Source organism: Halonotius terrestris, from assembly GCF_006861665.1.
In the GTDB taxonomy this organism is placed as follows: Archaea; Halobacteriota; Halobacteria; order Halobacteriales; family Haloferacaceae; genus Halonotius; species Halonotius terrestris.
The window spans coordinates 1-52,350 of the sequence record NZ_RKLU01000009.1; the positions used below are offsets into that span (position 1 = coordinate 1).

The following is a 52,350-nucleotide window of genomic DNA, read 5'->3' on the forward strand; positions in this document are numbered from 1 at the left end:
TCNTGATTCCTTAGCGAACTTCGGATACTTCGCTACCGTTTTCGTCGACCGATTCTCGAACCGTCATTTCCAAATCCCGGTCCTCTCGAACCGTCTTGATGAGTGCTTCAAGCAGACTGTTATACGCATTCGGGCGCTCTATCATTGCGACGTGACCGGTACGCTGTAGCCTGCAGAACACACTCTCGGGAATCCGTCTTGCAGTCCCACGTGCGACTTCGATGGGGACGATGCCGTCGGACGGCCCGTGAATGACGAGTGTCGGAGCATCGACTCGCTCAATATCGGGGCGACCGTCGTACCCCCAGAAGGCCTCGGTGACAGTCGTCCACGCCGAGCGACGGTGGGGAAGCGGGTTCGATTGCAGGAAGTCCTCAACCACGACCGATGGCGTCTCCTCGTGGAAGCCGACGCTGTAGGCTAACTGCCGAATGAGCGCGTCGTTCGCGGGTATCTTATAGAGTCGGAGTGCCAGAAATAGTCGCAAAAGCGGTTTCTCCCACGCGGGGGTGAGATCATGATCGCCCCCTGCGTGTAACACGAGCCCGGCTGTGGGATGGCGCTTCGCGTACTCGATAGCGAGGGCGGTACCGTAACTGTGGCCGTGGATGATCGGATTCGTGATACCGAGTTCATCAAGGAGATTCAGGAGGTCAGCTACATGCCCGGAGAGGGACTGCTCCTGCCGCATGGTCGAGTTTCCGTTGCCGGCGAGCGCATACGTGACCAACTCGTGGGTCCCCTCGAACGCGTCTAGTTGTGGATACGGGTTCCAAAGCGACCCGAGACCACCGTGGACGAACACGATCGCCGGGTCCGGCCCGGGGAGGTGAAGCGTCTCCAGTTCAACTGATTCCGACACCGGAACGGGTGTCGGTTCAGGAAGCGTTTCGGAAACGTCGTCGAACCGGACGTATCCCGGTGGAAAAGATGGTGACGCCATACTGAGTTAGAGATACCCCCTGCGGTGGTACCGAATAGACGATCCATCTGAGAGCCTGCTCCGAGGATCGTTTCGGTGGACACTAACCATCCTTGACAGTTATCGGTTGAGGGCGATTGTCTGGATGACCGGGTTACCCGTCATCGTGGATCTCATGCCGATTCCAGAGCAGGGCGAACAACCCGCCCATAAGATATCCTGCAACTAACGCGATCATGAGGCCGGCACCAGCCAGAGAGAGGTCGAAATCGACCGTGTCCTCGTACTCGACGAAGTTGGTCCGGGCGACAGTGGCGACCGCTGTTTCAGAGACGCCCGAGACGACGAATCCGATCCATGCAGCGTGCGACGCTGCGAAGATGGCACCGAATATGAGTCCTGCCCGGTTGGCGGAGATTTCCTCGCTCATGGTTCCGCCTCTCCTATCGAGTCATGAGCTGGTCGCTCCTCAGGGGCGGTTTCACCAGCGAACAAACCCAGCATGTCTGTCATACTTGTAGCACCGGCTACGGTCGCCTATTTCACTACGATTGTGGTTTCGATACTGGCATGACAGAACACCTCTCGTTAGAATGTGAAAGCGATCCGTGGCTGTAGTGACGATGACCCCAACCTGTCGAATCAAATTTCGGAGTTCTCTGGTAATCGAGCGTCCAGAGCGAACGCTCGGTCGTCCTTTAGAATTGTAAGCGTAATCGACTGAAACGAGGGGAACGACAACCAACATGAAAACGTAGGTGACCATATGGAACTGGCACTCTTCGGTGCGACAGGCGGGACCGGACGTGAACTGACGGCACAAGCGACCGAAGTGAATCACTCGATTCGCGCGCTCACTCGAAGCCCTGCAAAACTCCCACCGAACCAGGCAGTCACCGCCGTGGAGGGGGATGTACTCGATCCGGACGCGGTCGAAGCCACCGTAAACGGATCAGATGCGGTCATCTGTCTTCTCGGTCGAACGTCGGACAATCCCTCCGACGTGGTCTCTCGCGGGACCGCGAACATTATCGATGCAATGCAGGAACGGGGGATCGAACGCCTGGTCGTCCTGACATCGATGGGGTTAGGATCGAGCGTCCAGCAGGTTCCGTGGTACGTCCGCCTTGCGAACGTGACGGTGCTCTATGACCTGATGGCCGACAAAGCCAGACAGGAGGAACTCGTCGCTGGGAGCGGTCTCGACTGGACGATCGTCCGCCCCGGCGGTCTTACAGATGGACCCAAAACCGGGGAGTACGAACACGGCGTCGACATCGACGCCACGGCTGGTCCGATTTCACGCGCTGACGTTGCGGACTTCCTCCTTGAGATCCTTCAGACGGACTCCTATCTCCGTGACGTGCCAGTCGTAACGACGAACCAGAGCGTTGACGCCGAATTCCTCTGGGACCAAGTCACGGCTGTCGCGCAACGTCTACGAGGATGAGTGAATAACCGTCTCACTAATTCACGATTCCAAGATACTTTGCTGAATCGGGAATTCAGGGGTTCGGCGCATAGAGCGCGTACAGGATAGAAAGCATGCCCGCTGCCGCGGCTAGAGCAGCCACGAGACCTGCCTGGAAGATTGTTACCTGGAGCAGTTCGAATAGAACTCCTTCGAGGAGTCCACCGAGGCCAATTAGTGCGAACCCAAGGGCGACGTAGAGCATCAGCTGTGTTCCGTGGCGTTGGTAGCCGCGATAGGCTTGGTACGCGATGACCAGAGCCAACGCGGTCATGAACAACTTGGCGATGACGAATAATGTGTGTTCCATGAATCAGTCTCCCCGCATGTTTTCAAAGATGGAGGTGATCCGGTCCGCGGGATCCGGCCGGACATCGATCTGGATGTCAAACCCCTCGTCTTGGAGGAGGACTTCGATACGTTCGAGACGTGCCTCATACTCCTGATAGTGCCGACCAGCGGGATCGACGTGCGTGTACTCTTCGAGAAGTCCTTGCTCGACGAGTGTGTTGACGCGACGAGAGGCGGTTGGGCGTGACATATCGCATTCCTCGCTGAGCTCTTTTGCAGAGAGTCGGTCCGTGTTCGTCGCCACGAGAATATCGCGAGCGTACTCGTCGTCGAGTGTGGCAAAGATGGCTGGTGGGCTCAACTCCTCAGTCACACTCGCATACTCGTCCTAGTGGGGTAAAATAGCCGCCCGGTTTTCTGACTCAGAACACTGGCTCACCGGTATATCGTCTCTCCCTGCGTACTCTCACTCGGTGAAGTAACAATGTCTACGATTCCCTCTGGCGTTAACCAACTTGAGAGCAAGGTCGGTGGCCTGACCGTCGGTGGCCGCGTCCACAGCCTCAGCGCGTGGTTCGTGCTCGCACTCCGCCTCATGATGGGGTATGCGTTCGCGTACTCCGGGTTCACGAAGATCACTGGCGAATTCGCGGCGGGTGGCTACCTCTCGAACGTCGCGGCGACCAACGGCAACCCCCTCGCGGGAATGTTCGCGTGGATGGGTTCGACCCCTTGGTTCGTCGAGTTCGCGAACGTAGCTGTCCCGTGGGGCGAGCTGTTCATCGGTCTCGGACTGCTCGTCGGCGCNGTCGTCCGCCTCGCGGCGTTCTTCGGCGCGCTCATGATGNTCATGTTCTACTTCGGGAACTGGNNCNTCGNNCACGGCNTCATCAACGGNGACTTCGCGTACATGCTCGTGTTCCTCGCGGTNGCGGCGTTCGGNGCNGGCCGCATCCTCGGGCTCGACNNGNANATCGAACAGTACGAGGTCNGCGNCGAGGCGCTCGTCGAGCGCTACCCCGTCCTCGAGTACATCCTCGGCTAACCACGCCGAATCATTTCAGGAGAAATATACATGACAAACTCAATTCAACCACGCGGTACTCGTTCCCTCGGACTGATCGTCGTCGGTGCGCTGACGGTCGCGGTTATCGGGGGTATGGCCCTGACGCACGCAGCCGTCCCGGACGCGGTGATGTGGGACTGGCACTACGGAATGTGGGACGACGGCCACATGACCGGCTGGGGGCTATGGGGATGGGGCATGATGCTGTTCGGCATCCTCTGGATGGCCCTCATCATTGGTCTACCCATCTATCTCGTCTATTGGCTGGCTACCCGATCTCAGGCTGACGGACCCGCCGAGGATAGAGCCCTCGTGACTCTCCGTGAGCAGTACGCCCGCGGTGAGATCGACGACGAAGAATTCGAACGCCGCCGTGGCCGCCTCGCGGCGAATCGCTAACATACGTCGCTACCGAAGAGGAGAGCTACTACCGACATCCTCCGAGATGGAAATCACACCCATCGCGGATTTTCAGATAATTCATGGACATTGGAGTAGCTGATCTGTACGAGAGAACCTACGCAGGCGCAGACTCTCCAATCTCGATGTACTGATGCTCCCACTCACGGCGAGCTTCGATTTCACGGCGGCCGCGGCGCGTGAGCGTATAGACGTTCGTCCGGCGGTCCTTCTCACCTTTCTCGACGAGGCCTTTCTCGACGAGCGTGTCCAGATTCGGATAGAGCCGGCCGTGGTTGATCTCCTGTTCGTAGTAGTCGTCGAGTTCGGCCTTTACTGCGAGCCCGTGTGGTTCCTCAAGCCCGGCGATCACGTACAAGATATCCCGCTGGAACCCGGTTAGATCGTGCATCCGTGTGCTCCCTATTTTTGAGGGGTGGCATATGTTCTCTCTGGTGCTCAAAGGCGGAGATTCGGACCAAGGGTATCTACTCGTATACTCGTCACCGAACAGCGTTTAATATCGAGGCATCTGTATCACCGGTAATGACACTTCGGCCGAGGTCGCCCTTGCGGCTCCGTGGCTGTGCTCGGCTCGCTGTCAGCTGGTGGTAATCAATTGTGTCTTCGTCTCAATCACTATCTTCCACATGCGCGCTTTGTAGTAGGGCTGTCTCCGAGGATCGAGTCGTGGCTGAGGACGACATCGTCTTCTGCTGTGATGGATGTCGAAACGTCCATCGAGTGCTCGGTAGCGATGGAGATCACAGTCGGATGGCTCCGACGGACGATATCATGCGCAAGCCTGAGTCTGGAACGGACGAGCGCGAGGCAGCCATGCATCGATTAGGAGCTGAGGACCGTGTCTTCCTCCGAGTCGACGGGATGCACTGTGCGACGTGTGAGGGATTTCTCGAATCGGCCGCCAAGGATTGCAAAGGCGTCGTCGATGCGGCAGCAAGCTACGTTACCGAGACGGTCCGTATCACATACGACCCTGATCGTGCCTCAAAGGAGACTCTCTGTGATGCCCTGAGTACGCTCGGTTATTCGGCTACCCTTCGTGCTGGAGGGAATGATGGCTCACCGACTGTAATCGGACAGTCACGGCGATCTGACGAGCCGAATGAACGAGGGATTGACGAGGTGCTGGGATTCCGTTACGCTGTTGGCGTCATTTTTGGGACGTTCATGCTCCTCCCGTATGCGGTTCTCCTCTACCCGGCGCAGCTCTCGTCATTCTTTGGCGATGGGACGCTCGATATGTACGCGAGTGCGTCCGGACTCGGCGGTGGAGATGGCCTGTTGATCCTGCCACTCTTTCTCGTTTTGACAGGGGTGGTTCTGTTATTCACTGGCCTCCCACTGTTACAAGGTGCGTATGTTAGTCTGAAGATGCGACAGCCGAACACAGACCTGCTCGTCGCACTTACCATCGTGAGTGCCTACGTGTACAGTACGATTGCCTTTCTCCTCGGTCGGATCGATGTTTTCTACGACCTCACGATTCTGGTTGCCGCGAGTGTGGTGGCTGCTATCTTCTACGAATCCCTGAGCAAACAGCGAGCGATGGATCGCCTGACGAATCTCACTATCTCTCACGTCACCGAGGCCAGGCGGTATGGCGCCGATAGGATGACAACGATGGTCGACGTACACGATCTGGAACCCGGGGAGCGTGTCCTCGTCCGCGAGGGCGAACGAATCCCGGTCGATGGAGTTCTCGCTGAGGGTGAGTGCACGGTCGACGAAGCGATCGTGACGGGCGAGTCGCTCCCGGTATCGAAGCGAGCGGGCGACGACGTCGTCGGCGGGGCAGTCGTCACAAATGGTGCTGCTGTTCTCACAGTGAGCGATGGGACAACCAGTAGTATCGATCGCCTCATCACCTCGGTCTGGAATCTCCAGAGCGGGGAGCACGGCGTCCAGCGGCAGGCCGACCGGCTCGCGTCGGTTATCATCCCGGTCGTCGTCGGTGGGGCGGTACTCACTGGATTGGGGTCGCTTCTGGTGGGGACTGGCATTCCCGTCGCCGTCCTGACGGCGCTGGGAGTTCTCCTGGTTGGGTGTCCGTGGGCACTTGGCCTGGCAACCCCGCTCTCGGTGGCAACCAGTATCGAACAAGCGGTAGAGCGGGGCATCGTCATCTTCGACGAGACCGTCTTCGAGCGCCTTCGGAACGTCGATGTCGTCGTCTTCGACAAAACGGGGACTCTCACGACCGGCCAGATGGATGTCCTCGAGGCGGATGCACCGTCGGATCTCCTCGAAACCGTCGCGGCCCTCGAACAGCGAGCATCCCACCCGGCGGCCGCCGCGATCGTGAATACATTAGGAAAAGGGAGTCAGGACGGCGACCGATCGAGAGCCGATGGGGGTGTTACCGATGGAAGTGATCACGAGCACGCAGCGGACATCACTGAATTCACGAGCCACGCGACCGGCGTCGAAGGAGTCGTCGCGGACACGCGCGTTCTCGTCGGGAATCTCGATCTCTTCGCGGACCTGGGGTGGTCGGTGAGCGAGCAGATCGCGACGCGGGCCACAGGGGCACGAACGGCCGGTCAGCTACCGGTCGTCGTCGGCCGTGACGGTCATGCAGAGGGCGTCATCGTCGTGGGAGACGAACCACGCCCGAGTTGGGATGACACACTCACGCAACTGAGTGATCGTGATATCGAGATCGTCGTTCTGACCGGCGATGACGAGGCCGCCACTGACTTTCTCGACAGCCACCCTGCCGTCGATCACGTGTTCGCGGGGGTCCCACCCGCAGGCAAGACCGCGACGATTCGGCGGTTGCAGTCCCGGGGACAGGTTACGATGGTCGGTGATGGAACGAACGATGCGCCGGCCCTAGCGACCGCAGACCTGGGAATCTCGCTCGGTGGGGGGACGGCACTCGCATCCGATGCCGCGGATATTTCTATCGTCGATGACGACCTCGCGGCGGTGGAGACGACGTTCGATCTCGCAGATGCAGCTCGTCGGCGTGTCACACAGAACAACGGGCTAGCGCTGCTCTATAATCTGGTCACGATGCCCCTCGCAGCGACGGGGTTGCTGAATCCGGTGTTCGCGATGGGTGCGGTCGTGGCGACCGGCGGTCTCCTCGCGGCGAACTCGTTTCGAGACCTGCTTCACGAGTAGCGGATCAAATCCTACGAAGCGGCAGATACCTACTGTAACCGGATGAAGACGGCCCCTATTGCTTCATTCGAGGAACTCGAAGGCACCGAGGCCCGCGTACCCGACTACAAAGCCTGCTACGATGATGCCTCCAGAGAGAATCTGGTAGAACGGCGTCGACGGCAGGAAGCCGGTCGCAAGGGTACCGACAACGATCAGTACCGCTGCCAGTCCAAACAATCCGTAGCGTCGATGTTTGCTCTCCATATCTTGAGACATCCGTCAACCGTGTTCTCACGGTAGATCTCTCATTTCAGTCGGCTGGGATGATGGCGGCCGATTGATCGGGCTGTCGGGCTGCTTGGACCGAGTAGAGTAGACTCCCGGTGAAGAGGATGAAGCTCCCGACAATGAATACCGCACTGAGCGGCGAAGCGGAATCGACGAACACCCAGTAGAGAGGGGCGGCAATCGATGGCCCGGCAGCAAGCACCGCGATCTTCGCGACGAGTGGCCCACAGCACCCACAGGTACACGTCCCGACGATTGCAGCACTTCCCGCGGTTCCTTCGGTCATACCAGCCCGTTCCTCAACACGCCAGTGCCGGGCGATGAGAGCGGCGTTCAGCCCGATGAGTGCGCTCAGCAGCCCGACGATGATGACCTGGCCGGGGGACACGGCCAGGAAGAACGGGATATGTACGTACGGGAGGTGCGGAATCGCGATTTCGAGCGTGGGCCACGACACCAGCTGATAGATCGCGGGCAGCACGACGACCGTCACCTCCTCGGGGAAGCCCTCCTCGGGGAAAAACGAGAGGTAGCCCGTCACGGTAACGAAAAAGAGCGCTAACACGATGCCGACGCCGATGCCGAAGCGACGCGCAACCGGATCACGCATAACTGCGCGAATGACACTCCCTGCGTCCTTCCAGACGACATACCCGACCAGGAGTGGCGTGCCGAGGACGATGGCGTACCCGAGTGGATGGGTATCGCTTGCCAGTCCAGGAAGCAAGTAAGGGTACGAGATCCACAGTCCCATGAGGATACCAAGGAACGTGTACCGTGGCCGGGATGGCCAGCGGAGCCACCCAACGACGAAGCTCGCGACCATGATGCCCAAGCCACTCAGTAGGGCAAGTGGTTGATACCACGACCGGGGAAACGGCATTGAGTTCGCAGTGTACGTCGGATCGGGAGAGAGTCCTTCGAAGAGTACGGCTCCAAGCGCAGTGATAGCGATACCGGCGAACACGCCGTACAGAGCGGTTGTCGCCGTAATCCGATCTGTCCGCTTGAGAAGGATGAATCCACCGAGGATAACGGCACCAACGAGTGCAATAATTACACCGTGTCCTTGCGAGAGTCCACCACTTCCGGTTGTACCGTGGGCGGACGCGACTGGAACCTGAGTGAGCGTACCAATCGCGGCGAGAAGTACAGAGAGTGGCCGAACAGACCCAATTCGAGAGGCCTGTCCACGGGAGGATTCCCCCCGTTGTTGGCGCTCTTCCGGTGACATTATTCGACCTTGGATAGGGAGCCACTTCTACCTGACTGATTTATCTCTGATATCCCGGATTTGCCTGTCTTGTATCCTCAGGGTGTGGAAATACCCTCCTCCGAAAGTATGACCAACACGGTGAATTCACTCGCCGTCCAGAAACACGAGGAACTGTATGTGCTTGAGGAACCAGACCGGAAGAACGGCCCCAACCCCTGCAGCGAGTGGGAGACTATTCGATGCCGTCCACACAATCTGTCCAAGTACGGTTCCAATAATCAAAACGCCGTTGTATGCGATCGCATTCACCGCTAAATCGCCTTTCGACTCAGGTCGGGGCCACTTGATGAGACTGAGCTTGACCGCTGACGTCCGGCCGGAAGCTACTGCGACAAGAAGTCCGAGTAAGCCGGATACAAACCATCCGAGTACAGCTGGTGGCCAGCTATATACGACCGTGGCGGCGGCAAGAACAAACAGACACGGGCTAGTGAGTGTACCGATTTCTACAGAGAGATAGCGGGTCAAAATGTGTTCTTCGGTCTCTTGTTGTGCGGTGGCCATCTGTGATAGTTATGAGTAGAGCAGTGGAACGGATCAGGGATGCTCCGTCGAGGATTTGAACCCCGGTCCTCGACGAGAGATGCCGAGATGATTGGCCGAGCTACACCAACGGAGCATCTTGAACTCGCTGGTCACTCCTGTTAAGCCTGACCACTTCATCAAACGGTTCGATATACTCAGGCGCCTACGTGGAATCTGTAGTATCGATCACCCATTGTTTGATGAGCTCATTCACGTTGTAGAAGAGAATTCCAACCGAGACGAGTGTTGTGACAAAATAAATAATCAATCCTGGCGGGCCACCAATCGATGTGCCAATCGCACCTCCTCCGAACCCGACAACCGTAAGCTCAACCCACGTCACTACGATACGAGACAGCAATCGGGGTTCCGAACTGGATTGTATTGATACCATCGTCTCAGGTCACCATCTTCACGAACTGATGTTGATTTCTCATTGGATTCTATCCTCACAATTCAACGACACGCTGTTGCCTGATTATGCGTCTCATCCGTACGTTCCCTCAGTATCGACGGGACCACTGAACGCTGAATAGAGCACGATAAAGTATATGAGCACAATCGGCAGCAGCACGCTCGCCATGATCGACATGAGATTGAGCGGAAGCGTCGAGATGATCGCATCTCGGATGGTGAGTCCAGCCGTTCGATCGACGACGGGGAACAGTAGGGTCGCAACGAGCCCTACGAATCCGAAGACGAGCGCGACTGTCGCCGCGAACGCGGCGTAGTACCGACGTTTGCGGAGCGCGACGACGTAGATTCCCGTCAGAGTTGCAGTGAGAATTATAAGTGCAACGACGGTGGGGGATCGGAAAGAGGAGCGCAGCCCTGGTTCGGTCACGTATATCGCTCCGAGAGTGATGATTGCTCCACCAAGATAACCCACGGCGGCTCGAATACCGTAGGTCCGCATTTCGCCTCGCAGCGCGCCGCGGGTTTTCAGCCCGAGGAATGCCGCCCCGTCGACGATCGTGAGGGTGAGGACTGTGAGACCACCGAGGACCCCCACTGGGGTGATCAGGCTGGTCGCCCCGAGCAGCCAGTTCATCACGAACAGCCCTAGCAGAAACGGCGTCACGGTACTCCCGATGACGAACGAGTAGCCCCAGAGTGTCCGCCAACGGTCATTTTCGCGCTCCTCGTACATCTCGGGAGCGAGCCCTCGGAGCCCGAGTGCGGCGAGAATCGCGAACATCAACAGATAGTACCGGCTGAAGAGGTTCGCGTAGACGGACGGAAACGCCGCGAATAGTGCTCCACCAAAGACGACGAGCCAGACCTCGTTCCCGTCCCAGAACGGCCCAACAGCCGCCAACAGCTGTTCTTTCTCGTGGTCGTCACGGGTCGCAAACAGGACGCCCACGCCGAAGTCGAACCCGTCGAGAAAGAGAAACATCCCGAATATGAAGAACAGCAGCGCGAACCAGAGCTCGGCGAGTGGTAATCCGAATAGCGGCTTCGTGGCCAGCGATCCGACGCTAGTCACTAGATGTCACCTCCGTTTTCGATGGAGGGGCGCGGTCACTCAGTCTGAGTTCATTGTAGGATGGTGGCCCTTCTCTGATGATGCGACTGACGACGTACGTGTAGAGGCTCAACAACAGGGCGTACCCGGTGGCGAAGCCGATGAGCGTGAACGTTGCTTCTGCACCTGTTAAATCGGAGGAAACGCCAGCACTTGTTTTCATCACTCCTTGAATGACCCATGGTTGTCGCCCGACCTCGGTAACGATCCAGCCGACTTCCACGGCGAGGAACCCTAAGAGAGATGAGGCCATCAAAGCCTTGTGTAATAGGTCGTCCTCGAAGAGTTCCCCACGCCACCATCGATAGGCACCCCAGACGGCCAACAGGATGAACCAGAAGCCGAGCGCAACCATGATTCGGAACGCCCAGAAGACGATCGCCACTGGTGGGGCTTTCGTCGAGAAGGATTCGAGGCCACGTATTGTCGCCTGTGGGTTTCCGCCACTCGCGAGCCAGGATGCTCCCCCCGGGATGCCGATGCCAAATAGCTCTTTCGTGCGTGGGTTCAGCAGGTCGTTGACGTCCGTGGGGAACGCGACAATATACTCGGGGACGTAGGAGTCTGTTTCCCAGACGGCTTCCATCGCGGCGAATTTCTGGGGTTGGGTTTCAGAGACGTGGCGGGCATACTCATCGCCCTGAATTACCTGTAGTGGAGCCGTGATGAGGAGAACAACGAGCGCGATTTTGAGCGTCTTCTCCCAGACATTGATGTGTTCAATTGGGTAGCCCCAGACGTGGTGCCGGAACACGTAGTAGGCCGCGACGCCGGCCATGAAGAGCGCCACCGACTCGACTGCGGCGTTCTGCATGTGGACGAACATATAGGGGAATCTCGGGTTGAGGTAGGCCGCGAGCGGATCGGTGAGTTTTACGACTCGCTGGCCGTTCTCGACGACGATCTCGAAGCCCCGAGGCGTCTGCATCCAGGAGTTCGCGATAAGGATCCACACGGCCGAGAGCCACGTCCCGAGCCCGACCGCGATACTCGAGAGGAAGTAGAGGCGGTCCGAGACGCGGTCACGGCCGAAGACGAAGATGCCGAGGAACGTCGCCTCCAGCATGAACGCCATCATCCCTTCGAGCGCGAGCGGGCCGCCAAACAGCTCCCCGGCGGTAGTCGAGAACGCGGCGAAGTTCGTTCCGAATTCGAACTCGAGGACGAGTCCGGTCACTGTGCCAACGACGAAGCTGACCGCAAAGATGCGCGTCCAGAACCGACGTAACTGTTCGTACACTGGCTGTTCTGTACGAATCTCTTTCCATGTAAAATAGATGAGAAACGGTGCAAGTCCCATACTCATCACTGGGAAGATGATGTGAACGATCGTGGTGAGCGCAAACTGGAGTCGGCTCGCAAGAACGGGATCAACCATCGGGCTCACCTCGACAGAGGTAGCTATTGGTCTGAACGGTGGCCCAGAGATCGAATGAAGAATGGGGCCATGCCAAGCGGAATGCCATCACTCCGACTTTGCGACTTCGGTACGTCAAACGAAGGCGGTGTCCTATGTATTGGGAATCCGCCTTCGACCCTTATATTGGGGAGTTTGATAAGTGGGTATGGAGCGTCGACAGGTCCTCAAGACAGCCGGACTTCTCGCAACAGGTGGCGTAACTGGTCTCGCCGGATGCAGTAGTTCGGGGAACGGAGATAGTGGCGGTGAGCCAACCACGACTGAAACGCAGGAGACAACTGGTGGGTCAGGAGACTCGAATACCGTTATGATGGTTACCGAAGGGAGCGAGTATTATTTCGATCCCATCGGTCTGTTCATCGAATCCGGGGAGACAGTCACGTTCGAAATCCAGAGTGGGAGTCACTCGGCAACTGCCTACAAACAAGGAACGAGTTCAGCAGAGGTGACACGGATTCCCGAGGGAGCAGAAACGTTCAATAGCGAAATCCTGAGTGAACAGGGGGCAACGTTCGAGCATACGTTCGAGACCACGGGGACGTACGATTATTTCTGTATCCCGCACAAGTCCCTGGGGATGGTTGGTCGGATTGTCGTTGGCGAACCCGGCGGTCCCGCGGAGGGGAGTATGCCGCCGGACGGAGACGTTCCCGAAAGCCAGACCATCGTCGATCAGGGCAGCGTCTCATACAGCTCGTTCTCCGGGTAGGCGGCCGCGTATACTGCGAGCTGTGCGCTCTGGAATCGCTTGTACACCATATGGCCGACATTGACTCTGCTTCGGACTTCCAGTATGGAGACATACGCTGTCGATGACGCTCGCACAAGGCTCGTGGCCGACATACACGGATGCTGCCCTCGATAGTGTTCGGCGAGAACGACGTGAGGTCGAACGTGAATGTCGAGCCTTCCAACGGTTTCGCCAGCGTATTCAGACAGTCGACACACAGACTCCTCGGTTCGAACGGTCCGTTGTTGGAGTGAATCAGAACTTTATATCCGAAGAGAAGTCGATCCGTGATGCCATCGAGCCGTGGTATCATGATACTGTAATGGCAGTCGACCACTACGGCGACGTGTACGGTGATTCGTTCGAGGCGAGCCTCAGTGCCGAGTTCGGGGTCGATGTGTTGGTTCTAATCTCGGAAGCGACTACGTTCTCACCAGTCATCAAACAACGACTCCTCGAGGCCGCACAGCAGTGTATTGACAACCGCCAGGTCTTTCTGGAGAGCCTCCAGGATGAATTCACTACGCTCAAAGATGCGCAATCTACAGTTCAGGAGATTCGAGAGGCGATAGCAGAACTTGATTCTACGGAATTACAGAGGGGCTCAGATACTGAACTGACCGACCGATACGACACGCTTCACACGTTGAATAGTGAATGTAAGAGTTGGATCCAGCAACGGCAGGAGGAAATCCACACTCATCGAATCGATCGATCGGCAGACGTGGATACCCACACTGATCTCTGTTCGTATCTCTATGAGGGTCTGGAGGTTGATTATCCGGTATTGGCGACGTTTGTCGATATCTTGGAAATCATTTCCCAATATGAGTAGTTCCTTCTTTCACTTCCTACTCAGTCGTCAGTGTCGGTTTTCAGCAAATCTACAGAGAAAGCAAGGCGAGTGCCTCGGGGCTTGACCCCGAGGTGGTTCACTTTGTTAACGGTTTTGTCTATCCGGTCACAACAGTACATATGGAATTCGACTTTGTGCGCTCGGTGGCTCCCCTTGTCGTAATTGTCGCCGTCGCGGCGATCGCGCTCACGACCGTGATGACCTCCTCGACAGTCTTCATGATGGTTCTGCCCTCGATGATCGTCTTCTCAGTCATCGCGTTCTTCTTCGGGATGAAACACGGCGAGTTCCGCGCCAGTCCGTAACAGGCCGACCCAGTAGCCGAAATCCGCCAGATTGCGATCCATGCTAGCCTCCAGCTGTGTTGATTCCGATTCATTTCGATGACCGATTCGCAGTCCTGGCGACGGCTGTTTCAACGGGGCGGTGTCGAACCAACGGTAGTCCACCAGGGGCGGTTAACCACTATCGTTCAGTTAGATCCAGTCCGGGTCGTCGTATAGAGCGTCTCTACGTGGAGTAGCCGGCGTACTCCATAAGCTGGTTGAAGATGTCCGTATCCATGACGGACCGATAGACCACTCCAGTAAGCATCCCGCCGGGATAGAATGTGCCGTTCATCACGTGGTTGACTTTGTGACAGTGCATCAGGTAGATGCCGGGGTCTGCATCGGCAGTAAATTCGATCGTGTGTCGTTCAGCAGGGGCAACGTTCGTGACGTCCATGTCGTGTCGGGCAGCCTCCGGAATCGTCCCGCCGTCCTTTTCGACGCGCTGGAAGCGGTGGTTATGGATGTGCATCGGGTGCGACATGTACCCGCCGTTGACGAGGTGGATACGAACTGAATCGCCCTCGTCGACGATGATCGGGGACCCTTCTTCGGGGTGCAGCGTCCGGGGCGCGCTCTTCCCATTGACGGTAAACACGTCTGGATTTCGACTTGCCGAATTGTAGGTGAAGTCCGCCTCACCGGCCCACTTCCGTGGAACCCGCGAATCCCAGTCCTTGATCGTCATAAAGTACTCGCGGTCCGCCGGTTCGTAGCCTTCGGGATCGACTCGGTAGACCCCGTACATGCCCATGTCGATATGTCGGTGGGTCTGGAAGTGACAATGGTAGAAATGCGTCCCAGGGACGTTAGCGGGTATTTCGTAGGTGTGTGTCTCCCCTGGCGGGACCTGAATGCCGGTCGTCGTCGGAACACCGTCGTTCTTCCACGTCTTGCGAACCCCGTGGAAGTGAATCGTGTGGGGACGTCGGCCATCGGTATTGTCGAGTGTCACCTCCATCGCGTTACCCTCGGTCGTTCTAAGAATTGGGCCGGGGACGCTGGGGTCGTTGTCGTCGGCCTGGAACGCCCAGACGCGTGGGAATTCGACGGGCCCACCCATTGTATCGAGCGGGTGGACGGCGTGGCGGGCCTGCTGAGTCCGCACCGTCACTTCGCCGCCCTGCTCGTCGACGTTGACGACTGTTGGAGGGCTGGTGTATGGGAGATTAGGCGAGTCAGTTTGTGCCTGCGTGGGCTTGTCGCTCGTTGCTGCTGGCTCGTTGGTTCCGCCCGCAGAACAGCCTGATAACGAAGCGAGACCAGTCGCGCCAGTTGCCGCGAGAAACTCACGCCGGGACAGTCCGGTTCCGGGTGCGCCGAAACGTGTAGTCATGATACACTCGGTATTTTGGTTGGCCTAAACATAGGGCGACTGCGGCGTCCCAATTCACGGGACAGCGCGTGGATATGTTCGGCAAAAGGCGAATGAAGATCGCGGCCTTTCGCCTATACTTGTTCGCCGTTAGGAGTCCGAAACTGAGGTTGAAAGCGATCAGACTTTTAGAGTCCGCCTGTCGCCGTCAGATAGGCCCCTGCGAACTGCACCGCGTTATACGTCCCGTGAATCACAGCCGGAACTGTGAGGTTGTCCGTGTACTCGTACGCTGCTCCCAGTACCAAGGCCAGGACGAATGCGATACCGATGTACACCAGTTTGCCTTCCCCTGACAACGAGAAGAGATGGATCGATGCGAACAGAGCGCTTGCGAGGATGATTGCACGAGCCGGATGGAGACTTTCACGGAGGGTGCCCTGGACGAGGCCCCGGAACAACAGCTCTTCTCCCGGGCCGACCAACAGAAATTGGAGCGGGATCAGAAGAAGGAAGACACTCGGATTTTGTCGCCCGACCTTGACGATCTGATTCTGAGCCGAGTTCAGACCCAGGGCCGTGATTACTGAGGACGCCACAAAGAGCAACCCAAGGATCGCTATACTCCCTCCGATAATCACCGCTCCCTCACGCTTGTCAGGCAGACGAACTGGAACGAATCCAAATCCGAGATCACGGCCTTTGAGATAGAGGATGGCGATGCCCCCAAACGTCACTCCTTGGAGGAAGAACGTACTCAAGACCAACCTGAGGGCTGGACGTGACGCGAGGTCGACTCCGAACACTCCGACGACCGTCGCGACGGCAAGGATTACGATAGCCCCCGCGACGTATGATCCATACGTGAGACCAATCGCCGAGGCGACAGACCGGAAACGAGATATCGACGACATACTCAGATGTGTGCGTAGGGCTCCACCCTACAAGCTGGCTGTAATAGGTCGACTCCGGCACTATCCATTACAGGACTTCCCGCGGTAGTAATTTTATTCATGGCTGATGTTCAGGTTCGACGAGGTTCGATCCAGCGAGGACTGTAATGGTCACGAGTACGAACGCGATCAGTGAGAGATTCGGAATCGTGAGTCCGAGCACCGGAGCCTGCCATTGGACGACTGCACAGGGGCCAGCAAAGGTGCATGAGGCCGTCGTTGCTTGGAGCACGGAGTGATATCCCGCGATTAAAACACCCACCACGGACAGTGGCACAACTGTTCGCCAGACTGTGTTGTGACTCTCGAGGGCGGCAACGCCGAGAACGACGACAAGCGGATACATGAGGATACGTTGATACCAACAGAGGGTACACGGAACGAGACCGAGGCCGAGACTGAACCAGAGGCTTCCCAGGGTCGCAACCGCCGCGACGCATGCCCCGCCTGCAAGCCAGAATCGTCCTTCGGACATCCATGATTCAGTTTGATCCAGTTGCATCTTCGATCAACTGTCTTGTTCGCTCTTCGTTTCCGAGTGGATTGACCGTCGTGCCATTGATGAGGAGCGTGGGTGTGGCGTCAACACCGGCATCGCTCGCAGCCCTGTCAGTCGCCCGCAGCGCGTCGTCGTACTGCTTTTCTTGGATCGCCGTGCGGATCGACGCAGTTTCCGAGACGCCTGCCGACTGCGCAAACTCGACCAATCTCTCGGCGGTCGCCCACTGGTCGCTTTCGGGTGGCTGATTCCGGAACACGTATTCGTGAAACGACCAGTACGAGGCTGGGTCGGTGTTCCAGACGGCTAATCCGGCCTGTCCAGCTGCCGGGGCATCGGGGCCCAAAAACGGGTCGCCACCGATATATGCGAGATTGCGGAACTCGAGCGCGATCGTGCCTGGTTCCACGTAGTCCGTCACGAGCTGTGAGAGCATCCCCGTACTGAACTGGGCGCAGTACGGACACTTCCAGCTCCCGAAGTATGTTACCGTGATATCAGCATCAGCGGACCCCATCGTCGCATACCGGAAATCGCTCGACGATTCGGGAATCGGGGCAGTGGCGACGGCGCCCCCCTCACCTCCAGCATTCGCACCGCCATCCGGTTCAGTACCCGTATTGGTAGAGAGAGCGGTGGCGCCGATCACGAGACCGGCAGTGGCGGCACTACCACCGGCGAGGAGAAGTTGCCGGCGGGTCAGTCCTCCAACAGCAGCTCCGACACCTCCCTCGGAGAGCCGCTCTGAGAAGGTGATTGAATCAACGACTGTATCGGCCCGTTTGTAGTCCACACGTGAGAGGTCGTCGGGATGCGCGGCGAGCCAGTGTCTGTAGAGTTGCTCGTCGGTTTCGTCACCGAGTTGTTCACCACAATAGTGGCAGGCGCTGTGATCGTTCCATGTATGGTCACGCGCTGCTCCAGCTGTTTCGAACTGATCTGTACAGATCGGGCAGGTATGGGCAGTCATTCGTGATCACTACTCCAGGTGGCAGATTTCATAGGCTCCGTGTTGTGCTCTCGTAGTGAGCTGAATCGTCGGTGTCTGTGGCATTATTTTATACGGAAGGTGTCATCAGCGGCGGAGATATGTGACAAGGAAGGTCGTCAGGAGACAGAGGAGAATAAGAATTGCCACGCCGAGATGAGTCGTCACGATGATCGGTTGGAGATTTTCCGTGACGGTCAGTCCTCCGAGGATAACCTGTAACGGAAGCAGGACAAGAGCAGCCGTGGCCGACCATTTGACAATCGGGGTATTCCGGTGTGTCACCCACGCTCCCAAAGTCGTGGCGACGATCAGAACCCCGGCCGTCATCGCCAGTCCACGGTGAGCCCACTCTGCGAAGATTTGGAGTGCAGAGTATGGCGAGTTAGTAATGATATCGGGTTGGAGGAAGGGGACCCACGTCCCGTAGCAGGTCGGCCAATCAGGACAGGAAAGTCCAGCACCGATTGCACTAGTGTAAGCTCCGAGAAGCATCACGATATACGTCACTAGTAGCGTGAAGCCGGCGATATGTCTGTACCCGATCGGAATCCTTGAAATCGTAGCTCGCACGTCGTGCCAGCGGAGTCGGGCTTGAGACATAATATTGGGTAGGGACGCTGACTGGCGGTGTGACTAGTTGATGTCTTGGAGGCAAAGTGTTAGGCCGGATTCCCAGCGAGTGGGACACCGCCTGCTATTCATTGAGGAGCCGTCCCACGGCACTGTTAAGAAGACCCACGGTTTGTAGGGAAACCCCCTATACGCCGATAGTATGATGGCTCAAGAACATACCCAGGAACGATCAATAGATGAACGCGACCGTGAGGTGAAGTCTGCTAACGACAACACCTGTCCAGAGTGTCAGGGCCATATTACCCTGAATAGCGACAGCGGTGAGGCGACCTGCGAAAGCTGTGGGTTGGTTTTTGAAGATGATCCAATTGACCACGGCCCGGAGTGGCGTGCATTCACGTCGGACGAACGCGATGAAAAGAGTCGGGTCGGTGCTCCGACGACGCAGCTGATGCATGATAAGGGCCTGAGTACGACTATTGGTTGGCAGGACAAGGATGCCTACGGACAGGCTGTCTCCGGTCGCAAACGTGCTCAATTACAGCGCCTCCGGACGTGGGACGAGCGGTTCCGGACGAAGGATGCCCACGAGCGGAATCTCAAGCAAGCGCTCGGGGAGATAAGCCGCATGGCTTCCGCTCTGGGACTTCCGGAATCGGTTCGGGAAACTGCAGGCGTGCTGTACCGGCGTGCTGTAGAGCAGAACCTGCTCCCAGGTCGCTCGATCGAGGGCATGTCGACGGCGTCGTTGTACGCGGCTGCTCGACAGCATGGAATGCCACGGCCGCTTACGGAGTTCGCCGATGTCAGCCGTGTCGAGAAAATCCGGATCCAGCGAGCGTACCGATATCTGTCCCGAGAACTTGGGCTGGAGATCGAGCCAGAGGATCCCATGCAATACATTCCCCAATTCGCGTCCTCGCTTGACGTGAGCGACGAAGCAGAACGGCGCTCTCGAGAACTGCTTGAGGTAGCTACAGATAATGCCGTCCACAGTGGAAAGAGTCCAGCTGGATTGGCGGCTGCCGCTCTGTATGCTGCGACCCACCTCACGAACGAGCAGCTCACACAGGAGACGGTGAGTGAGGTCGCCCACGTCAGTCGAGTCACGATCCGAAACCGATACCAAGAGCTTCTCGAGGTGTATGCGCAGCATGACTGACCGGATAGCCCCTGCCGGGCGAAATTCGGCCACTGATTGGGTCGTGACACGATATTTACCATGAGCGAGTTCTCAATACAGACCGAGCTCGAAGTATTGGAGCTGCTCGTGGAAGAGTCACCGTGCCATGTGATGGAGATCACTAACGCCGTCGATGGACACCCGATCACCATTGACCAAACGTGTGCTCACCTCCATAGTGAGGGCTGTATTGTTCCACTGGGGAGGGGTCTCTACGAGATCACAGACGCAGGCGAACAACGACTCGAAATTCAGCACGATTCATAACCGCTTCACAACTGTGTCACCATGTCTCCCCTCTTTCGATGGATCGGCCGTCATGATTCTGGAACCACGATCCCGACTGAGTTCGTGGGACCAATGGGATGCCTCTCCAGCAATCGGACACCATATCCCGAGGACCACGTATTATCGAATAATGGGAGATGATTCAGTGTCGTCCGAGGACACTCCGGAGGTACAAGATGTCCTTGATGCGCTGGATGATCCCGCGTGTCGGGCTATTCTCCAGGAAACTATCGAACCAATGACTGCGAACGAACTCCTCGACGCATGTGACATCCCCAAGTCGACGCTGTATCGAAAATTAGAACTCCTCAGTTCCGCTTCCCTCGTTCGAGAACAGGAGACGATCAACCCCGGAGGTGGACGGGTCACCTACTACGAGCGGTCGTTCGAGGACGTCACAATCTCTATGGACGACACAGGGACGTTTTCGGTGAGTGTCGACCGACCGCCGCAATCTACCGACGAACGGCTTGCAGATATCTGGTCGATGATGGGGGACGAAGTATGAACGGCGTCATCACGGCGATTGCAGTCGTCAAATTTGTAATTCTGCTTCTCGGTGGCGGGATCACCTACATTGCATTTAAAGCCTATCGACGGACGGGTGAGGACTCGCTACGCGTCCTTGGTGTCGGGTTCGGTATCATCACACTCGGGGCAATCCTGACTGGCGTGGCCAATCAGTTCTTTTCTGTCGGATTGGCCCTCGGCGTTCTCATTAACAGCCTGTTCGTCGCCCTTGGCCTCGCGGTCATCATGTACTCTCTCCACATACAGCAATGATCGTGGCTCAATATCTAACTCTGGGGCTAATTCCAAGAACTAACCCCGAACGAGAATTCAGCTAATGCACCGCATCACGATTCCAGAAAAAACCGATATCTCGCATCGGCAGTGGCAACAGGCGTGGAACCCAATAGACATATTGATTCGATATTTTGTGGCCAGTTTTGTCCTGGCCAGCGTACTCTTAATCCCGCTTGCATGGGTGGTCGATTCGTATGCTCTTGTTGTTTTTATATTATTCCCGCTTATTGGAGTTTCACTCAGTATTATCATTTGGCGACGCTCCTGTTCAGCAGTTAATACTACCTATCAAGAAGTTCTCGATGACATGACCAACTGGCGTAACCTATCTGAAGACGAGATGCAGGTTTGGACCTCTGAACTGAATGGCTCAGGCGAACAGTATGGCGTCGATCCGGCTCAAAAATATACGCTAACCTACGTTGAGGCGGCTGACGAGTATACACTGATTAAGGAGATAACTATTGATTTTGCTAATTTGGAGCCTTCCACGAAATCTGAGAGGATTCCATCTCAACAGATTATATCACAGTCATTTGAGTCGGGAACATTTAGACTTCGTTCGTCGAAAGGGATTTGGAACATTGATGGTCTCAAGAGACAATGATTGATCGTTCTGGAGTTTCAAGAATTTGGAATCGGATCTCATCTATCTCCCTTGGCACCTTCTTGTTCGTCGGGGGAATCATTCTCCTAGTAGGTACCTTCACCGTGAGTGCAGCGCTTGCCCCATCAATAGACCGAACAACGAAACTCGATTACCAGCCACATACGTTAGTCGGGTCTCAGGGGGGTGGCCCGGGCTGGCACGAATACGGCAGCGTCTACCTTCTCAACGGTACGAACACTACCTGGCGTGAATCGAGTGCTGATAGCTATTTCGACGTCACACAATCGGAGAACGGAACAGTGTTAGCTGGGTTTATGGATAGCGGATATACTTCGTGCGGACCGTACGAATCTCCCTGTACCCGAACGGGATTCCGAGTCATTGACCCCGGACAAGACCCACAGGTGCTTTCGGAGTATAGCTTCCCGGTCCGAACGAACAAGAACAGCGAAGTCCACGATGTCGAACGACTTCAGACAGGAGAATACCTCGTGACGGATATGGAGTACGAGCGTATATTTACTGTCAAGAACGGCGAAGTCACGTGGCAGTGGAATGCGAGTTCGTTCTACGACGCCCCACAAGATCCGACGACGACCGACTGGCTGCACATCAACGACGTGGATGTCATCAGCACCGGGCGCTATCTCGTCTCAGTACGGAATGCCAACCAACTTCTCGTCATCGAACGCGGTGAGGGCGTCGTCGACGTCATCAACGAGGACACGACCGATTCAAACGATGCCAACTGTCGGAAGTCAGATCAGCTAGCCGACTATGACAGTGATGGCGATATTCGATGTGGTGACCCCGACGTGCTCAACCACCAGCACAACCCCCAGTGGCTCGGTGATGGTGCTGTCCTCGTCGCTGACAGCGAGAACGACCGTGTCGTCGAACTCCATCGAACGGAGACCGGTGAGTGGGAGCCAGCGTGGGCCGTAGATCAGGTAGAGGGGGTCGCATTAGATTGGCCTCGGGATGCAGATCGCCTCCCGAACGGAAACACGCTCATCACCGACACCCTCAATCGGCGACTCGTAGAGGTCGACGAATCCGGGACTGTCGTCTGGAGCGTTCGAACAGAGCGTATCCCATACGAAGCCGACCGGCTGCCATATGGCGAGCCTGTCGGAGCCCCGACCTACACGAATAACGGCAGCAGCGTCGACAGCCCTGACGCCGGCGTGCCGGGCCTCTCACTACTACTGGTCGGGCTTCGGGCAGTCGTTCCCTCAACGCCGTTCTGGTTCCGGGAACCACAACTCGGACTGACGCTTGTCTCCGCACTCCTCATCGCCGTCGGCGGAGGTAACCGAATTCGTAACTAAATTTCCTCTCGAAGCCAGTTGAGAGCTTGCTCGCGTTTCTTGACCTCAAAGTATCGCATTTCGTTGGGAGCAACTGGCCAGATCGGCCGGATTGCATACCACCAGTCGAACAAGAGTTTCGCCCATCGTGTATCGCCGACTGCGGCGTACCGGTCGATATCGAAGTCAGGGCCGTACCGGAGATCGGGAACCACTCCGTGGAGGTGTGTGAGAAACGTCCTGAACGTCCAGTTCGGAACTTCCTCGTACACGTGGATGTGCCCGTACTGGTCACTCTTTTCGACGAGCAGCGAGTACAGCTCTTGATAGCCTGTTCGCGTGCCCTGCCCGACGCGAATCGCAATGAGGTTCTCGTTCGTCTCGTCCAACACCTCGAACATTCGATTGGGTGCTGTGTGGGACATCGCTAGTGGGAGTGATTCGTAGTACCGACAGGGTCGGTATCTGGATCGGTATGCCCGACGAGCTCGACGGTTGCATGGTCGATTCCTCGATCCGTGAGATGGTTGTGGACCTGTGACTGAATTGTCCGTTGCTCCTCAAGTGTGGTCGACGTATCGGTGAGCCGGACGGTTGCGACGGTGAGTTGACTACAGACTTGCCAGACGTGGAGATCCTCAATCTGGTCGACGCCGTCGAGTGTCGTCAATTCATCCCGGAGTTCTTCAGACGACACCGGGCTCCGTTCCAGCAGGATCGAGGTGCTTTCCCGGAGGACGTTCCCAGCCGACGCGAGTACCAGCAGCCCAATGAGTACGGCCGCCACAGGGTCTGCGATAGGGAGGTCGAACACTGCGACGGCGGCGGTCGAGACGATTACCGCAACAGAGCCACCGGCGTCACCGAGCAGGTGGTAGAACGCCCCGCGCTCGTTGAGACTCATCTCACCACCCTGCAACACGTACACGGAGCCGATGTTCACCAGCAGTCCACCCGTCGCGATGATCAGCGTCAACTCTGGATTGATCGCCACTGGCTCAAGGAACCGCTGGTAGGACTCCCAGACGATGTATCCGACCATTGGAAGGAGCAAGACGCCGTTCAGGAAGGCCGCAACCGGCTCCAGTCGGTGGAGACCGTAGGACCACGCCTCGCCACCCTCGAACCGTTCGGCGGTGTAGCTCGCGCCAAACGCCATCGCGTACGCAAGCATATCGAACAGCATGTGGAGTGCGTCGCTGATGAGCGCGACCGACCCGAACAGGAGTCCACCAGCCAGTTCGATGACGAATCCGAGGAAATTCACGACCGCGACGAGCGCAAGCCGACGCGTACTACCACTTGTTTCAGACGGGTGTTCGTGTTCTGCCGTATCCTCTTGTGCGTGCTCGTGGAGCGTCATACATTCACTTTGGAGGGGGAGCTATTTCGAATCTGAGGACTCTGGGTTTTCCTGAGTGGACTCCTTCGGCCTATCTTCGGTCGCCAACGTCGAATCCTCCGTAGAGGATTCAGTACGATCCGAGGAGTCAGACTCGCTATCCCGTTCCTCAGCTGCTGTGTCGGAATCTTCCGATTCCTCGGTGAGCGATATATCCTGGGCGGAGGAGCCACTGAAGTCGAGCGGACGAAGCCAGATGTACCAAACGACAAATATGGTTGTACCATAGCCGACGATCCACACGAGATCAGCTACGGCAGAGAGATTCGCCTGTTCGAGGGTGTATACCAGCAAACCGGGACCGATGAGCCCAACGAGCACAACGAGGACAGCAAACTGCGGAGACGAGAGTCCGAACGGGTATTCCTGCTGATCTGCCTCCGTATGGGATGTTGCATTTCCCTCGTTCTCAGCACCCATCTTACCCCTCCGAAGCGTTGGTTTCGGTGTCTGTGTCTGGCGTAATTCGAGAGAGTCGCATCGCATTCCCGGTAACGGCCGTCGTCATCCCGGCGTCGCCAGCGAGGACCGCCAGCCAGATTGGGACGTATCCGAACGGGACTGCGACGGCCAGCCCGGCTTTGACAGCGAGACTCGACCAGATGTTCTGCCGGATGACACCGTTCGCATCGTTTGCGAGTTCGTAGAGGTACGGGAGCTTTGCGAGGTCATCGCCCATCAAGGCGATGTCCGCGGTCTCCAGCGCCGTATCCGTCCCGGCAGCCCCCATCGCCACACCGACTGTGGCGGTGGCGAGCGCCGGTGCGTCGTTGATGCCGTCACCGACCATCGCAACCCCATCGAACTCATCGACGAGTTCCTCTATCGCGGCCACCTTCTCTTCGGGGAGTAGTTCGGCCTGATACTCGTCGACACCGACCTGGTCGGCGATCGCGCGGGCAGTCCGTTCGTTGTCCCCCGTCAGCATCACCGTTCGGGAGACACCGAGTTGCTTCAGTCGCGTCACCGTTCGCTTCGCTTCCGGCCGAATCTCGTCGGCGACCGCGATGACGCCCTCGAGTTCGTCTTCGGTCCCAACGAGGACGACGGTCTTGCCTTCAGCCTGGAGTTCGGGAACGGTCTCTTCGAGGAGATCGAGACAGTTGTTCCGGTCACACATCTGCCGGGCTGTCTGTGTCACGACGCCACCGTCGGTCGTCGCGTGAACGTGCGTAAGGTCGAACCCTAACTCCTCAAACAGACCCGGTTTGCCTGCGAAGTGTGGAGTCCCGTCGAGGTCGGCACGAACACCCTTGCCGGTGATGCTCTCGAAGTCATCGATCTCGAGCTCGGCGACCCCTGCGCTGCCGGCTTCGGCGACGATCGCCTCGCCGATGGGGTGTTCACTCCGTTGTTCGAGTCCCCGTGCACACCGGAGCACGTCCTCCTCCGAATTCCCGTTCAGAGGAACGACGTCCGTGACGGTGAGCTCACCCTTCGTCAGGGTTCCCGTCTTATCGAACGCGACGACGTCGACCGCACCCATCGCTTCGAGGTGGTTACCGCCTTTGATCAGGACGCCGTTCTTCGCGGCACTCGTAATTCCCGACACCACCGAGACAGGCGTCGAGATGACGAACGCACAGGGACAGGCCAATACCAGCAGCGTCAGCCCGTAGACGACGGCCGTGGACCAGGTTGTGCCGAGGACATATGGGCTTCCCACCGTCGTCAGGATGGCGAAGGCGACGACGACTGGTGTGTAGTACGTCGAGAAGCGCTCGACGAACTGCTCGCGTTCGGTCTTGTTCGACTGTGCATCTTCGACCAGCTCCACGATGCGCGAAAGCGTATTATCACCGGCTTCAGAGGTGACCTCCACTTCGAGATAGCCCTCCTCGTTGATGGTGCCGGCGTACACCTCGTCGCCCGTCGTCTTGTCGACGGGGACGCTTTCACCCGTGATCGGTGCCTGATTGACTGCGCTTTCACCGTCGACGACGGCCCCGTCCATCGGGATTTTCTCCCCCGGCTTGACGACGACGATGTCTCCCACGGCGACCTCATCGACGGGAATCGTCTCCGTGCTTCCATCACGCTTGACCGTCGCTTCATCCGGAGAGAGGTCCATCAGCTCGCGGAGGGAGTTCCGGGCGCGATCCATCGAGTACCGCTCCAGCAGTTCCGCGACGCTGAACAGGAACGCGAGGGTGGCGGCCTCGAAGTAGAGTGCCTCACCGAAGACGAGACTCGCAACGAGTGCGCCGAGAATAGCCACCGACATCAGGAAGTCGATATCGAGGTTCAGATTCCGCGCCGAGTAGTAGCCGTTGCGAAGGATCTCCTGGCCGCCGGTGGCCACTGCAATCAGAAACAGGACGTCGGCGACCAGTAGCTCAGTACCGAGAAGGCCTGCGATCTGTATATTCTGGCCGATCAGGAAGAATTCGAAGAGTAAGCCGAGGGCGACGAATCCACCACTCACCCACGTCTTGAGTGCGCGCGAACTGGTCCAGATACCCTCGCGCTCTCCGCCCGCTTCCTGCCGTCCTGATTCGTCACCTGTCGTGGCTGTGACCTCGTACCCAGCGCTTTCGATCGCGTTGATGACATCAGCTTGCCCAGCCCGCGACGAATCGTACGTGACGACGACGGTTCCGGTCGTCGGCTGCGTCTCGTATGTTGTCACTCCACCGACCCGGTCAAGGGCATTTTCGATTTTACCCGCGCACGAAGCGCAATCCATCTCTGGGACGGTGAATTTCGAGGTCACTTCGCCGGTGTTCTCCACGGTGTATCCAGCTTTTTCAACCCGATCAGCTATCGCGGTGGCGCTCGTTTGCTCGCGGTCGTACGAAACTGTCAGTGTTCCCGTCGTCACCTGTGGATCGACGCTATTGATTCCGTCCAGCTTTCCGACGCTGTTTTCGACCTTTCCTGCACAGGATGGGCAGTCCATCTCCGGGACGGAGAACTGTGCAACATCCCCTTGGTCTATCGATGGGGCAACGTCATCACCATCTTGTCCTGTGTGCTGGATGTGCTCGTGCTCCTCGTGATCGTGGTCATGTGTATGAGCCTGTTCGTGAGAATCCGCTCCGTGGGCGTGGGTGTGATCCGGTGGTTCACCACTTCCGTCGTGGGATTCCTCGTCAGGTGAGGTCATTACATACCGCTAGCTACTACAGACTTATTAAATCGACTGCTACTAAACAGCCTTATTATGGCAGTCCCTAATAAAATATTCGAGTCGAGTTATTAACTCGGCCGGTAATCCACCCCATTCCCCGGACCTAAGTCCGGATTGCTCGATACTCGCCGTGTTTGATCCCGAGGAGAAGCGTACTGACTTCACACATGAGGAGACCGATGCTGACCACATCACCACCGGTACTCATCGGACTCATTATCGTCCCCTCCTGATTCTGATAGCAAGTAGAACCACGAACGTGATCTCTCTCTTGTGGTATCGAATTCTATTGTAGTACGGTACGGTCGCTCAATCAGATGTTGTTTCCGGTGTCTTGGTCTTCGACATCTTGGCGCGGGTCTTCTTCCGAATGAAGCCGACCCAGAGAGCTGCGCCAACGAGACAGATGATGCCAGCGATGGCAATCGATTGACCACGGATTGTCGTCCCAATCTGACTTTCAGTAATCAACAGAATTCCGATACCGACGAGGACGAATCCTTGGACACCTGCTGCTTTCGCTGGGTTAGAGATATACCCCGCCTCCGTAAGAATGCCAGCAACAGACCCTACGAACAACAAAAGTCCTGCAACCGATACAGGACGAAGGCCAAGAACAACACCGACCTCCGAGAGAGCAAATCCAATCGCGACGAAGAGTGGCCATGGACTCGATCCGGTGAAGGTTGCATCCGAGTCAGATGGATCGCTCATTATCTCGAATTGAGCTTCACGATATAATAAATCGGCTGTTATTGATTCCCTCATCGTTAATAGAATATGGCTGTGATTCAGCCGTTAGTTAATATTCGTGCGGTATAACGTCACACTCTTAAGCCGGTAATGCTCCTTGTTCCAGATTCTCCGCGATATCCATCTTACGGTCAAATGGTTTTATAGAGGCGCTCTGCCTACTCTTTTCTATGTGCATCTACTGCGACGCCTACGAAGAAGAGCGAGAAGCGGAGAGTCAGTCCCCAGCCGAGGACAACCACTCTGAACAAAAGGCTACTTCCACGCCGTCAAAGGGAGTGTTTGTACAACTTCGGTCTTCGCTAGTAGATCTGTTGTAACCGACCATTCTGCCCATTGATGACGCCACGTAGGTCAATACGCGAGCGGAGAAGTTCGAACGTCGAACCAGAACGGTTTCAACGCTGACTGGCTTACGGCCGAATAACAGCTTTCGAGAGTATGTCATACGAAGGCACTACGGTTCCACGGCGTGACTCTCCTGCAGGGGAGTGTGATTACTGTGGGCATCCGTTCCCCACGACCGACCGCCTCGTCCTCCACAAAGGCTTAGAACATCCTCAGGAGTTGGATGCCGACGAGGAAGACGCATTCCTATCTGCCAGAGCGGACGAAGAAGACGAGTTACGCACGCTGCGTCTGAAAGCACTTGGAGCCCTTGTGCTCCTGTACTTCGGTTTCTTAATGCTATATGCCATCGTCGCCTGACTCAGACACGAACTCTGGAGCACACAGAGAGGGGCACACAGAGTCGGGGCCAGAGTCGAGGCTTCATAATTGGGTCGTATCGAACACAAAGCTCAGACTCCTGGTTCAGTTCGTAACCTGGGTCTCGATATTGATGCTGTTTGCCGAAACAGTTGCTGCCGGGAACGGAATGACGCTCTCGAAGCAGCCACGAGATACCCTAGCCATTCCCCGATGGCTGTATCTTGCCACCGGAGGTGCCACAATCGGAGCTTCTGCCCTGCTTGCGAGTTTCGTCACTGATCGGGCGTTTATCCGTTATCTCCACAGCTGGTCGGTTCCTGGCCCAAGAATTGATGACTGGCGAACACCTGTTGTGTGGATCGGATGTGGACTTGGGATCGTCGTCCTCGGACTGGCAGTGTACCTCGGAGTGACGGGCCCACAACTCCCGACAGCGAGCTTCACCATCCTTGTCACGTTCGTTGTCGTTCGTGCAGGCTTGCCGATGCTCACGTATCTCGGAGGCAATCTCTGGCCAGTGCTGAACCCCTGGCGAGGAATCGTCTCGCTACTCCCAACTGGATTCCGGACGTATCCAGAAGGATTGGCCCGATGGCCAGCTGTTGGTGGCCTATTACTTCTCGTGTGGGTTGAGGTGATTTTCCCTGTCAGCACGATTCCGTCCGTTCTTTCGATTGCGATTCTCGGCTACAGTGTCGTCACAATCGCAGGCGCGGTACTCGTCGGTCCCAACGCATGGTTCGGGAACGCAGATCCGTTATCCGTCTTGTTCCGATTCTTCGGGGCTGTCGCCCCTGTAAAACGGCGGGATGGGAAGCTTACTGTAAAACTGCCCGGTAGCGACCTGACTGACGCAGACGTAATCACGGACACCTCCGATGTCGCGTTCGTCATTGCGCTAATCTGGGAACTCACGTACAGTGGCTTCATCACGACGCAGACGGGCGCAGCAACTATCGAGACACTCGTCAGCCTCTCCAATATCGGAGTGGGAGCCGTACAAATTCGTGCGATCCTCATCTACACGCTCCTTTTCGTCAGTGGCTACGTCGTTTTCTTCGGCGCGTATTGGTATGCTGGCGTACTCTCTCGGCGACGAACTGGGACATACATCACAGCGAAACGCATCGCCTTTCGGTTTGCACCCTCGCTATTGGCCATCGCAGCGGGATATCACCTCGCTCACTACACCGGACTGGCCGTATCCCTCAGTCCGGCCCTAGGGATGGCGATTGTCTCCCCACTGTCGCCCCCAGCGAACCCCCTGACATTGTCTCCACCTGGATGGTTCGAGGGCTTGAGTATCGCCTACGTGCTCGTTGGACATCTCCTCGCTATCTGGGCAGCGCACGCGACCGCCTACGAACTCTTCTCGAGTCGTCTCGTCGCGATCCGGAGCCAGTACCCGTTCATTGTTGTGATGATCGGTTACACCGTCATTAGCCTCTGGATTCTCTCACTCCCAGGAGCGACGCCTCCTTATCTACCCTGATTCTGGTGGGTTCGAGGGTACAGCTGGCCGCCCACTGGCTGACAGAAGCCATCCTTCGGAACTTCACTCGACAGTGAACTCTATCGGGTCCATATCGAGGAACGCGGTTTCGTAGCCATCGTGCCGCGCCAGTTGGGGTGGTGTCTCGACGGTGAGTCTGACCGCATCGCCCGTCTCGAGTTCATCTAGACCCATCCCATAGAAACTCCCGAGGTCGGGATCGAGGGACGCTTGGAGTGTCCCTTGTGCGATTGCGTCACCCCCTCGATTGAGTGTTGCTGAAAGAGCCATCCTCGGGAGCATCACGCGATTGTACGGTGTTCGAGGAGAGACGATCAGGAAGGGACCGTCACTATCACTAAACCGATGGTCACCGTCAACGAGAGCAACGAGTATCGTCGCATCACCGGATTGCCCTTCGTGGAGAAGTCGACCAGGAAGCTCGGATTTTGTCGGTACGACCGGTTCAGGGATCATTTCCATATCCATCAGATCGACTGTCCCACGAGTGCCCGCTTTTTCGCCTAACCGACGAATCTCCAAATTGTACGTCTCATCCGTATCGAACGTGAACTGCATCGTGGCAGACTGTCCCTCTGTAAATCGCCCGTCGAATGGACTCGTACGAGCGGTCTGCAACGGGCCGACCTGGAGCGTCACATCGTACTGTCCTTCCCCCGGGAGAGCGATATTGTCGCCGTAGTGGAACCCCATGTTCGGCGAGATCATCGGCCAGAGGTTGGTCGAGGACACTCGACCGTCGCTGTTACTGATTTCGACAGAGACGTCGATCGGGAGGATCGTCTCCGTCTCGGTGTCCCAGACACTCGCCATCAGATGCACCGAATCATCCGACTGAACGACGACTTTCGTCTTTCGTGAGCCAGTGAGGGTCCAGAAACGGTGCGGGAAGGAGTGCATCAGTGCAAATCCGAGACTGCCTGCCGTCGTCGTTCCGTACATTCCCATCCCTTCGATGATTGCCGGATAGTAGACCGCGTCAGGTCGATCCTCCACGAGCGGAGGATCACGCCATGCAGACTGCGTCTCGAATCCGAGTCGCCCCAGGCAACCAGACAGCACCAGGCCACCCGAGAGAGCAGTCCCCTGTTTGAGAAACGTTCTCCGGTTCATATTCTCCTCTGAGATGCTATATTTGGTAGATTCATTGAGTCAACCTCGCTGTCGTCAATTGGGGGTTTCTGTAACTGTCCGTCTCGGCTATTCTGTGACTGTCTACGCCAGGCGAACGACGAATCCGGTGAGTACCAGTAGTGAGACAACGCCAAGTAACGTCGCCAGTAGGAGGTGCTTCTCTTCCATGGATTTGGCTTCGATTGGATTTCTAAAGACACCTTTGAAACTACAACGTCACCTGCACATCTGGCATATCAACGAAGGCTGTCTCGTATCCCTCATGGCGAGCCGTTTGTGGGGGCGAATCGACTGTGATCGTCAGCTCATCTCCCGTCTGTATGTCCGCAACCGTTGTCCCGTAGTGATAACGGAGATCTGGATCGATGGTTGCCTGCAGAATTCCGTCGAATTCTGACGTACCGTCGCGTTGTAGTGTTGCCGATAGTGACATCATCGGCAGCATCGTCCGATTGTAAGGCGTGCGCGGAGACACAGCGAGGTACTTCTGCTCCTCGTCACCACCGAAACGCGACGCGTCTTCGAGGACCGTAACCACGAACTTCGCGTCTCCGCTCGTCTCCGACCCACGCACGTTGCCGGGGAGTGCGTCCGGTGTCGGTACCTGCGAGTCCGGTAACATCTCCATGTCCATCAGGTCGACAGCACCCTTCGTGCCTTCCTTGTCGTCGGGGATGTCCGTGTACGAGATCTCATTGAGCGTCGATTCGCTGAACTCGAACTCGAACGTGAACGATGTGTTTCCCTGGTTCTCGGCCAGCGATCCGGTCCGTCGCGTCGACGGCCCGCCGATGCTGACCTCGACAGTGTATGTGCCGTCGCCCTGAAGTTGTGCGTTATCACCGAAGTGAAAACCCATCGGCTGAGAGAGCATCGGCCACGGCGCGAACTGATCAATCGACTCCCCGTTCTGTGTAACCGTGAGCTGTGGATTGATATCGGGTGGGATGATCCCCGTCTGTGTCTCCCAAACGACCGGCATGAGATGAATCGAATCCTCGGGTTGAATCTCGACCTTCGTGATTCCATTCGGCTTCATCAGCCAGAACCGGTGCGCATACGAATACGTGAGGCACACCTGTACCCGCCCTGTTCCTTCATCCCGGGCATTTTCATGCCCTCATAGTGGGTCGGATAGTAGACTGCGTTCGGCCGGTTCTCGGGGAGCGGTGGTGCCTGCGCTGATCGCGTCTCGAACAGGCCGGTACACCCCGCAAGCCCAACGAGTGACGTGCTACCGACCACTCGAAGCACGTCACGACGATTCATGCGTCACCTCCTGTGCGTTCGACCGGCTGTGCAGGTGGAAGGGCACGCAACGACCGTGGGGGGACGAGGAAATTACCACGCCGCTCCGTCCGGACGTACTGCAGGATGCCGTTGTTGTTCCGCTGACCGACAGCCGACTGCTCGGTGACATCAGTTCCGTTCATCGCTTCTCTCGTGTCGACGAAATCGGTGATCCCTCGCTGGAGCGCGAGGAAATGGAGACTAGCGCTTCCATCATCGGTAGAATCGAAGTCGCGCCGAAGGATGAGGGGCGAGTCATTGTCGTCGCGAGCGCGGGCAGATTTCTGGGAGTGACCGACGACGCCCATCTCGCGGGCCGTCTCATCCGTTGGCTGACAGTCGTCGATTTTGCTGCTGGTTCCGAGATTGTCTCCAGCGCCCTCGATTACGTCGTTCTCGGCGTGGTACGGACAGAACATCTTCGCCTCACGTTGCCAGCGATCGTCCTGGTTGTACCACTGGTTGAGGTTGAGTTGAAGTTTGGAGATGTGCTGAGTCGTGCCATCGGCGAACGGCCCCGACTGAATCGTCACGCGATCTTCACTGGCCTGGTTCTTTTTGAAACCTGATTTGAATCCCATAAACAGGGGTGCGTCCTCGGGAACCTTATCGGCCGGAACACCCTCCGCATCGTCTGCATTCTCCGCCGGGAGTCCATCCCCGATAAATCCCGTTCGCCGGTCGGTGAGTGAGAAGACGTCGGTCAGTGCAGCGTCAGGCTGATCGACACCGTTGAGAGTCGATTTGTTCCCTTTGAGGGCTTCTTCGGCACCGAGCACCACCTGTGCCGTGTTACTTGCAAGATGGACGACTGCATCGGGCGTATCGAACTCGGGTTCCTCGAACGGAGCAAGTGCTTCCGGATCGGGGAGGTCAACGTCTTCGGGAAGCGATTCGTCGAATCGGTCGAAGTATGCCGGAGAATAACTCACCGTGAGCAATAGCCCATCCCCGCTTCGCTCGTAGGCGTGTTCGATGCCACGGAGGGCTGTCTCAACCTGTCCACGGTCGTCTTCGCTCGGTTGCCCGTCTCGTCGGTAATTCAAATAGAGGAGCACGCGATGGCTCGGAGCAACGACGTTCCCGTGGTCGTCCCGTGGGAGGGCGTCGTTCCAAGCGTGCTGGCGTTGTGGATGCGCCGACAGATCATCTGGTCCCGTCGGGATATCGACTTCTTCACGGCCCAGACACGCACTGAACGCCGCTGCACCTCCAATCGCGACGGCCGACTTGAGGAAGTCTCTTCGAGGGATACCTCTCTCATCACTCATTACCCGACAGTTAGGAAGTCAACGGAAAAGCGGTTCTGGTAGAGTTCTTGAATCTCCCCCTCAAGGCCGGTAGCGGACTATCTGGTGATGAGCTTCTTCACCAAGTTCCACCCGATAAATCGGGGGGTCCGCTCGCGGTATTCATCGTATTCCTGGCCATACTGCTCTCGCAGCCACGGTTCTTCGGCAAACGGGAACAGTGTGTACACGAGGATGGTCAAGACGCCGTGTACAGCCAGTTTCCTGGAGTTCACTGCGATGATCGCGCCGACGATGAACGTAATGAATCCTACGCTCTGTGGGTTGCGTGTGTACTGGTAGATACCGTCCGTCCGAAGCTCCCCTTCTCTTCCACTGCTTTCCATCCACCCGAGTTCGAAGAGTGCTGAGAGGGCAAACCCCATACCGAGTGCGGCGATACCGCTACCTGCGAGTTTGTTCCAGCGTTCGGTGAAGATGAACGAGTCTTGGTCGAGCGCAGCCAGCACCGGAAACCCAGCGAACACGACGGAGAGCGCTGACCAATTGAACCACCACCGCCACGAGCTGTCGCCGATGGGCCACACTCGACGGTCAGGATGAACCGCACTGATGGCGTACCCGAGAATCAGCGTGATATCCGCGACGACTGCCGTCAGCAGCGCGCGATCTGAGAACGAGAACATATGTGTATGTAGTGATTGTGCAGGACAAAAAAGTGAGTCAATCGTGGTTCGTGCCTAGAGACTGCCCCCTCAGAAGAAGTTTGGAACCACCAACCACTCGCTATAATTCTAACATCCGGGGATAATTCGAATCGACGTTCTCAGGTAACTGCGTTTCAAATTCAGACCACATGGCGGGATTTGTCCCACTTCATAGTGGGTTCATCGATCCGTGGTCCCTTCCGTTGCTCGCGGTGATCACCATCGCCGCTGCTGGTACAGCGGTGCTTCTGGGACTTGCGATCGGCGCGTTCGTTCAGCGCCAATCCCGCCCATATCTGTTAGTCGTCGCTGCGCTAGCTGCCCTTTTTGGACGCTCTGCAGTTGCGGGGATCACCATCGTAGGCCTGTTTTCACAAGCCGAGCATCACCTTCTCGAACACGGACTTGATATTATTCTTGTCGCGCTCGTCATTGCTGCGGTCTATCACTCTCGAACTATTTCGAACGAGACCAATTTGGATACATGACACACCAACGTGACCGGATTCACGAGTATATTGCCACCCACCCTGGAGAACACTTCAACGCACTCACGCGGAGACTCGACCTCGCACCAGGACAGGTACAGTACCACCTCAAAAAACTCCAGGCTCAGGGAAGTGTAGTCGAACTACCCCTCTATGGCCGGACTCACTATTACACACCTGGATATGACGCGTGGGAACGGGGAGCGATCGCTGTCCTTCGCCGGGAAACGGCACGCGACATTTTATTCTGTGTTCTCGAACAGGGGCCATCCAGACCGGACGCTGTCACAGAGTCTCTCGAGATTGCTCGGGGGACCCTCGAGTGGCACTTGAACCATTTGACGGAGCAGAATCTGATCGAGAAACATCGAGATACCAATAATCACGTGACGCTGGTCCCCGCCAAGCCGACTGAGACTACTCGTCTCCTCGAAGAGATTACACCCTCGCTGTCCGATCGGATGATCGACCGGTTCACCCGCCTCGTCGATAATCTACTGGCGGAGGAATCGTAACGAGTTTGCGAATGTGTTTCGTCGGAACGAGAACTTGATTGTTCGATTACTTTACTCGAACTGTCCCGACCATTCCAGATCCCTCATGTGGGATACAAAAGTACCCGTACGTGCCTGGTTCCTCAAACGTGTGCTCGTAGTTCTCGCCCGGGGCGATGAGTCCCTCGGTGACCCGGTTCCTCGCAGTACGTTCTGACTCGAAGCCACCACTTGCGAAATACGCGGCCGCGTCTGGAATCTCGTCTTCATAAGCCGTGACCGTGTGATCGATGTCACTCTCGTTCGTCCACGTAACCGTCTCACCAGGTTCGATCGTAGCGGTCTTCGGCTCAAATCTGAGGTCGCCGGGCATCGTGACGGTCTGGGCCGCCGAGGACTGTCCGCCCAGACACCCAGCCGTGCTAAGCATCGCCAGGGTGGCAGTGCTGAGTTGCAACACCGTCCGCCGATCGAAAAATTCGGGTGACATTGATACAGAGATGGGTGGTGCCGATTAGAGTACCACGAAGAGGTCAGTCACGTACATAATTGCGAGGCCGAGCAGGAATGCGAGTAGGTTCGTCGCACTCGCCACGCGACCGCCGGCATCACGAACCATTCGCGCGATCTCCCAGTCGACCTGTAGGATCGCACCAACGCCGATCGCGAGGAAGAAGGCACCGATCGTCGGCGAGTACGCGAGACTGCCGATCCAGCCACCGAGGATAACGGGTGCGCCGGCGATGACGCCGAGCGCGGCGAAGTGCTTGAGTGCCGGACGTTCCCCGCGAGCGACCGGCGCAACGACAGCCGGGCCTTCCGTCACGTTGTGAAGCATGAATCCGATCACGAGGAATGCGCCGAGCGACACGCGCCCGAGTGCGAACGAACTCCCGATTGCCAGCCCCTCCGCGAGGTTGTGCAGGCCGATCCCGACCGCGACCAGATACGCGATCCAGAGACCGCTGCTCGCCCGGCTATCACCAGCGGCGACGCGGCCCTCACGCCACGCACTGATCGCTTGGACGAGGAGGAGTGCGCCGAAGATTCCGAAGACGACCAAGAGGTTGCCCTCGTATGCGCCTGGAATCCGCTCGGCGAGCTCGAACGCCTCAAACCCGGCGTCGAACGCCAAGAAGCCCAGTACGCCAGCTGCAAATAAGAGAACGGCATGCAGCCACCGATCGCTCATCGTCTTGATGTAGGGGAACCAGAGCATCCCTAAGGCGACCGGAATCACGCCGACAAACAGTCCGATGACTGCAAGCGTCCCGAGCAGACTGAGGCTAAAGCCGGGCGACTGACTCGGCGCGACGATCGTATTATGGAACGTCGCTCCGTCGGAAAGCACGAGCGCGACTTCGAGGTCCCATCCCGGATTCCAGTGATACGGAATCACGATCTGTGCGCTTTCCATCGGGGCGAGCGTTTGGTCACCACCGGCTCCTTCGACCCGGAAATCCCAGTAGGCCTCGTCGACGAGAACCTGCGATATCGTCACGGATTCGGGCCCGTTGTTCGTCACGTGCAGGACGACCGTTTCGTCGCTCGGAAGCGTCGTGTGCGTGATCGTCACGTCGGGAAGCGGTGTGCCGCTCTGAACACCGGCGAGCGGGGACGTGAATGCGAACACACCCAAGACGAGTACGAGCAACACGACCGGGAGTAACGCGCTGACCCATCGCGGAAGCCCGAGCGGTTGTGTGATCTCTTCGTCAGCCGTTACACCACCGTCCGTCGTCGTGTCTTGTGTCTTATCCGTCACGTTAGACCACCTCGAAGAAGCTCATCCAGCCGAGTTCTGCGAACTCAGACTGGTGGGCGTGGAACATGTACAGGCCCGGCTCATGATCGGAGTAGTCTATCTCGATGATGCCGCGCTGCGCCTGGCATTGCATGATCGTGTCCACTGTCTTATTCGTCGGCGTCAGCGTCGTCCCGTGGTCGTAGTAGTCGAAGAACTGCGAGTGCGTGTGGAACGAGTTTATGAGGTCGAACTCCGTTGCATTGGAGAGGTAGACGCGCTGGCGTTCGTTCTTGTCGATCTGGATGGGGCGTTTCGTCTCGCCCGCCGTCCAGTTGCCCTCGCCGTCGGTGTCACCGACTCCGTAACCGAACGCCCGTGTGTTCGCCGCGTAAACCTCGTTGCCGCCATCGAAGTTGGTGTCGAACGAGTTCATCACCATCACCATCTCGTTGACGGCGTCGTTTTCGGCGTACTCGTGATTCCGGCTCTTTGCCTCTTCGACGAGTTGCTCCCGGAAGTCGTCGGTAATCGGGCCCGGGTAGTTGACGTACTCGCGTGGATTCTCCCTGACGCGTTCGGGGTCCGGATCGACGATGATCGTGCCGTAGAGTCCGCGGTGGATGTGCTCTTTCAACGGGAGCGAGTGGCAGTGATAGAAGTGCGTGCCAGCGGGTTGGGCGAGCCATTCGTACGTGAATGACTCACCCGTATCGAGTACGCCAGGCCCGTTTTGTGGGATCCCATCCATTCGCGGGTTGAGGTTCTTCAGGTGTGGATGGATCGTATGCGCGTGCCGTCCCAGATTCGTGAACTTCACGCGAATCAGGTCGCCCTCGACGGCGCGGATCGTCGGTCCGGGCACCTGGCCGTTGTATGCCCACGCCGAGAACTCGACGCCCGGCGCGATTGCTATCGTCGTGTCGACGGCGGTGAACTCGAATTCCCGTACGGTTCGGCCGTCCTCCTCGTAGACTTGTTGAGGAACGTTATCCTGCCCACTTTCTCCGGTATTGAACGCGGTGAGGAACTCGTGCGGGTCGAAATCTAAATCTCGGTATTCACCCACCGCACCGAAGTTACCGTGTTCATCCTCATCGTCGTGATCGGATGAGGCACTTGCCCGAGAACTACCGAGTCCGACGGCTGCACTCCCAGCGACACCGAGTCCGCCGAGGACCGTGCGGCGACTGACACTCGTTTCACCAGTGAGTGATTCGACCAGTCGCTCCTCGAGCCGTTCTGTGACGTTTGCTGCGCTACTGTAATCTATCGATGGCATGATCTCCTCCGCTGGTCAAGCCTTCGCATACCCATACACGTCTATTGCCCCACCCAATATATAAATTAGACTCATCTAAACTTAGATTGAGTCTAAACTAATAGCCTCCAGTAGGGAGACTCATTAGTTTAGTTTGAAGCCCCAGCGAGCGTTTGAGCGGATATAGATCGGGCAACTTCCTCTGGGAGTGCAACTCGTTCGTCGGTGCCATCGGGAACAAGCGTCACCATCCCAAATGAGGTAGTCTCAACAATTTCGACTACAGTTGTTGGGGTAATCCCGTGTTCAGACAGGTACCGGAGTAGATCTGGGTCATTGTCTGGCACCCGCTCGATTCGAACCTTATCGCCGACCTGCTGATCAGCGAGGGTTTCACCGGATTGTGGCGGTGAAACGTCCAGATCCGCTGTGGGAATCGGGTCGCCATGCGGGTCAACTGCCGGATCCCCGAGCTGCTCTGCAATTCGGTCAGCGAATTGATTGCTGATATGGTGTTCGAGGCGATCTGCTTCGTCGTGTACCTCAGCCCAATCGTACTCGAGGCGCTCCGTCAGGTATCGTTCTAAGAGCCGATGATGGCGAATGATTTCGAGCGCGACAGGAATTCCAGTCTCCGTGAGTACAACGCCCTTGTAGGGCTCGTAATGGACAAAATCGCGCTCGGCCAATTTTTTTACCATACTGGTGACTGACGGTTGTTCAACGTCCATGTACTCAGCGAGCGTCGAGGTCCGCACCCGTTCATCCGTTTCGTCCTGAAGGTAATAGATCGCTTTGAGATAATCCTCCATGATGGCGCTCAGCATTAGAATGGAATTAGACGGGGCTAAGTTTATAATTTGCCACGGGATGATTTGTCTTGTCGACAGCTGTGGGCGTAAATCTGAGATGGGTCCGGTTATCGCCACAGTCAACACTTGCACATTGATTTTCCGTATCTTCCTGTTGTGTTACTCACTGAGACTCAGAATGGCGGGTCGAGAATTCGAACCTTTATAATATAGACGGGAGAAGTCGGCGATGGAATGTCTGACCTCATCGTCAAAGCAGCCGTGAAGGACGCACTCTCGGACCAGAACGTCTCGGCAGATTTCTACGACGCCCTCGACGAAGAGGTCGCCGACCTGCTCGACGACGCCGCAAAGCGTGCTGAGGCCAACGACCGGAAGACGGTCCAGCCCCGCGACCTCTAATTCGGAAGGTACCACACCGACGCTCGAAGTCACTCCCCGTTTTAAGGGAGTTGTGACTGGAAGGTACTCCTATGAGTGTCACAGCCGAATCAATTCAAGTCGAGAATGTGGTCGCGTCGTCCGATATCGGTCAAGAACTCGATCTGGAAACGCTTTCTGAGGATTTAGGAGCCACCGACTACGATCCCGATAACTTCCCTGGACTCGTATATCGGATGCACGATCCTAAAGCCGCAGCGCTCATTTTCCGCTCGGGGAAAGTCGTCTGTACGGGTGCAAAAAGCGTCGACGATGTGACGACTGCGTTGGAATACGTCTTCGACGAGCTCCGTGAATTGGGTGTCGATGTCGCTACCTCTCCAGATATCGAAATCCAGAATATTGTCTCAAGTGGGGACCTCGACCACACACTCAATTTGAATGCGATTGCGATCGGCCTTGGTCTCGAACATATCGAATACGAACCAGAGCAGTTCCCGGGGCTCGTCTACCGGCTTGACGACCCGGACGTCGTCGCACTCCTCTTCGGGAGTGGAAAGCTCGTCATCACGGGCGGAAAACAGCTTGACGATGCTGAACAAGCGCTTACAGTGATTGAAAACCGGCTCACTGACCTCGGGTTACTGGAGTAATTCAACGACACAGAACAGTTGGCAGGGTACACTGGCACTGGTGAGTACATTTTTGAATCTGCTCTCCCCGTGTTAAGTTAGTGCGATGGCTGATGCCGAACGGGAGGTAGATGATGTCCTGTCCGGGAATGTTCTTTCAGTCCAAGAGCTGAACGACCGAATTGCATCGGTCGTCCAGGACACGCCTGCCCTCAACGGCGTCCGCTGTATTGGCGAGGTCACGGATCTCCACCAGAACAGTACCGCCCTCTATTTCACCCTGACCGACGGCGATGCCGAGCTTCCCTGTATGCTCTGGGCGAACCGCTATCAGAAGATGGACGCTGACCTCGAGGACGGGGCGGAGGTCATCCTCGAAGGCGATATCGACTACTGGACAGAGGGCGGGAAAATCGACCTCAAACCGTGGGAGGTGATCGTCGTCGGCGACGGCGACCAGGCAGCTGCCGTCGAGCGGCTGCGAAGCGAACTCGAAGAGCGTGGCTGGTTTGACGACGAGCAGAAACAGCGCCCGCCGGCGTTCCCAGAGCGAGTCGGTGTCGTGACCTCCCTCCGGGGCGACGCTCGCTACGACATCCAGAGCGCGATCCACGAGCAGGACCCCACCGTCGACATCCTGGTGAAGGATGCGACCGTCCAAGGGTCAGAGGCCCCGACGTCTATCGCGAACGGGATTCACCATCTGGACCGCTCCGAGGAGGTCGACTCGATCATCGTCGGCCGTGGCGGCGGGAGTGATTCGAACCTCCAGGCGTTCAACACCGAGCGGGTCGCGGAAGCTATCTTCACCGCGAACACCCCGACCGTCACGGCGATCGGGCATACTGACGACCGGTTAATCGCAGATCAGGTCGCGGATGTGGCAACGATCACGCCGACGGCCGCTGGCGAGTATATCGTGAATTCCCGCGAGGAGTTCTTCGCGGGCGAGGTCAAGCCGCTGGCACAGCAACTCGACGCTGCGTACGAAACCTTCCAGCAGGAGCACGAACATGAACGAGAGCTTGCTGAAGCAGTCGACGAGGCGGCCGTACCCGAGGGCCTCCCGCCGGTCTACTACAAGGCCGCAATCGCTGTGCTGTTGTTGCTGTTGTTGGCCATCACTGGGCTTTGGTTAGGGGTGATCTAAGCGTGGCAAACGACCAAGAGATCCACGACCGGCTGGCCCGTGTCGAAGAAATCATTGAGCAGCTCGATGCGGACGAGTGTGACCTCGATGAAGGGACAAGGCTCCACGAGGAAGGTCAGGAACTCTTGGCCGAGGTGCAAGAAATCCTCGACAACGGGCGTGGAGAGGTCGTGGAACTCGAGTAGAGCGCCATTCCAACCTTAACCAACAGACAACGGCATCTAACCCCGTTGTTGGTTAACGGTACCTTTGCAAGGTGAACGAGCTCTCCGGTTATAATTTACTTTAGAATTTTGCGCCAGTTGGTGGCCAGAAAGCATATACCGATCTTCTAGCTATCGCACCACCATGGACCGGGGTTCAACCGGTGCATACCCACCCCGCACATATGATCACACGGGCAGTCACCATCGAAGACATCGATGATCTGTACCTGACGTGGAACAGCCATATCAACGGTTCCGCCCTCTATCGCCGCGCCCTCCGAGATGAGATGGAGCTTCGCCACGTCGACCCCGACGAGCTTCGAGATCTCTTCGAACGGGCCCGCGAACAGGGCTACACGAAAGACGAGATCGTCGACGAGACCAACCGCTACGCTGATCTGAAAGCACTCGTCGACGACGCAGAGGAGTAACCCGCTATGTCACAGGACAATACGCCCTCCGAGACGGCCCCGAATCGCGCCGACAGCCAGTCCACGGCGGCAAGTAGGCTTCCCAGGCAAGCTATGTTCATCGTCGTCGTCCTGAGCCTGTTCGCTGTGGAACCCGCCGCCGCACAGACGAATGCCGTCTGTAGTGCGGACAACCTTCCCAGCATGATCGAGGGCTTCTTCCAGCTTACCACGGCGCTGGGCATTGTCGGCCTCGCAGTCGTGTGGCAGGCCGACTCCCTTATCGAGATGTTCACGATCACGCCCGAGCAGAAGAAGGGCCTCAAGCGCCACAAGCGCTCCGCGATGAAGTCCGCGGTCGTCCTCGTCGCCCTCGGACCACTCTACACCGTCGCTGGGTCGATGATGAACCTCCCGCTGGCGCAGTGCGTCGACCTCGCCCCCTGGTAGGTGACTACCACCCCCGTCGCGAGCCCCCATGAAACAACGAGAGCTCTCCGTGCTAATGGCCGCCCTGTTCGTGACGAGCCTAGTCACGGGTCTCGTTACTGCAAGCCCGCCACGGCCAGGCACGGAGGGGAATGGGCTCACTGAGAATGAATCAGCGACGCTGTGGTCTCGCGACGCGGACAACTACATCAGCCAGGAGGAGTATCAGCAGCGGTACGGCGAGAGCCGGACCGCGATGCACCAACTCGCAAACGGGACGGACATCACGTTCAAGCGCCCGCCGGCGACAGCTGCAACGTGGACGCGAAACGATTTCGCTGCTCTCGAACCCGGTGGGTCGGATACGTCCGTGCATCCGCGCCACGCGTCGCTCGAAGACGGGGTGTTCATCGAGGACGCCCACGCCACGGTGTTCGCAGTGCAGCCGTCGACGCGAGGTCACTTGGAGTCGGGTGACACGCCGCTCTATATCGCGCCGAACGGCACGATGCGGGGGTTCGTCGACTATCGCGTTCGCGTCCCGAACGGAAGCTCTTCGGGGAACACGACGATCGAGTGGTCGCTCACGAGCAACGAGGTCGAGGAGGTTCGATTGCAGAAGGATGGCGAAACCATCGTCGAGCGTGACGGCTCGCACACGCCGGCCCTCGACTACCAGATCGAGGATGACTGGAGTGCAAACCTCACGCTTGAAGCCGAGATCAGCGTCCGGTTGAAGAAGACCACGCGAATCGACCGAGGCGACGAGACCGATGTCGAGGTCACGTATCGTACCGAGTCGCTCAACGTCTCGGACTCGATCGCCGTCGAGATCTACGACCTCTCGGCGTACCCCTACTACGCCGAGTATCCCAATGGTGACGCCGGTGTGGCTATCTTCCAGTCCAGACCGTGGCAGGGGTACACGCTCACGGAGAATGGAAGCGCACGAGTCCGTGGCGTCTGGCGGTTCTACACCGCGCGGAACACCAACTGGGACACGCTCGTTCGGTCGAATCGGACCGACAGCGCCACCGTCGAGTCTGACGCGATTCCGGTCTATGTTCACGCGTATCCGTCGCGAATCGGCCCGCGTGCTGAACCAATTCGCGATGGCCCAGAGATCATCGACACCTGGGGCACTGACCGACCGTCTCCGGACGGCACTCTCGGTGAGAACATCAACATCGACATCGTCAACCAGTCGTACACGACGACGTACGGTGTTGCGGTTCGCGCGGAGAACGTCGACCGCGACGCGCTCCAAGTAGCGGGGATCGTGCGGGGTGTGAACGCCTCGATTGTGGCACCTGACGCTGGCTCAGAGCGGCAGCTCCGGCGCAGTAATCTGACTGTTGAGGTGCTCCAGCAGAACGAAAGCCAGGCCACACTCCGCATCGAGCTCCGGGATAACGAGACCGGCGCACCAATCGTGCTCAGCGATCCCGACCGACGATATCCAATCGGTGGGAACACTCGCAACGGCTACATCACCGTCGCGGAGCAACGCGTCGAGACCAACGCCTCCGGGGTGGCGATTGTGACGATCGACGAGCCGGGTATCTACACGGCTCGGTACCACCCAGGTTCGTGGCTCGGGCACGACCCCGCGTATGTGAGTGCGACGGCAACTGTTCGCTGGCACCCGCTCGGCACCATCGACGGTTGGTTCGCGTTCATTTTCGAGGTTGGCTGGCAGCTCATCCCGTTTCTTGTGATGTTCTACGCTGGCAAACGACTTCTCCGAATGCTCGGTCCAGAAGACATCTTCCAACGGAACCCATAGTCATGACTAGAAACCACCCACACATCAGTCGGCGAACCGCCCTCCGAACAGTCGCAGGTGCTGCCCTCATGAGCGTCGCTGGCTGTCTGAACGACAATGGCGGTTCTGGGACGCCAGGTGATGGAACGACCTCTCCAGATGGTAAAGGCCCACTCACGCGCATTACTATTGAGGGGACAACACTCGTCGTCGAACTCTCCGAAGAGGCCGACATTGACCAGGTCAACCTCATCCAACCGAACGGCGAGTTATTTGGGAAGCGCGACGTAGCCGCGGGTGCTCAGCAGGTCTCATTCGAGATCGGCACCGCGTATGCGCCCGGTGAGTACCGCGTACTCGCGTTGAAAGGCGAGGAGACAGTAGTCGAGACCACGACTGAACTGCGTCCAGAGATCCAGATACAGGATGTCGGACTCTATCGGAATAATCCAGATAAGCCGTGGGACGAAGTCTATGGTGAGAGCGAGACAGACCGGATCAAGAATGGCGAGGCATTCGTTACGGTAGAGAACACAGGAAGCGGTCCGGAAGCGATAACTGAACTAATCTTCTCCGGGGACGTTCCCAATCCAATTGAGAACCCCAGAGGTAGTGGAATGCACGAAACCGACCGGGTAGTAGTCTCCCCTGGTGAGACGGCCGACCTGTTCAGTAATTCGTTCCCGTTCGGTTCAGAGAGTGAAGACGGAATGGGGTGTTCCCCAGATGGTAACAGCGGGCAGTTCACGGTTATCGTTGAGACTCAGGTCAGTGGCAATCGGGTCACGAGTACCTACAATGTCCAGTATTCCGGGTCTGACGAGATGACAGACTGTGAGGTCACGATTACGGAGGCCTGACGATGGTTGATCTTATTGACGTCGTTCTTGAGGGTATCAAAGGCGTCGTTGAGTGGTTCATCGGGCTGTTCATGGACGGTCTCAGGTCGGGGTATGAGACTCTGACTGAGGGAATGTTCGGAACCCCGACCCCAGAGACGAACGGAGCATTTGTCTTCGGTGAACCAACCAACGCACCCTGGCCAGTAATCCACGATGCTCTCATCGGCGGCGAAATCATGCTGATTGCCCTTTTGCTCCTTGTGATGAGTGTTCAGGGCCGTCACACGGTTCGGATCTTCAATATTGGAAGTACCTACGAAGCCCGAAAAACGAAGAAGACGGCCTGGGTCGGTGCTTTTCTAATCATTACGTGGTATTGGGTTGGAACTCTCGCACTCTACCTCGTCGACGGGTTCACCATTGCACTAATGCCGGAGCTTTCCTCCGTAGCCTCGGCAATGCTTCAGTTCTTGGGCGCAGCCATCACAAACCCCGGACTGGGGCTATTGTTCGCCGTGATTGGTGGAATCTCGATGTGGGCGCTGGAGGCGCTGTTCTACATCCGGATGATTCTGCTCTATGTCTACCTGTACGGAATGCCGATTGCATTTGCACTGGCCTACGGAAATATTCCGGTCGTATCCGATATCGCGATGGGGTTCTGCAAACGGTTTGTCCCGTTGGCTGTCCTCCCGCTCCCGGCAGCGATGGTCCTCAAGGGGTACGACTTGATCTACGGCGGTGGGACTCTCACACCAGGAACAGCGTTCCTCAAATATCTCGTTGCTGCGTCCCTCCCGCTGGTCGCCCTCTACATCACGTGGAAGACGTTCAAATACGCGACGCCGTTGACGGCCAAAGTCGTCGGCGGTGCGACGAAAGGCGCAGCACTCGTTGGCGGTGTCGCTGCTGGGGCCTACGTCGGTGGCGCCGGCGTCGCGACGACCGCCGCTCGGTGGGGGCCGAAAGCCGCCGCTGGCCACGCCGTCGCGCAAAAAGCGGCTGCCCGCGGTGGTCATGGAGGAAACGATGGAGGCACGCCATCGTACCGTCGAACGGAAAATGACCCTGGTGGAGCGACAGCGGAATCGGCGAGTGACGACCGTGGGATGGAATTTGATCGAGGAATCCACTAACAATGTCAGCAGATCAAGACGCGGCTGCACGGCGCATCATGGATCAGTTCGGCGAGGAGAGTCGCATCCCGTATCTCAATATCGAGGAAGGGGACGTCGGCATGCTCATCGCCTTCCCCATTATTGGGCTGTTTATCGCGGGCCTCACCGGGATCGAATCACTGGCCCTCCCGTTCGTTGCTGGTGGGCTTGGCTTTGGCGTCGCCGTCATCTACGTCTCACCAACCCACCTGAACGCCTGGACGTGGACCAAAGACGTCTATCGGTACCTCAAACGGCCTCAGGTCACGTTCAGTGCGCCCGCCGAAGCCGACACGAGTACCAACGAGTCAGAGCGCAACGAGGGCGGACTCGCGAACTACACGCCGTTCAAGCCCGACGAGCGAACGCAGGATCTCACCAACATCAAGCGAGCGTGGCCGGGCGCTGGTGCTATCCAGCGTGAAGACGGCTCGATGGAGGCATTCATCGAGATCGATCCGGCCAACATGGACTTCGCGATGTCCGACGACTGGGCACAGCTCCAGGACGCTGGCGAAGAGTTCGCTAACAAAGAGCTAGACTCGAAGCTCAAACTCCACGCCACAACCCGTTCCTTCCCGGTCGAGCAGATCACCGAGACCATCGAGGAGCGCCTCACTGACGAAGACGTTACGGAGAACCCGATTTTCCGGGAACTCCTCGAAGAGTACCGGGAGACACGGCCGAAGGAGATGCGTGACCGGGGCATCCAGCAGGTCCGGTACTATATCGGCGTTGAAGTTAGCCCGATAGAGGTCTACGACCGCTTCCGCGACGAGGGCACCCCCGCAGAGAAGCTGACCCAGTTCCCGGTCATCGGCTTCCTGTTCAACCCGTTCGTCACCCGCCGCGAGGACCTTACTGACGTCGAACGTCGTGCGCAGATGTTCGAGAAGCTCGACAGTCGGGTGAACGACGTGCGATCCGAGTTCATCCAGCAGGCGTCGGGGTGGTCCGCACGCCGCCTCAGCACGGTCGAGCTGTTCGTCCTGAATATGGACTTTTGGAACGGCCGCGAACACGACTACGACGAGGCAGAACGTGTCGTTCGCGACCAATCGATCATCGGCCACTCGCGCCGGGAGGACCCACACGATGCGTAACGTGATCCTCCAGACTGGTGGTGGCGCGCTTGGCTCCGTCGCCGGGTGGCTCCAGAACCTGACACCAGCAGAGAGTGCAGTACTTGCCCTTGCAGTGGGTCTCGGCCTTGGCGTCGGCAGTAAGTACCTCTGGGACCGCTTCACTGCGGATGATGAACCAGACGTGGACTTCACCGATGTCCTCGACGAGGAGACACTCGAAGAAGGCGAGGCCGAACGCAAGCTCCTCGACGACATCTCCGAGTCACACAAGACGGTGACCGCGCCGGCGGCGATTGAGTGGGAAACGCGAGCCGCACAGGTCGGTGAGCAGTGGACGTCGACGCTGTACATCGCTAACTATGCCGACTATCCCAACGACGGGTATCTGAGCGACCTCTTCGAGATGACCGACGTCCAGTTCGATCTGACGGCCCATATCACGCCGAAAAATCAGGAGCGGGCCCGGAACGAACTGCAGGACATCGCTGACGACCTTCAGGTGGACGCTGACCTCGAACAGAGTATCCGGAGTGCCTACCTACAGGAACGCGCCAACGAGGCTGCAGCGACGTACAAGGCCGTCGAGAACGGCGCGAACGTCTTCGACCAAGGGATGTTCATCACCGTGCGGGCCGACGAGAAAGACGACCTCAGAGACGCCGTCCAGACGGTCAAGAGTGCGCTCCGGGACGACCCGGCGAACCTCACGCCGAAGACGGCCATCTGTCGCCAGGATCTCGCCCTCCAGTCCGCCGCGCCCATCGGCGACAACGAGTTCGGCCGGACGTCGATCGCACTCGGCGGCGCCATCGGCGCGTTACTGTCTTCGCCGCACAACGCGACGATACTCGAGGAAGGCGGCGTCGAGTTCGGGATCCACAAGGACAACCAGAGTCCGGTGGTCATCGACCCGTTCGCGCGGGACAACGGCTACGCGATGTTCACCGTCGGCGACACCGGGTCGGGAAAGTCGTTCAGTTCGAAGCAGAACTTCATCCGGTCGATTGAGCAGAGCAAGGACCGCATCGGCATCATCCTCGAACCATTGAACAACTGGGCCGGCGTCTCAGAGGCGCTCGACGCCAAGCGGATCACGGTTGGCGGGACGCTCGGTCTGAATCCGCTGGAAATCCGCGAGACGCCCGAACACGTCCAGCGGGCGATGGGTGAGGACGCGAGCCCGTTCAACGAGAAACTCGACGACGCGATGAGCTTCCTCACGAACTTCTTCGCCCTCCGGGGTATCTCACTGGGAGATCGGCGCACCACGCTCGAACTCGCCCTCAAACGTGCCTACCAGCGCAACGGGATCACCGACGACATCTCGACGCACAGCAATCCGAGTCCGACCATCCGCGAGATGATGGACGTGTTCGAAGATATGGTCGACGACCCCGAGGAGTTCGTCGTCCGGTCCGACGAGGAGGCGGGGAAGATCAAAGAGAACGCAACGTGGCTGCTCGATCAGCTCCGTCCCTTCGAGGACGACGGTCGCCACGCCAACCTCGGCCAACAGTCCGACTTCGACATTCGGGATGAGAAGGTCATCTACCTCGACCTCGCCCAGCAGGAGGGCAGCGTCGACAGCAGCACGGCGCTGACGATGCAGCTACTCATCTCGCTGGTGTACGAGCGGGCGAAAGTCTCGGAGAAGGAGGTCGTGTTCTACATCGACGAGGCACGCTACATTATGCAGGACGCCGCGAGCCTGGCGTTCCTTGAGACGGTGTTCCGCCACCACCGGCACCACGACCTCTCGATCCGGCTGGTCACGCAGACCGTCGACGAGTTCTTCGAGCACGCCGAATCCGAGGCAATCCTGGATCAGTGTGCGGTCAAGCAGTTCCATCGCCTCGATGGGATGGACGAGGAGTGGGCCGACGAATTCGGCCTGAATTACGCGCAAATGCGGTTCGTCCAGGACGCCGTTCCTGGTAACGAGGACGCCGGCTTCTCCGAGGCGCTGGTGGGCGTCGACGGCGAGTGGCGCGGTATCCAGGTCAAAGCGATGCCCAAGGAGAAACAGGTCATCGACTTCGACCCAACCGAGCAACGGCGATCCTCACTCCCCGGGACTGGTGAGAACGCCGTGGACGCGGACGTGCAGGCGTTCCAAGACGAGATTGAACGCCGAGGGACTGACAACGGACAACTCCAATCTGAGCGGACGCCAACAGAGACTGATGGCGGCGAAACGGGAGGTGGCGACGATGCGTGAGTATCTTCGCGTGACGCCAACCTCCGAACGCCTCAATCCGGAGCGTCTGCCGCAGGCACTGGAGAGCCTCCACAAACTGACCTCAACGGACTCGACAGGGCTAGTTGACAAACTCAATCCGCTACATAGCGACACACCGATACAATTCGAATTTCTCGCGCTGAGCGAGGGGGCAGATGACCCCGTCGAATTCTACTACGGTGCCGACGACCATCTGGATACCCTTGAGAAGCGGCTCCAGTCGGTCTATCCCGAGACGTTCGACATCGAGCGTACCGAGGTCGACGTCGCATCCCGACTCGTGCAGCCTGTCGAATTCGACCGAGAGACATTCGTCGAGCAGTATAACTCGGGCGGGCTCAGGTATGAGTTCGGCCCTGACGAGCAATACGAACGTGGCACTGACGACAACAAACAAGCGGGGCCAGCAGACGCCGAATCAGTCGCGGATGGAGGAACAGTCGGTGACCAGTCTGCCGACCACTTCATCGAGATTGGTGATACTGCCCTCGAACTCGCCCCACCAGATGCGATTCCTGAGGATGAGCCACTCACCACGCTTGCCAAACCAACGGTAACATCGGAGGGGACGATACTCGCACGGCCAGCGACCGAATCCGTCTCCCCACTCGGCGTACGGTGGCAAGGGTCGGCGACTCGGAAGCAAGACTGGATGACCTCACTCTTGCCAGTTACTGCCGACGACGAAGCAGAACTCCCAGCCGTCGATCAGCCAGGAGGTGCGCTCGCGTCACTCGTCGACCATCTGATGGAGGCGACAGCACCAGTAGCGTTCCAGGTCGTCTTCCAACGACGCGAGAGCTGGCAGTCCGATGCCGACCTTCGCAAGGAGGACGTCATCGACGGACGAGACACACTCGCTCAGGAAATTATTGGCTCCCTTTTCGAACTCGACGATCAGTCGGAGAGCCGGGACAGAAACCAGCTGAGCGACGCCGTTGCAAAACGTGTCGCAGCAATCGAGGCGAAAAATCCGAAGCGGTCGTTCACCGCGAACATCCGAGCAGTCGGGATTCCATCCGGTGGTAACAGTCGCGATGATCTCGATGAGCGAATGCAATCACTGGTCCCGGTATTCGACCCGCTTGACGGGCCGTACTACCAGGTTGCAGCCGAACGAATACGTGACAGCGGCTTGCGGGCAGCCACGAAAGAACGAAACGCACGAGCGGCGCTGCAGCGGCTCTTGGATCGTGAGATCACGACCGGTCGTGGGACGACCCGACCGGAGTTCGTCCTGAGTGGTCGAGAACTCGCGCACTTCGTACCCGTCCCCTCCTCGGAGCAGCTTACTGTCGAGGGGGCACGTGGGACGCGTGCGGAACAGCAGAGTCGGAATCCGTTGCCCCGTCCGCACCAAGACCTCATGAGTGAGTTCCGAGACGGGATGGCAATCGGGTATGCCCTCGACGACACCGGCGAGGCCGAAGACGAGCCGACACACATTCCACCCGGACTGCTGCCCACTCATTACGGCCGGTTCGGAACAACCGGCTCTGGGAAGTCGAAAGCCCTCATCAACGATATGCTGTCGCTGTACGACAACACCGAGGGGCCGACGATCCTCATCATCCCGAAAAACGACGATATGGCCCAGAATTACATGCGGGCTCACGCGCGTCGGTTCGGAATGACCGACCTCGAAGAGAACGTCGTCCACTTCCCGATTCCGGACGTCCTCCCCGGGTTCTCGTTTTTCGATCTCGAACCGTCGATGGAGAGCGGACGGCGCCGCGAAGACGCCGTCCAACGGAAGGCCGACCACTACGAAGAGATTTTGAAGCTCGTGATGGGAACCGACCGCTACGAGCGGGCGACTGTGGCTCCGACTCTCATCAAGACACTCATCAAGGCACTGTTCGACGAGGAATACGGCCGTGAGAACGGGCTCTACCGAGCGTCGACGGACTACTTCGCCCACCGACAGCTCGAACACGTCGTCGACCAGCTCTGGGAGGCCGGGCCACCGAACGAGAACATCGGCGAGACCCCACGGTCGAGCGACGAGGAAGTCACCCGGACGATTCGACGGCAACTCCAGTTAGATCCAAACACCTTCGCGAACGTGATGGGTGGTGTCGGAAACCGCCTTGCGTACATTTCTCAGGATACACACCTACGGCAGATCTTCAACAATACCGAGAACCAGTTCGACTTTCGGGATGTCCTCGACGAGGATACGGTCATCCTCTTCGACCTCGGAGATCTCCGCGACGACGCTGCCCGGATCATGACTGGTGTGATCCTGACCAATCTCGATGCAGCTCTCAAGGACCGCAAACAGGCCCTCTCCCAGCACTCGGACGACTACGTCGTGAACTTGCTCGTCGACGAGGCAGCGTCGGTCGTAGTCTCCGACATCATGAACGATCTCCTCGAGAAAGGCCGGGGATTCCGGCTCTCTGTTGGCCTGTCGATGCAGTTCCCCGAACAGATGGAGGCTGAAGGTGGGCGGAAGATCTACCTGAATGCTCTGAACAACATCGGCAGTTCACTCATCGGGAAAATCAACGTCGACCGGGAACTGGCGCGAGCGATGGCCCACGAAGAGATGGACCCCGCGGATTTCGCCAATCGGATTCGTTCGTTGCCACGAGGGGAGT

The 52,350-nt window shown here is 57.8% G+C and carries 55 protein-coding genes, 1 tRNA gene and 2 pseudogenes; 29 read left to right on the top strand and 29 right to left on the bottom strand.

Annotated elements, in window-relative coordinates:
• Positions 1 to 10: 10 nt before the first annotated feature.
• Together EGH24_RS13150 and EGH24_RS13155 are read right to left on the bottom strand one after the other, a co-directional pair.
• Positions 11 to 943: an alpha/beta fold hydrolase gene (locus EGH24_RS13150; protein ID WP_142980605.1), complete on the bottom strand. Its 933-nt coding sequence runs from the start codon at positions 941 to 943 to the stop codon at positions 11 to 13.
• Positions 944 to 1,076: 133 nt separating this feature from the next.
• Complete coding sequence (locus EGH24_RS13155) at positions 1,077 to 1,352, bottom strand: hypothetical protein (protein ID WP_119712796.1); 276 nt, start codon at positions 1,350 to 1,352, stop codon at positions 1,077 to 1,079.
• Between the two features lie 336 nt (positions 1,353 to 1,688).
• Between EGH24_RS13155 and EGH24_RS13160 the strand changes: the two genes are divergently transcribed.
• A complete protein-coding gene (locus tag EGH24_RS13160) occupies positions 1,689 to 2,372 on the top strand; it encodes an NAD(P)-dependent oxidoreductase (RefSeq protein ID WP_119712797.1) in 684 nt (227 codons plus the stop codon).
• Positions 2,373 to 2,427: 55 nt separating this feature from the next.
• Here EGH24_RS13160 and EGH24_RS13165 read toward each other — a convergent pair whose 3' ends face one another.
• Both EGH24_RS13165 and EGH24_RS13170 read right to left on the bottom strand, forming a co-directional pair.
• Positions 2,428 to 2,703 (bottom strand): DUF7521 family protein, encoded by a 276-nt coding sequence (locus EGH24_RS13165; protein WP_142980606.1) that lies wholly within the window; start codon positions 2,701 to 2,703, stop codon positions 2,428 to 2,430.
• Between the two features lie 3 nt (positions 2,704 to 2,706).
• Positions 2,707 to 3,057 (bottom strand): ArsR/SmtB family transcription factor, encoded by a 351-nt coding sequence (locus EGH24_RS13170; RefSeq protein WP_142980607.1) that lies wholly within the window; start codon positions 3,055 to 3,057, stop codon positions 2,707 to 2,709.
• 111 nt (positions 3,058 to 3,168) lie between these two features.
• On the opposite strand from EGH24_RS13170, the gene EGH24_RS13175 reads away from it, so the two are divergent.
• Together EGH24_RS13175 and EGH24_RS13180 are read left to right on the top strand one after the other, a co-directional pair.
• Positions 3,169 to 3,729 (top strand): DoxX family protein, encoded by a 561-nt coding sequence (locus EGH24_RS13175; RefSeq protein ID WP_142980608.1) that lies wholly within the window; start codon positions 3,169 to 3,171, stop codon positions 3,727 to 3,729.
• Between the two features lie 30 nt (positions 3,730 to 3,759).
• Positions 3,760 to 4,149: an SHOCT domain-containing protein gene (locus EGH24_RS13180; RefSeq protein ID WP_092893799.1), complete on the top strand. Its 390-nt coding sequence runs from the start codon at positions 3,760 to 3,762 to the stop codon at positions 4,147 to 4,149.
• Between the two features lie 118 nt (positions 4,150 to 4,267).
• Here the strand turns inward: EGH24_RS13180 and EGH24_RS13185 are convergent, their stop codons facing one another.
• Entirely contained in the window at positions 4,268 to 4,561 is a 294-nt protein-coding gene (locus EGH24_RS13185; RefSeq protein ID WP_092893800.1) for a PadR family transcriptional regulator, read from the bottom strand.
• 362 nt (positions 4,562 to 4,923) lie between these two features.
• Between EGH24_RS13185 and EGH24_RS13190 the strand changes: the two genes are divergently transcribed.
• Complete coding sequence (locus tag EGH24_RS13190; RefSeq protein ID WP_142980609.1) at positions 4,924 to 7,299, top strand: heavy metal translocating P-type ATPase; 2,376 nt, start codon at positions 4,924 to 4,926, stop codon at positions 7,297 to 7,299.
• A 63-nt stretch (positions 7,300 to 7,362) separates the two neighbouring features.
• Here the strand turns inward: EGH24_RS13190 and EGH24_RS13195 are convergent, their stop codons facing one another.
• The 6 genes from EGH24_RS13195 to EGH24_RS13225 all read right to left on the bottom strand — a co-directional run bounded on the left by EGH24_RS13195 (position 7,363) and on the right by EGH24_RS13225 (position 12,276).
• A complete protein-coding gene (locus EGH24_RS13195) occupies positions 7,363 to 7,545 on the bottom strand; it encodes a hypothetical protein (RefSeq protein WP_185903333.1) in 183 nt (60 codons plus the stop codon).
• A 46-nt stretch (positions 7,546 to 7,591) separates the two neighbouring features.
• Positions 7,592 to 8,395, bottom strand: coding sequence for a hypothetical protein (locus EGH24_RS13200; RefSeq protein WP_221886753.1), 804 nt, complete (start codon positions 8,393 to 8,395; stop codon positions 7,592 to 7,594).
• A gap of 534 nt (positions 8,396 to 8,929) precedes the next feature.
• Positions 8,930 to 9,349: a hypothetical protein gene (locus EGH24_RS13205; RefSeq protein WP_142980612.1), complete on the bottom strand. Its 420-nt coding sequence runs from the start codon at positions 9,347 to 9,349 to the stop codon at positions 8,930 to 8,932.
• Positions 9,350 to 9,389: 40 nt separating this feature from the next.
• Positions 9,390 to 9,464 (bottom strand) — tRNA-Glu (locus tag EGH24_RS13210).
• A 393-nt stretch (positions 9,465 to 9,857) separates the two neighbouring features.
• Positions 9,858 to 10,859, bottom strand: coding sequence for a cytochrome d ubiquinol oxidase subunit II (gene cydB, locus EGH24_RS13220; RefSeq protein ID WP_142980614.1), 1,002 nt, complete (start codon positions 10,857 to 10,859; stop codon positions 9,858 to 9,860).
• Complete coding sequence (locus EGH24_RS13225; RefSeq protein ID WP_142980615.1) at positions 10,852 to 12,276, bottom strand: cytochrome ubiquinol oxidase subunit I; 1,425 nt, start codon at positions 12,274 to 12,276, stop codon at positions 10,852 to 10,854. The genes cydB and EGH24_RS13225 overlap by 8 nt, the downstream gene beginning before the upstream one ends.
• Before the next feature lie 187 nt (positions 12,277 to 12,463).
• Here EGH24_RS13225 and EGH24_RS13230 point away from each other — a divergent pair, with 187 nt between their 5' ends.
• From EGH24_RS13230 to EGH24_RS13240, 3 genes are all read left to right on the top strand, one after another.
• Positions 12,464 to 13,027 carry a plastocyanin/azurin family copper-binding protein gene (locus EGH24_RS13230; protein ID WP_142980616.1) on the top strand — a complete coding sequence of 188 codons (564 nt, stop codon included), beginning with the start codon at positions 12,464 to 12,466 and terminating at the stop codon, positions 13,025 to 13,027.
• Between the two features lie 103 nt (positions 13,028 to 13,130).
• Entirely contained in the window at positions 13,131 to 13,883 is a 753-nt protein-coding gene (locus EGH24_RS13235) for a DUF7260 family protein (protein ID WP_142980617.1), read from the top strand.
• Between the two features lie 140 nt (positions 13,884 to 14,023).
• Positions 14,024 to 14,209: a DUF7333 family protein gene (locus tag EGH24_RS13240; RefSeq protein ID WP_092635601.1), complete on the top strand. Its 186-nt coding sequence runs from the start codon at positions 14,024 to 14,026 to the stop codon at positions 14,207 to 14,209.
• Positions 14,210 to 14,414: 205 nt separating this feature from the next.
• On the opposite strand, the gene EGH24_RS13245 is transcribed toward EGH24_RS13240, so the two are convergent.
• From EGH24_RS13245 to EGH24_RS15870, 5 genes are all read right to left on the bottom strand, one after another.
• Complete coding sequence (locus EGH24_RS13245; RefSeq protein ID WP_142980618.1) at positions 14,415 to 15,569, bottom strand: multicopper oxidase domain-containing protein; 1,155 nt, start codon at positions 15,567 to 15,569, stop codon at positions 14,415 to 14,417.
• Positions 15,570 to 15,736: 167 nt separating this feature from the next.
• Positions 15,737 to 16,462 carry a CPBP family intramembrane glutamic endopeptidase gene (locus tag EGH24_RS13250; protein ID WP_142980619.1) on the bottom strand — a complete coding sequence of 242 codons (726 nt, stop codon included), beginning with the start codon at positions 16,460 to 16,462 and terminating at the stop codon, positions 15,737 to 15,739.
• 97 nt (positions 16,463 to 16,559) lie between these two features.
• Positions 16,560 to 17,003: a disulfide bond formation protein B gene (locus tag EGH24_RS13255; RefSeq protein WP_220619819.1), complete on the bottom strand. Its 444-nt coding sequence runs from the start codon at positions 17,001 to 17,003 to the stop codon at positions 16,560 to 16,562.
• Positions 16,984 to 17,970 carry a thioredoxin domain-containing protein gene (locus EGH24_RS13260; protein WP_142980621.1) on the bottom strand — a complete coding sequence of 329 codons (987 nt, stop codon included), beginning with the start codon at positions 17,968 to 17,970 and terminating at the stop codon, positions 16,984 to 16,986. The genes EGH24_RS13255 and EGH24_RS13260 overlap by 20 nt, the downstream gene beginning before the upstream one ends.
• Before the next feature lie 105 nt (positions 17,971 to 18,075).
• Positions 18,076 to 18,591 (bottom strand): COX15/CtaA family protein, encoded by a 516-nt coding sequence (locus EGH24_RS15870; RefSeq protein ID WP_142980622.1) that lies wholly within the window; start codon positions 18,589 to 18,591, stop codon positions 18,076 to 18,078.
• A gap of 172 nt (positions 18,592 to 18,763) precedes the next feature.
• Between EGH24_RS15870 and EGH24_RS13270 the strand changes: the two genes are divergently transcribed.
• The 6 genes from EGH24_RS13270 (at position 18,764) to EGH24_RS13295 (ending at position 22,783) form a co-directional block, all read left to right on the top strand.
• The gene (locus EGH24_RS13270) at positions 18,764 to 19,726 is read left to right on the top strand and encodes a transcription initiation factor IIB (protein WP_142980623.1); all 963 of its coding nucleotides are present in this window, start codon (positions 18,764 to 18,766) and stop codon (positions 19,724 to 19,726) included.
• A 60-nt stretch (positions 19,727 to 19,786) separates the two neighbouring features.
• Positions 19,787 to 20,014, top strand: coding sequence for a transcriptional regulator (locus EGH24_RS13275; RefSeq protein ID WP_142980624.1), 228 nt, complete (start codon positions 19,787 to 19,789; stop codon positions 20,012 to 20,014).
• A gap of 151 nt (positions 20,015 to 20,165) precedes the next feature.
• Positions 20,166 to 20,543, top strand: coding sequence for a winged helix-turn-helix domain-containing protein (locus EGH24_RS13280; RefSeq protein WP_142980625.1), 378 nt, complete (start codon positions 20,166 to 20,168; stop codon positions 20,541 to 20,543).
• The gene (locus tag EGH24_RS13285; protein ID WP_142980626.1) at positions 20,540 to 20,818 is read left to right on the top strand and encodes a DUF7521 family protein; all 279 of its coding nucleotides are present in this window, start codon (positions 20,540 to 20,542) and stop codon (positions 20,816 to 20,818) included. The genes EGH24_RS13280 and EGH24_RS13285 overlap by 4 nt, the downstream gene beginning before the upstream one ends.
• Positions 20,819 to 20,882: 64 nt before the next feature.
• Complete coding sequence (locus EGH24_RS13290) at positions 20,883 to 21,449, top strand: hypothetical protein (RefSeq protein WP_142980627.1); 567 nt, start codon at positions 20,883 to 20,885, stop codon at positions 21,447 to 21,449.
• Positions 21,446 to 22,783, top strand: a complete 1,338-nt coding sequence (locus EGH24_RS13295; protein WP_142980628.1) for an arylsulfotransferase family protein — start codon at positions 21,446 to 21,448, stop codon at positions 22,781 to 22,783. The genes EGH24_RS13290 and EGH24_RS13295 overlap by 4 nt, the downstream gene beginning before the upstream one ends.
• Here EGH24_RS13295 and EGH24_RS13300 read toward each other — a convergent pair.
• From EGH24_RS13300 to EGH24_RS13325, 5 genes are all read right to left on the bottom strand, one after another.
• Positions 22,780 to 23,187 (bottom strand): SpoIIAA family protein, encoded by a 408-nt coding sequence (locus EGH24_RS13300; RefSeq protein WP_221886757.1) that lies wholly within the window; start codon positions 23,185 to 23,187, stop codon positions 22,780 to 22,782. The genes EGH24_RS13295 and EGH24_RS13300 overlap by 4 nt on opposite strands.
• 2 nt (positions 23,188 to 23,189) lie before the next feature.
• Complete coding sequence (locus EGH24_RS13305) at positions 23,190 to 24,125, bottom strand: cation diffusion facilitator family transporter (protein ID WP_142980629.1); 936 nt, start codon at positions 24,123 to 24,125, stop codon at positions 23,190 to 23,192.
• Between the two features lie 21 nt (positions 24,126 to 24,146).
• Entirely contained in the window at positions 24,147 to 24,584 is a 438-nt protein-coding gene (locus EGH24_RS13310) for a hypothetical protein (RefSeq protein ID WP_142980630.1), read from the bottom strand.
• Position 24,585: 1 nt separating this feature from the next.
• Positions 24,586 to 27,270 (bottom strand): heavy metal translocating P-type ATPase, encoded by a 2,685-nt coding sequence (locus EGH24_RS13315; RefSeq protein WP_142980631.1) that lies wholly within the window; start codon positions 27,268 to 27,270, stop codon positions 24,586 to 24,588.
• A 333-nt stretch (positions 27,271 to 27,603) separates the two neighbouring features.
• Positions 27,604 to 28,008: a DUF7541 family protein gene (locus EGH24_RS13325; protein ID WP_142980632.1), complete on the bottom strand. Its 405-nt coding sequence runs from the start codon at positions 28,006 to 28,008 to the stop codon at positions 27,604 to 27,606.
• Between the two features lie 480 nt (positions 28,009 to 28,488).
• On the opposite strand from EGH24_RS13325, the gene EGH24_RS13330 reads away from it, so the two are divergent.
• Both EGH24_RS13330 and EGH24_RS13335 read left to right on the top strand, forming a co-directional pair.
• Positions 28,489 to 28,755, top strand: coding sequence for a DNA-binding protein (locus EGH24_RS13330; protein WP_142980633.1), 267 nt, complete (start codon positions 28,489 to 28,491; stop codon positions 28,753 to 28,755).
• A 133-nt stretch (positions 28,756 to 28,888) separates the two neighbouring features.
• Positions 28,889 to 30,250, top strand: a complete 1,362-nt coding sequence (locus tag EGH24_RS13335; protein ID WP_246058018.1) for a hypothetical protein — start codon at positions 28,889 to 28,891, stop codon at positions 30,248 to 30,250.
• A 63-nt stretch (positions 30,251 to 30,313) separates the two neighbouring features.
• Here the strand turns inward: EGH24_RS13335 and EGH24_RS13340 are convergent, their stop codons facing one another.
• From EGH24_RS13340 to EGH24_RS13355, 4 genes and pseudogenes are all read right to left on the bottom strand, one after another.
• Positions 30,314 to 31,384: an iron transporter gene (locus EGH24_RS13340; RefSeq protein ID WP_142980635.1), complete on the bottom strand. Its 1,071-nt coding sequence runs from the start codon at positions 31,382 to 31,384 to the stop codon at positions 30,314 to 30,316.
• Positions 31,385 to 31,613: 229 nt separating this feature from the next.
• A pseudogene (locus EGH24_RS13345) lies at positions 31,614 to 32,674 on the bottom strand (iron transporter).
• The gene (locus EGH24_RS13350; RefSeq protein WP_142980636.1) at positions 32,671 to 33,966 is read right to left on the bottom strand and encodes a twin-arginine translocation signal domain-containing protein; all 1,296 of its coding nucleotides are present in this window, start codon (positions 33,964 to 33,966) and stop codon (positions 32,671 to 32,673) included. Before EGH24_RS13350 ends, EGH24_RS13345 begins: the two are co-directional and overlap by 4 nt.
• Before the next feature lie 77 nt (positions 33,967 to 34,043).
• Positions 34,044 to 34,631, bottom strand: a complete 588-nt coding sequence (locus EGH24_RS13355; protein WP_142980637.1) for a methyltransferase family protein — start codon at positions 34,629 to 34,631, stop codon at positions 34,044 to 34,046.
• Between the two features lie 170 nt (positions 34,632 to 34,801).
• Here EGH24_RS13355 and EGH24_RS13360 point away from each other — a divergent pair, with 170 nt between their 5' ends.
• Positions 34,802 to 35,140 carry a DUF7471 family protein gene (locus EGH24_RS13360; protein WP_142980638.1) on the top strand — a complete coding sequence of 113 codons (339 nt, stop codon included), beginning with the start codon at positions 34,802 to 34,804 and terminating at the stop codon, positions 35,138 to 35,140.
• Entirely contained in the window at positions 35,137 to 35,655 is a 519-nt protein-coding gene (locus tag EGH24_RS15875; RefSeq protein ID WP_142980639.1) for a winged helix-turn-helix transcriptional regulator, read from the top strand. Before EGH24_RS13360 ends, EGH24_RS15875 begins: the two co-directional genes overlap by 4 nt.
• Positions 35,656 to 35,701: 46 nt before the next feature.
• On the opposite strand, the gene EGH24_RS13370 is transcribed toward EGH24_RS15875, so the two are convergent.
• From EGH24_RS13370 to EGH24_RS13385, 4 genes are all read right to left on the bottom strand, one after another.
• The gene (locus EGH24_RS13370) at positions 35,702 to 36,007 is read right to left on the bottom strand and encodes a cupredoxin domain-containing protein (protein WP_246058020.1); all 306 of its coding nucleotides are present in this window, start codon (positions 36,005 to 36,007) and stop codon (positions 35,702 to 35,704) included.
• 141 nt (positions 36,008 to 36,148) lie between these two features.
• On the bottom strand, positions 36,149 to 37,399 hold the full coding sequence (locus EGH24_RS13375; RefSeq protein ID WP_142980641.1) for a ZIP family metal transporter: 1,251 nt from the start codon (positions 37,397 to 37,399) through the stop codon (positions 36,149 to 36,151).
• A 1-nt stretch (position 37,400) separates the two neighbouring features.
• Entirely contained in the window at positions 37,401 to 38,660 is a 1,260-nt protein-coding gene (locus EGH24_RS13380; RefSeq protein WP_142980642.1) for a multicopper oxidase domain-containing protein, read from the bottom strand.
• Positions 38,661 to 38,788: 128 nt separating this feature from the next.
• Positions 38,789 to 39,466, bottom strand: coding sequence for a metal-dependent transcriptional regulator (locus EGH24_RS13385; RefSeq protein WP_142980643.1), 678 nt, complete (start codon positions 39,464 to 39,466; stop codon positions 38,789 to 38,791).
• A gap of 219 nt (positions 39,467 to 39,685) precedes the next feature.
• Here EGH24_RS13385 and EGH24_RS13390 point away from each other — a divergent pair, with 219 nt between their 5' ends.
• From EGH24_RS13390 to EGH24_RS13445, 12 genes and pseudogenes are all read left to right on the top strand, one after another.
• The gene (locus EGH24_RS13390) at positions 39,686 to 39,853 is read left to right on the top strand and encodes a DUF1931 domain-containing protein (protein WP_122106698.1); all 168 of its coding nucleotides are present in this window, start codon (positions 39,686 to 39,688) and stop codon (positions 39,851 to 39,853) included.
• Between the two features lie 71 nt (positions 39,854 to 39,924).
• Positions 39,925 to 40,485 (top strand): TATA-box-binding protein, encoded by a 561-nt coding sequence (locus EGH24_RS13395; RefSeq protein ID WP_049987858.1) that lies wholly within the window; start codon positions 39,925 to 39,927, stop codon positions 40,483 to 40,485.
• Positions 40,486 to 40,570: 85 nt separating this feature from the next.
• Positions 40,571 to 41,614, top strand: a complete 1,044-nt coding sequence (xseA, locus tag EGH24_RS13400) for an exodeoxyribonuclease VII large subunit (RefSeq protein ID WP_142980644.1) — start codon at positions 40,571 to 40,573, stop codon at positions 41,612 to 41,614.
• Between the two features lie 2 nt (positions 41,615 to 41,616).
• Positions 41,617 to 41,799 carry an exodeoxyribonuclease VII small subunit gene (xseB, locus tag EGH24_RS13405; RefSeq protein WP_142980645.1) on the top strand — a complete coding sequence of 61 codons (183 nt, stop codon included), beginning with the start codon at positions 41,617 to 41,619 and terminating at the stop codon, positions 41,797 to 41,799.
• Positions 41,800 to 42,002: 203 nt separating this feature from the next.
• Positions 42,003 to 42,251, top strand: a complete 249-nt coding sequence (locus EGH24_RS13410; protein ID WP_142980646.1) for a hypothetical protein — start codon at positions 42,003 to 42,005, stop codon at positions 42,249 to 42,251.
• A 6-nt stretch (positions 42,252 to 42,257) separates the two neighbouring features.
• Positions 42,258 to 42,680, top strand: coding sequence for a hypothetical protein (locus EGH24_RS13415; protein WP_142980647.1), 423 nt, complete (start codon positions 42,258 to 42,260; stop codon positions 42,678 to 42,680).
• Positions 42,681 to 42,708: 28 nt separating this feature from the next.
• Positions 42,709 to 44,445, top strand: a complete 1,737-nt coding sequence (locus tag EGH24_RS13420; protein ID WP_142980648.1) for a hypothetical protein — start codon at positions 42,709 to 42,711, stop codon at positions 44,443 to 44,445.
• 2 nt (positions 44,446 to 44,447) lie between these two features.
• Entirely contained in the window at positions 44,448 to 45,284 is an 837-nt protein-coding gene (locus tag EGH24_RS13425; RefSeq protein ID WP_142980649.1) for a hypothetical protein, read from the top strand.
• Between the two features lie 2 nt (positions 45,285 to 45,286).
• Positions 45,287 to 46,402 (top strand): hypothetical protein, encoded by a 1,116-nt coding sequence (locus EGH24_RS13430; protein WP_142980650.1) that lies wholly within the window; start codon positions 45,287 to 45,289, stop codon positions 46,400 to 46,402.
• A gap of 2 nt (positions 46,403 to 46,404) precedes the next feature.
• Complete coding sequence (locus EGH24_RS13435) at positions 46,405 to 47,526, top strand: hypothetical protein (RefSeq protein WP_142980651.1); 1,122 nt, start codon at positions 46,405 to 46,407, stop codon at positions 47,524 to 47,526.
• Positions 47,519 to 49,726 carry a VirB4 family type IV secretion system protein gene (locus tag EGH24_RS13440; RefSeq protein WP_142980652.1) on the top strand — a complete coding sequence of 736 codons (2,208 nt, stop codon included), beginning with the start codon at positions 47,519 to 47,521 and terminating at the stop codon, positions 49,724 to 49,726. Before EGH24_RS13435 ends, EGH24_RS13440 begins: the two co-directional genes overlap by 8 nt.
• A pseudogene (locus EGH24_RS13445) lies at positions 49,692 to 52,350 on the top strand (conjugal transfer protein); the annotation flags it as partial. The gene EGH24_RS13440 and the pseudogene EGH24_RS13445, both read left to right, overlap by 35 nt.

Coding starts and splice junctions, on each gene's coding strand:
- EGH24_RS13150 (WP_142980605.1), bottom strand. CDS start 943: ATGGCGTCACCATCTTTTCCACCGGGATACGTCCGGTTCGACGACGTT.
- EGH24_RS13155 (WP_119712796.1), bottom strand. CDS start 1,352: ATGAGCGAGGAAATCTCCGCCAACCGGGCAGGACTCATATTCGGTGCC.
- EGH24_RS13160 (WP_119712797.1), top strand. CDS start 1,689: ATGGAACTGGCACTCTTCGGTGCGACAGGCGGGACCGGACGTGAACTG.
- EGH24_RS13165 (WP_142980606.1), bottom strand. CDS start 2,703: ATGGAACACACATTATTCGTCATCGCCAAGTTGTTCATGACCGCGTTG.
- EGH24_RS13180 (WP_092893799.1), top strand. CDS start 3,760: ATGACAAACTCAATTCAACCACGCGGTACTCGTTCCCTCGGACTGATC.
- EGH24_RS13185 (WP_092893800.1), bottom strand. CDS start 4,561: ATGCACGATCTAACCGGGTTCCAGCGGGATATCTTGTACGTGATCGCC.
- EGH24_RS13190 (WP_142980609.1), top strand. CDS start 4,924: ATGGCTCCGACGGACGATATCATGCGCAAGCCTGAGTCTGGAACGGAC.
- EGH24_RS13195 (WP_185903333.1), bottom strand. CDS start 7,545: ATGGAGAGCAAACATCGACGCTACGGATTGTTTGGACTGGCAGCGGTA.
- EGH24_RS13200 (WP_221886753.1), bottom strand. CDS start 8,395: ATGGTCGCGAGCTTCGTCGTTGGGTGGCTCCGCTGGCCATCCCGGCCA.
- EGH24_RS13205 (WP_142980612.1), bottom strand. CDS start 9,349: ATGGCCACCGCACAACAAGAGACCGAAGAACACATTTTGACCCGCTAT.
- EGH24_RS13225 (WP_142980615.1), bottom strand. CDS start 12,276: ATGGTTGATCCCGTTCTTGCGAGCCGACTCCAGTTTGCGCTCACCACG.
- EGH24_RS13230 (WP_142980616.1), top strand. CDS start 12,464: ATGGAGCGTCGACAGGTCCTCAAGACAGCCGGACTTCTCGCAACAGGT.
- EGH24_RS13235 (WP_142980617.1), top strand. CDS start 13,131: ATGACGCTCGCACAAGGCTCGTGGCCGACATACACGGATGCTGCCCTC.
- EGH24_RS13240 (WP_092635601.1), top strand. CDS start 14,024: ATGGAATTCGACTTTGTGCGCTCGGTGGCTCCCCTTGTCGTAATTGTC.
- EGH24_RS13245 (WP_142980618.1), bottom strand. CDS start 15,569: ATGACTACACGTTTCGGCGCACCCGGAACCGGACTGTCCCGGCGTGAG.
- EGH24_RS13250 (WP_142980619.1), bottom strand. CDS start 16,462: ATGTCGTCGATATCTCGTTTCCGGTCTGTCGCCTCGGCGATTGGTCTC.
- EGH24_RS13255 (WP_220619819.1), bottom strand. CDS start 17,003: ATGCAACTGGATCAAACTGAATCATGGATGTCCGAAGGACGATTCTGG.
- EGH24_RS13260 (WP_142980621.1), bottom strand. CDS start 17,970: ATGACTGCCCATACCTGCCCGATCTGTACAGATCAGTTCGAAACAGCT.
- EGH24_RS15870 (WP_142980622.1), bottom strand. CDS start 18,591: ATGTCTCAAGCCCGACTCCGCTGGCACGACGTGCGAGCTACGATTTCA.
- EGH24_RS13270 (WP_142980623.1), top strand. CDS start 18,764: ATGATGGCTCAAGAACATACCCAGGAACGATCAATAGATGAACGCGAC.
- EGH24_RS13275 (WP_142980624.1), top strand. CDS start 19,787: ATGAGCGAGTTCTCAATACAGACCGAGCTCGAAGTATTGGAGCTGCTC.
- EGH24_RS13280 (WP_142980625.1), top strand. CDS start 20,166: ATGGGAGATGATTCAGTGTCGTCCGAGGACACTCCGGAGGTACAAGAT.
- EGH24_RS13285 (WP_142980626.1), top strand. CDS start 20,540: ATGAACGGCGTCATCACGGCGATTGCAGTCGTCAAATTTGTAATTCTG.
- EGH24_RS13290 (WP_142980627.1), top strand. CDS start 20,883: ATGCACCGCATCACGATTCCAGAAAAAACCGATATCTCGCATCGGCAG.
- EGH24_RS13295 (WP_142980628.1), top strand. CDS start 21,446: ATGATTGATCGTTCTGGAGTTTCAAGAATTTGGAATCGGATCTCATCT.
- EGH24_RS13300 (WP_221886757.1), bottom strand. CDS start 23,187: ATGTCCCACACAGCACCCAATCGAATGTTCGAGGTGTTGGACGAGACG.
- EGH24_RS13305 (WP_142980629.1), bottom strand. CDS start 24,125: ATGACGCTCCACGAGCACGCACAAGAGGATACGGCAGAACACGAACAC.
- EGH24_RS13310 (WP_142980630.1), bottom strand. CDS start 24,584: ATGGGTGCTGAGAACGAGGGAAATGCAACATCCCATACGGAGGCAGAT.
- EGH24_RS13315 (WP_142980631.1), bottom strand. CDS start 27,270: ATGACCTCACCTGACGAGGAATCCCACGACGGAAGTGGTGAACCACCG.
- EGH24_RS13325 (WP_142980632.1), bottom strand. CDS start 28,008: ATGAGCGATCCATCTGACTCGGATGCAACCTTCACCGGATCGAGTCCA.
- EGH24_RS13330 (WP_142980633.1), top strand. CDS start 28,489: ATGTCATACGAAGGCACTACGGTTCCACGGCGTGACTCTCCTGCAGGG.
- EGH24_RS13335 (WP_246058018.1), top strand. CDS start 28,889: ATGCTGTTTGCCGAAACAGTTGCTGCCGGGAACGGAATGACGCTCTCG.
- EGH24_RS13340 (WP_142980635.1), bottom strand. CDS start 31,384: ATGAACCGGAGAACGTTTCTCAAACAGGGGACTGCTCTCTCGGGTGGC.
- EGH24_RS13350 (WP_142980636.1), bottom strand. CDS start 33,966: ATGAGTGATGAGAGAGGTATCCCTCGAAGAGACTTCCTCAAGTCGGCC.
- EGH24_RS13355 (WP_142980637.1), bottom strand. CDS start 34,631: ATGTTCTCGTTCTCAGATCGCGCGCTGCTGACGGCAGTCGTCGCGGAT.
- EGH24_RS13360 (WP_142980638.1), top strand. CDS start 34,802: ATGGCGGGATTTGTCCCACTTCATAGTGGGTTCATCGATCCGTGGTCC.
- EGH24_RS15875 (WP_142980639.1), top strand. CDS start 35,137: ATGACACACCAACGTGACCGGATTCACGAGTATATTGCCACCCACCCT.
- EGH24_RS13370 (WP_246058020.1), bottom strand. CDS start 36,007: ATGCCCGGCGACCTCAGATTTGAGCCGAAGACCGCTACGATCGAACCT.
- EGH24_RS13380 (WP_142980642.1), bottom strand. CDS start 38,660: ATGCCATCGATAGATTACAGTAGCGCAGCAAACGTCACAGAACGGCTC.
- EGH24_RS13385 (WP_142980643.1), bottom strand. CDS start 39,466: ATGCTGAGCGCCATCATGGAGGATTATCTCAAAGCGATCTATTACCTT.
- EGH24_RS13390 (WP_122106698.1), top strand. CDS start 39,686: ATGTCTGACCTCATCGTCAAAGCAGCCGTGAAGGACGCACTCTCGGAC.
- EGH24_RS13395 (WP_049987858.1), top strand. CDS start 39,925: ATGAGTGTCACAGCCGAATCAATTCAAGTCGAGAATGTGGTCGCGTCG.
- xseA (WP_142980644.1), top strand. CDS start 40,571: ATGGCTGATGCCGAACGGGAGGTAGATGATGTCCTGTCCGGGAATGTT.
- EGH24_RS13410 (WP_142980646.1), top strand. CDS start 42,003: ATGATCACACGGGCAGTCACCATCGAAGACATCGATGATCTGTACCTG.
- EGH24_RS13415 (WP_142980647.1), top strand. CDS start 42,258: ATGTCACAGGACAATACGCCCTCCGAGACGGCCCCGAATCGCGCCGAC.
- EGH24_RS13420 (WP_142980648.1), top strand. CDS start 42,709: ATGAAACAACGAGAGCTCTCCGTGCTAATGGCCGCCCTGTTCGTGACG.
- EGH24_RS13425 (WP_142980649.1), top strand. CDS start 44,448: ATGACTAGAAACCACCCACACATCAGTCGGCGAACCGCCCTCCGAACA.
- EGH24_RS13430 (WP_142980650.1), top strand. CDS start 45,287: ATGGTTGATCTTATTGACGTCGTTCTTGAGGGTATCAAAGGCGTCGTT.
- EGH24_RS13435 (WP_142980651.1), top strand. CDS start 46,405: ATGTCAGCAGATCAAGACGCGGCTGCACGGCGCATCATGGATCAGTTC.
- EGH24_RS13440 (WP_142980652.1), top strand. CDS start 47,519: ATGCGTAACGTGATCCTCCAGACTGGTGGTGGCGCGCTTGGCTCCGTC.